This is a genomic window from Frankia torreyi (assembly GCF_000948395.1).
Taxonomy (GTDB): Bacteria; Actinomycetota; Actinomycetes; order Frankiales; family Frankiaceae; genus Frankia; species Frankia torreyi.
On sequence record NZ_JYFN01000009.1, the window covers coordinates 130,443 to 172,150 of the forward strand.

At 73.6% G+C, this 41,708-nt stretch carries 37 protein-coding genes and 4 pseudogenes (1 of these 41 only partly in view); 20 read left to right on the plus strand and 21 right to left on the minus strand.

Features of this window, described 5'->3' with window-relative positions; all coding sequences use genetic code 11:
- The 3 genes in view from FF36_RS08255 to FF36_RS08265 are tightly spaced (each overlapping or abutting the next) and all read left to right on the plus strand, a layout consistent with a single transcriptional unit that may run on beyond the window.
- Positions 1-299: the final stretch of an ABC transporter permease gene (locus tag FF36_RS08255; RefSeq protein ID WP_044884385.1), read on the plus strand. Its footprint begins 1,993 nt before the window's first position; 299 of the gene's 2,292 nt are visible here — the last part of the coding sequence; its start codon lies off the left edge, out of view; it ends in the stop codon at positions 297-299.
- On the plus strand, positions 296-1,144 hold the full coding sequence (locus tag FF36_RS08260) for an ABC transporter ATP-binding protein (RefSeq protein WP_044884386.1): 849 nt from the start codon (positions 296-298) through the stop codon (positions 1,142-1,144). The genes FF36_RS08255 and FF36_RS08260 overlap by 4 nt, the downstream gene beginning before the upstream one ends.
- Positions 1,141-1,839 carry an ABC transporter ATP-binding protein gene (locus tag FF36_RS08265; RefSeq protein ID WP_044884387.1) on the plus strand — a complete coding sequence of 233 codons (699 nt, stop codon included), beginning with the start codon at positions 1,141-1,143 and terminating at the stop codon, positions 1,837-1,839. Before FF36_RS08260 ends, FF36_RS08265 begins: the two co-directional genes overlap by 4 nt.
- 166 nt (positions 1,840-2,005) lie before the next feature.
- Here the strand turns inward: FF36_RS08265 and FF36_RS08270 are convergent, their stop codons facing one another.
- Both FF36_RS08270 and FF36_RS35375 read right to left on the minus strand, forming a co-directional pair.
- Positions 2,006-3,355, minus strand: a complete 1,350-nt coding sequence (locus FF36_RS08270; protein WP_044884433.1) for an ABC transporter substrate-binding protein — start codon at positions 3,353-3,355, stop codon at positions 2,006-2,008.
- 115 nt (positions 3,356-3,470) lie between these two features.
- Positions 3,471-4,796 carry a hypothetical protein gene (locus tag FF36_RS35375; protein ID WP_044884388.1) on the minus strand — a complete coding sequence of 442 codons (1,326 nt, stop codon included), beginning with the start codon at positions 4,794-4,796 and terminating at the stop codon, positions 3,471-3,473.
- Positions 4,797-5,935: 1,139 nt separating this feature from the next.
- Here FF36_RS35375 and FF36_RS08280 point away from each other — a divergent pair.
- Together FF36_RS08280 and FF36_RS08285 are read left to right on the plus strand one after the other, a co-directional pair.
- On the plus strand, positions 5,936-6,349 hold the full coding sequence (locus tag FF36_RS08280; protein ID WP_044884389.1) for a hypothetical protein: 414 nt from the start codon (positions 5,936-5,938) through the stop codon (positions 6,347-6,349).
- Between the two features lie 130 nt (positions 6,350-6,479).
- Complete coding sequence (locus FF36_RS08285; RefSeq protein WP_242418072.1) at positions 6,480-6,980, plus strand: DUF2752 domain-containing protein; 501 nt, start codon at positions 6,480-6,482, stop codon at positions 6,978-6,980.
- Positions 6,981-7,008: 28 nt separating this feature from the next.
- Here FF36_RS08285 and FF36_RS08290 read toward each other — a convergent pair whose 3' ends face one another.
- Positions 7,009-8,016 (minus strand): TrmH family RNA methyltransferase, encoded by a 1,008-nt coding sequence (locus FF36_RS08290; protein WP_044884390.1) that lies wholly within the window; start codon positions 8,014-8,016, stop codon positions 7,009-7,011.
- Between the two features lie 65 nt (positions 8,017-8,081).
- Here FF36_RS08290 and FF36_RS08295 point away from each other — a divergent pair, with 65 nt between their 5' ends.
- Complete coding sequence (locus FF36_RS08295; protein WP_242422375.1) at positions 8,082-9,608, plus strand: 8-oxoguanine deaminase; 1,527 nt, start codon at positions 8,082-8,084, stop codon at positions 9,606-9,608.
- A gap of 32 nt (positions 9,609-9,640) precedes the next feature.
- Here FF36_RS08295 and FF36_RS08300 read toward each other — a convergent pair whose 3' ends face one another.
- Positions 9,641-10,144: a ferritin-like domain-containing protein gene (locus FF36_RS08300; protein ID WP_044884391.1), complete on the minus strand. Its 504-nt coding sequence runs from the start codon at positions 10,142-10,144 to the stop codon at positions 9,641-9,643.
- 507 nt (positions 10,145-10,651) lie between these two features.
- On the opposite strand from FF36_RS08300, the gene FF36_RS08305 reads away from it, so the two are divergent.
- From FF36_RS08305 to FF36_RS08320, 4 genes are all read left to right on the plus strand, one after another.
- Positions 10,652-11,950: a DUF6986 family protein gene (locus FF36_RS08305; RefSeq protein WP_044884392.1), complete on the plus strand. Its 1,299-nt coding sequence runs from the start codon at positions 10,652-10,654 to the stop codon at positions 11,948-11,950.
- A 133-nt stretch (positions 11,951-12,083) separates the two neighbouring features.
- Complete coding sequence (locus FF36_RS08310) at positions 12,084-13,232, plus strand: inorganic phosphate transporter (RefSeq protein WP_199865349.1); 1,149 nt, start codon at positions 12,084-12,086, stop codon at positions 13,230-13,232.
- Between the two features lie 93 nt (positions 13,233-13,325).
- Positions 13,326-13,592, plus strand: a complete 267-nt coding sequence (locus FF36_RS08315) for a hypothetical protein (RefSeq protein ID WP_044884393.1) — start codon at positions 13,326-13,328, stop codon at positions 13,590-13,592.
- 117 nt (positions 13,593-13,709) lie between these two features.
- Positions 13,710-14,027, plus strand: coding sequence for a DUF3349 domain-containing protein (locus tag FF36_RS08320; RefSeq protein ID WP_044884394.1), 318 nt, complete (start codon positions 13,710-13,712; stop codon positions 14,025-14,027).
- Between the two features lie 59 nt (positions 14,028-14,086).
- Here the strand turns inward: FF36_RS08320 and uraH are convergent, their stop codons facing one another.
- The 7 genes and pseudogenes from uraH to FF36_RS08350 form a co-directional block, all read right to left on the minus strand.
- Positions 14,087-14,419, minus strand: coding sequence for a hydroxyisourate hydrolase (uraH, locus tag FF36_RS08325; RefSeq protein ID WP_044884395.1), 333 nt, complete (start codon positions 14,417-14,419; stop codon positions 14,087-14,089).
- Between the two features lie 99 nt (positions 14,420-14,518).
- A complete protein-coding gene (locus FF36_RS08330; protein WP_044884396.1) occupies positions 14,519-16,069 on the minus strand; it encodes an allantoicase in 1,551 nt (516 codons plus the stop codon).
- A 278-nt stretch (positions 16,070-16,347) separates the two neighbouring features.
- On the minus strand, positions 16,348-16,769 hold a 422-nt coding region (locus FF36_RS37430; protein ID WP_242422376.1), incomplete at its 5' end, for an amidohydrolase family protein.
- Between the two features lies 1 nt (position 16,770).
- Positions 16,771-17,718, minus strand: a pseudogene (allB, locus tag FF36_RS08335) (allantoinase AllB); the annotation flags it as partial.
- A complete protein-coding gene (gene pucD / locus FF36_RS08340; protein WP_044884398.1) occupies positions 17,715-20,126 on the minus strand; it encodes a xanthine dehydrogenase subunit D in 2,412 nt (803 codons plus the stop codon). The gene pucD and the pseudogene allB, both read right to left, overlap by 4 nt.
- On the minus strand, positions 20,116-20,754 hold the full coding sequence (locus tag FF36_RS08345) for a (2Fe-2S)-binding protein (protein ID WP_236705638.1): 639 nt from the start codon (positions 20,752-20,754) through the stop codon (positions 20,116-20,118). The genes pucD and FF36_RS08345 overlap by 11 nt, the downstream gene beginning before the upstream one ends.
- Positions 20,751-21,647 carry an FAD binding domain-containing protein gene (locus FF36_RS08350; RefSeq protein WP_044884438.1) on the minus strand — a complete coding sequence of 299 codons (897 nt, stop codon included), beginning with the start codon at positions 21,645-21,647 and terminating at the stop codon, positions 20,751-20,753. The genes FF36_RS08345 and FF36_RS08350 overlap by 4 nt, the downstream gene beginning before the upstream one ends.
- Positions 21,648-22,401: 754 nt before the next feature.
- Between FF36_RS08350 and FF36_RS08355 the strand changes: the two genes are divergently transcribed.
- Both FF36_RS08355 and FF36_RS08360 read left to right on the plus strand, forming a co-directional pair.
- A complete protein-coding gene (locus FF36_RS08355; RefSeq protein ID WP_044884399.1) occupies positions 22,402-23,553 on the plus strand; it encodes an aromatic ring-hydroxylating oxygenase subunit alpha in 1,152 nt (383 codons plus the stop codon).
- A 143-nt stretch (positions 23,554-23,696) separates the two neighbouring features.
- Entirely contained in the window at positions 23,697-24,965 is a 1,269-nt protein-coding gene (locus tag FF36_RS08360; RefSeq protein ID WP_044884400.1) for an ATP-binding protein, read from the plus strand.
- An 85-nt stretch (positions 24,966-25,050) separates the two neighbouring features.
- On the opposite strand, the gene FF36_RS08365 is transcribed toward FF36_RS08360, so the two are convergent.
- The 5 genes from FF36_RS08365 to FF36_RS08385 all read right to left on the minus strand — a co-directional run.
- Entirely contained in the window at positions 25,051-26,745 is a 1,695-nt protein-coding gene (locus FF36_RS08365) for an adenine deaminase C-terminal domain-containing protein (RefSeq protein ID WP_242422377.1), read from the minus strand.
- A 388-nt stretch (positions 26,746-27,133) separates the two neighbouring features.
- On the minus strand, positions 27,134-28,030 hold the full coding sequence (locus FF36_RS08370) for an ABC transporter permease (RefSeq protein WP_370657172.1): 897 nt from the start codon (positions 28,028-28,030) through the stop codon (positions 27,134-27,136).
- The gene (locus tag FF36_RS08375; RefSeq protein WP_044884402.1) at positions 28,027-28,947 is read right to left on the minus strand and encodes an ABC transporter permease; all 921 of its coding nucleotides are present in this window, start codon (positions 28,945-28,947) and stop codon (positions 28,027-28,029) included. The genes FF36_RS08370 and FF36_RS08375 overlap by 4 nt, the downstream gene beginning before the upstream one ends.
- Positions 28,944-29,828 (minus strand): ABC transporter ATP-binding protein, encoded by an 885-nt coding sequence (locus FF36_RS08380; RefSeq protein WP_044884403.1) that lies wholly within the window; start codon positions 29,826-29,828, stop codon positions 28,944-28,946. Before FF36_RS08380 ends, FF36_RS08375 begins: the two co-directional genes overlap by 4 nt.
- A partial coding sequence (locus FF36_RS08385) for an ABC transporter substrate-binding protein (RefSeq protein ID WP_242422378.1) occupies positions 29,825-30,865 on the minus strand: 1,041 nt, incomplete at its 5' end. The genes FF36_RS08380 and FF36_RS08385, both read right to left, overlap by 4 nt.
- A gap of 401 nt (positions 30,866-31,266) precedes the next feature.
- On the opposite strand from FF36_RS08385, the gene FF36_RS08390 reads away from it, so the two are divergent.
- From FF36_RS08390 to FF36_RS08400, 4 genes and pseudogenes are all read left to right on the plus strand, one after another.
- Positions 31,267-31,569, plus strand: coding sequence for an urease subunit gamma (locus FF36_RS08390; RefSeq protein ID WP_011602639.1), 303 nt, complete (start codon positions 31,267-31,269; stop codon positions 31,567-31,569).
- Positions 31,566-31,788, plus strand: a 223-nt coding sequence (gene ureB, locus FF36_RS37435) for an urease subunit beta (protein ID WP_242422379.1), incomplete at its 3' end; no start/stop codon positions are given. The genes FF36_RS08390 and ureB, both read left to right, overlap by 4 nt.
- Position 31,789: 1 nt before the next feature.
- Positions 31,790-31,952 (plus strand): annotated as a pseudogene (locus tag FF36_RS37440) (urease subunit beta); the annotation flags it as partial.
- A complete protein-coding gene (locus tag FF36_RS08400) occupies positions 31,949-33,676 on the plus strand; it encodes an urease subunit alpha (RefSeq protein WP_044884406.1) in 1,728 nt (575 codons plus the stop codon). The pseudogene FF36_RS37440 and the gene FF36_RS08400, both read left to right, overlap by 4 nt.
- Positions 33,677-33,772: 96 nt before the next feature.
- On the opposite strand, the gene FF36_RS37445 is transcribed toward FF36_RS08400, so the two are convergent.
- From FF36_RS37445 to FF36_RS08410, 3 genes and pseudogenes are all read right to left on the minus strand, one after another.
- Positions 33,773-34,137 (minus strand): phytanoyl-CoA dioxygenase family protein (locus FF36_RS37445; RefSeq protein ID WP_242422380.1); only part of this gene is annotated, 365 nt, incomplete at its 5' end.
- A gap of 1 nt (position 34,138) precedes the next feature.
- Positions 34,139-34,786: pseudogene (locus FF36_RS37450) on the minus strand (phytanoyl-CoA dioxygenase family protein); the annotation flags it as partial.
- 264 nt (positions 34,787-35,050) lie between these two features.
- Positions 35,051-35,290, minus strand: a complete 240-nt coding sequence (locus tag FF36_RS08410) for a hypothetical protein (RefSeq protein WP_044884407.1) — start codon at positions 35,288-35,290, stop codon at positions 35,051-35,053.
- A gap of 436 nt (positions 35,291-35,726) precedes the next feature.
- On the opposite strand from FF36_RS08410, the gene FF36_RS08415 reads away from it, so the two are divergent.
- The 3 genes from FF36_RS08415 (at position 35,727) to FF36_RS08425 (ending at position 38,726) form a co-directional block, all read left to right on the plus strand.
- On the plus strand, positions 35,727-36,344 hold the full coding sequence (locus tag FF36_RS08415) for an urease accessory protein UreF (protein WP_044884408.1): 618 nt from the start codon (positions 35,727-35,729) through the stop codon (positions 36,342-36,344).
- 416 nt (positions 36,345-36,760) lie between these two features.
- Positions 36,761-37,615, plus strand: a complete 855-nt coding sequence (locus FF36_RS08420) for a helix-turn-helix domain-containing protein (RefSeq protein WP_044884409.1) — start codon at positions 36,761-36,763, stop codon at positions 37,613-37,615.
- Positions 37,616-37,823: 208 nt separating this feature from the next.
- The gene (locus FF36_RS08425) at positions 37,824-38,726 is read left to right on the plus strand and encodes an urease accessory protein UreD (protein WP_044884410.1); all 903 of its coding nucleotides are present in this window, start codon (positions 37,824-37,826) and stop codon (positions 38,724-38,726) included.
- A 31-nt stretch (positions 38,727-38,757) separates the two neighbouring features.
- Here the strand turns inward: FF36_RS08425 and FF36_RS08430 are convergent, their stop codons facing one another.
- Entirely contained in the window at positions 38,758-40,323 is a 1,566-nt protein-coding gene (locus FF36_RS08430) for a glycosyltransferase (protein WP_044884411.1), read from the minus strand.
- 387 nt (positions 40,324-40,710) lie between these two features.
- Between FF36_RS08430 and FF36_RS08435 the strand changes: the two genes are divergently transcribed.
- Positions 40,711-41,385: a TetR/AcrR family transcriptional regulator gene (locus tag FF36_RS08435; RefSeq protein ID WP_044884412.1), complete on the plus strand. Its 675-nt coding sequence runs from the start codon at positions 40,711-40,713 to the stop codon at positions 41,383-41,385.
- A 70-nt stretch (positions 41,386-41,455) separates the two neighbouring features.
- On the opposite strand, the pseudogene FF36_RS08440 reads toward FF36_RS08435, so the two are convergent.
- Positions 41,456-41,708, minus strand: a pseudogene (locus FF36_RS08440) (IS1634 family transposase); the annotation flags it as partial.

Here is a 41,708-nt window from a genome sequence, read left to right on the forward strand (position 1 = left end):
CCGGCATCCCCGGGATCGGCTCGACCCTGGGGGCGGCCCGCGCCGGGCACTACGCCCGCTGGCCGCTGTCCGGTAACCAGCTCGGACTGCCCGCGGACGCCCCCCGGCTCACGCCGTTCGGCGCCAGCCTGGTGGCGATGGTCCAGCAGTACGCCGCCGCCCAGACCGCGGTGGGCCGCCAGCAGCGGGCCGCGGGGGCGGGCGGCGCCCCGCGCCCGGCGGGGCCGCAGCCGTCCCGCGCCGGCGCCGGCGCCGGGGCCGGGGCCGCCACCCACCCAGCCGAGGGAGGCCGGGCATGAGCCGGCACGTACTCCAGGCCGTGGGCCTGGTGCGCCGCTACGGCGGCCTCACCGCGGTCGACCACGTCGACCTCGTCGCCCCACCGGGCATGATCACCGGCCTCATCGGGCCGAACGGCGCCGGCAAGTCGACGCTGTTCAGCCTGCTCACCGGCGTCGAGCAGCCCGACGAGGGCAAGGTCGTGCTCGGCAGCACCGACATCACCCGGATGCGGCCGGACATCCGGTCGCGGCGCGGCCTGGTGCAGACCTTCCAGGTCCCCTCGCTGTTCCCCACCCTCACCGTCGCGGACAACCTGCTCGTCGGCGCGGAGAACCGGCGCCGGGACTACGCCGGCGGCCTGTTGGGCCTGTCCGCGCAGGGCCGGGGCCGGGTGAGCCACAGCATCGAGCGCGGGCTCGAACGGCTGGGGCTCGCGCCGAAGGGGCCGGTGACCCAGATCGTCGAGGAGGTCCTGGACTCCCTCGGCCTGTCCGAAGTGCGTGACACGATCGCCGGCACGCTGCCCACCGGGGCGCTGCGGCTGGTCGAGTTCGCGCGGGCGTTGTGCGCGCGTCCGGACATCCTGCTGCTCGACGAGCCCGCCAGCGGCCTGGACAGCGAGGAGACCGCCAAGCTGTCGCAGTTGCTGCGGCGGACCGCCGCCGGCGGGGTCGGCATCGTCATCGTCGACCACGACGTCGACCTCGTCTTCTCCGTCGTCGACCAGGTGTACGCGATGGTCGGCGGCCGGGTCGTCGCGTCCGGTGACCCGGAGACGGTCCGCAACGACCCGACCGTGCGGTCGGTGTACCTGGCGCAGGCACCCCTCGCCGTGGCAGGGCAGTCCGGGGAGGCACGATGACGACGGCGACCGCCGAGCTCGAACTGACGGGGGCCCGCGCCGGCTACGGCACGGTCGAGGTCCTGCACGGCCTCGACCTTGCCATCCCCGCCGGGAAGGTGACCGCGCTGCTGGGGGCGAACGGCGCGGGCAAGTCCACCACGCTGCGGGTGTTGTCCGGGCTGATCCCGCTGCGGGCGGGCACCCTGACCTGGCGCGGCGAGGACATCACCCGGCTGTCCACCGTCGACCGGGCGCGCCGCGGCCTGATGCTGGTGCCGGACGAGCGAGCCGTGTTCGCCACTCTGTCGGTCCGGGACAACCTCCAGATCATCGCCGAGGCGAGCGGGCATCCCGACATCACCCCGGCGCTGGAGTCGTTCCCCCGGCTGCGCGAGCGGCTCACCCAGCGGGCCGGTTCGATGTCCGGCGGCGAGCGCCGGATGCTGGCGCTCGCCAGGGCCCTGCTCGCCCGCCCCTCGGTGCTCATGGTCGACGAGCTGTCGCTTGGCCTGTCCCCGAAGGTCGCCGCGGACCTGTTCGGCTGGCTGGCGACCGTGGCCGCCTCCGGCACCACGGTCCTGCTCGCCGACCAGTACACCGAGCAGGCACTGGCCATGGCCGACCTGGTCTACGTCCTGCACCGGGGGGAACGGTCCTTCGTCGGCACCCCCGCCGAGTTCGCCGGCGGCACGCCCGCCGGCGCCTCCGCCTGAACCACTCCCCCCGCCTGAACCACTCCCACCTGAGGCCGCTCCGCCCCCGATCCACCGCTGCCACGAGTCGGGCCCCGGCCGGGACCGCCCGCGGGTGCGGGGATCCCGGCCGGGACCCGAGTCGGTTCGGCGGCCACCACCTGTCGACAGGCAGGGCCGCCGGTCGTCAGCCCGCCGGGTAGGGCAGGTTCGGAACGGTGAAGCAGTTGGTGTTCATGTCCTTGACCTGGGTCTCCCAACCGCCCTTGCCGCCGTTCGCCGAATCCTTCCAGCGGGCGACGTTCAGGCAGTTCTGATCCTGGGCGGGCGGTTCCGGCGCCTTCTTGAAGTTGCGGCCGGCCGAGATGAGCAGCCCGTGGCCGTCATAGTCCTTGCCGCTGTTCATGAACGCCTCGACGCACGTGCGGGTCACGTTGGCGCCGCAGGAGCGGATCGCGTCGGTCAGCCACTGGGCGGAGGCGTAGCCCTCCAGCGTCCACAGGTTCTCCTTGGCCACCCGGTCGGGCGCCGCCGCCTGGAGATCCTTCTGGAACTGCGCCACCGCGGGGATCGAGGTGTCCTGGTAGTTGGCCGAGCCGCTGGTCGAGTAGATCGTGTTCCGGCAGTTCGGCGACGCGCTGTAGACCTGGCCGATGTTGTTCGCCCAGCCCTGCGGCGTGGTCACCTTGGCCTGCAGCGCCATCTTCTGGCTCTCGATGGAGTTGCAGAGCTGCGCGTTGCCGCCGTCGTCCATCGCGTCGAAGACGATCTGCACCCCGCGCCGCTTGAGGTCGAGCACAGCGGAGTCCCAGTTCGGCGCCCCGAGGTTGATCTGCTCCTCGACGACGTTGTAGCCCTCCTTGCGCAGGCCGTCGGCCACCGACTTGGCGTAGCGCTGCGACGGGGCCACGTTGTAGTAGACGACCCCGGCGACGTTGGTGTGCAGATTCTGCTTGAACCAGCGGTAGATCTCGGTCCCCGCGTACAGCGTGCCGTTGTAGCCGGGGCGGTCGCCGTTGCGCGGATAGTAGCTGCCGTAGATCGAGTACAGGTGCGGGTACTGGTCGTACTCGGTGCCCACGGGCTGGCCGCCGATGTCGGGCACGCCCTTCGAGTTGATGTACTGCGCTCCCGCGTAGTTGAAGGCGGTCACCCCGGCGAGCGCGAAGACCTTCTCGTCGTCGACGAGTTTGTGCGCACAGCTCACGTTTCCGTCGCCGCTGCCCTTGTCGTCGCACTCGACGAGGTTCACGCTGCGGCCGTTCACGCCGCCCGCCGCGTTGAGCGCCTTGAAGTAGGCCCGCGCCCCGTACAGCGAGGCGGAGAACGTGTCCGGACCGAAACCGCTGCTCAGACCGGCGATCGTACCGATCTTGATCTCGGTGGGCGTGACCCCGACGTCGGAGGCGGTGTTGTTCGAGGCGCCGGCCTGCGTGCTGGCGGCCGTGGTCGGCTCGGTGTTGTTCACACGGCTGCCGCAGGCGACGAGCGCCAGCGACGACAGCACGACGGCGGCGACGAGCGATTTCGCTCGCATGGACATGCTCTCCCCTGGTAGATCGGTGACGCTCGAACGGTACGGCCGGATCGACGCCCTCGATACGTCAGGCTGACGACAGCCAACCAGCCGCCGCTGACCACGTACCGTTACATCAACCAGCGTTGCGCACAAACATGCGGCGCCACCAGCTTCGACGCACCGCAGGCGCGCTCGCGCGCTCCACCGGTGCCTCCTCCGCGGCCGGGGAGCTCTCCCCGCCCACGCCCTTACCGCCCTCCCCGTCACCCGTTCCCGCGCCCTCTGCCACCACGACGACGCTGTCGGTGGCCGGTTCCGCGGAAGGGAGAACGCCGGTCCCCGTCCGGTCGCCGCCCCCGCTGGTGGCCGGAGCCGCCGCGAGGACCGCCTCCGTCCCGGAGGGCTCGGCTACCGTACCGCCCGCCAGCTCCACCGCTGGCGTGGCATCGTTCGAGGCCTTCGCCGACGCCGGCGGGATCGTGCTCCCCAGCCGAGCCATCGCCTCGTCAAGGGCGGCCAGGACCTCCCCGAGCGTGGCCACCGGGTCCTCTGCCGCGCTGGGGGCCGAGGGCGCCCCGGCCCCGGTCGCGGCTGCGGCTGCGGCTGCGGTGGCCGGCACCTCCTGCGCAATCTGTACAGACGGCTGCGCTGGCACGGCGACCGGCTCCACCTCCCGAGCCGCAACCACCTCCCCAGCCGCAACCGGCTCCACCGCCGCAGGAACCGGCTCGGCGACCACAACCGGCTCGGCGGCCACCTCCACGACCGGGGCCGGCTCCCCCACCGCCACCGGCTCGGACACAACGACCGGCTCGGACACAACGACCGACTCAGACTCGACAGCCGGCTCGGGCTCGACAGCCGGCTCGGACTCAGTCGCCGACTCGGACACGACGGCCGGCTCGGACTCAGCGGCCGGCCCGGACTCAACGACCGGCCCGGACTCAACGACCGGCCCGGACTCGTCAGTCGGCGGGATCTCCGCGGGCGGCAGCGGGGCGGCCTCGGCGAGCGGCTCGGTCGCCGGCACCGGCTCGACGGCCGACTCCGCGACGCCGAGCAGCTCGACCTCCGCCGCCGGCGCAGCGCCGGTCTCGGCCGTGGACCGCTCCGAAAACGGTTCCACCGAGCTGGCCGGTTCCACCGAGCTGACCGGCACCACGGTGACCGGGGGGTTCACGGCAGGCGGATCGGCCTCAGCCGGAACCGCCGGGACGGAGCCGGCGGGGACGGAGCCGCCCGGGATCTCGGGGGTCACGGCGGCCGGCTGCGGCAGCCGATTGAGGATGAGGCCGCCGGAGCCCTGCGCGCGGCGCACCTGTCCGGTCTGGGCGAGTCGCCGGCAGACCTGGTTCACCGTGCCCCGGTTCGCCCCGATCGCCGCCGCCAGCCTGCCGTCGTCCAATCCTTCGGGAACCTTGGCGAGCTGGTCGAGTATCCGCTCAGCAACAGTAGCCACAAAGCGGGACGCTATACGCTAACTGCCTCCCGGTGGCAAGCGGGGTCGCCCCACGCGGTAATCGTGTCCATGCTGCTGCCGTTTGCATCCGCGCTGTCGGTCGTACCCGCCCGCAGCCCCGCACGGCAGATCCCCACCCGGGCGGATCTGCACGGGACACGGCGATCCGGCCCCGGCCGTGCCGGACCACCGTCGCCCACCGACGCCGCGGCGCCCGCGGAGACCGGTGTAGCCGGCGTCGTCCCAACGGACGAGAACGCCGCCCTCAATGACTTGCCAACTACAGATCGCTGTATTCCGCCGGAGAGTCGCCGCGTGACCAGGACCCGGATCCACTCCGCCGGACCGCCCGACCGCCGTGGCCGTCCGGCCCGTCGAGCAGGGATGGATGGACGTCCTCCCCCGCCTGACGGCGGGGACCCAACTCCTCCGCACCCACCGGAAGGCGGGCGCGTCGTGTTGAGGTTCGCGATTCGCCGGCTCGACTGGTGCCGGGCCTCCCCGCGCAGTCAGCACGCGTCCCGCGGCAATGTTCCTGGCCGCGTCGCTGTCCAGGCCGGGGCATCCATGCCGAAACCATGGTGACCGGACAAGCCGCCGGGAACCGCGACAGACGCTGGAGTCGGCATTCAACCGCGCCGGAAAAGTTTCGGATTCCTGCGAAAAATGTCCAGGTCAGCACCACCAGAAGAGGCCTTGGACCCAGCCCGCGGAAAATCCCTCCGAACGGCAGGAAGAGGAGCAGGCCATCGCGGACGACCGCTTGCTCCGTCCGCAGGGCACAACCAAGCCGCTTCCCCGCGATTGTCCGGCCGACCGCAGAGAAAAGAGGATCTTGACCCCGACGGTTTCCAGCCGAGGCCGCCGACGGTCCGGCCCGACCTCGATCGAGTCAATCGGCACGGACCCCGGCCGGCTGCGGGTCGGTGCGGTCGCCCGCGGCGCGCGCCGACCGACAAGGCACGGCGCAATGTGGGCTTAGCGCCGCCGGGCCAGGGAAGGTGCATCATCAAGGCGTGCCGGGAACGGCCCGGGACGCACCGATGTAGACAGCGACCGGACCCGTCCCGCCGACGATCCGTCCAGGTGCACGCCGCCGGACGACCGCCGCTCACCGGGGACCGGTTGGGGAGGCCGACGTGACGCAACCAGCCTCGGATTCCGACTCGTGGAACCGCGAGGACTCGCCCCTGGAACCCGCCGAGACGTTCGACAGCGACGACCTCGGCTCGACGGACGCCGGCAGAGACCCGCTCGACGACAGCTGGGAGGCTCCGGACCGGCCGAGCGCGAGTGTCCGATACCCGCACACGCCGCGGGAGGAACGCGCGGGCTCGTCCTTCGCGGAGCAGCTCGCGGCCGAGCAGCCGGACACCGACCCCTATCTGGAGGCCGAGCGCCGGGAGTCGGGCCGGATCCTGCGGGCTGACGTCAACGGCGAGGATGCCACCGCCTTCGAGGACACCGCCTTCGAGGACTCGGCCTTCGAGCGGGACGAGTACGCGGCGACCAGGAATTCCGCGGCCGAGGAGAACGCCCTGCACCTGGAGTGACCGCCCGCGACGCCGGCCCGACCAGCGGCGGTCGGGCACCGCCCTGAGGCCGGGCGCCGACCGCGGGGTCGGGCGCCGGTGTGACCGCCGGCCGGCGCGGACCGATCCTCGCTCCGGCTACGCTGATCGAGTGACGGCCGCGATCCCGCATCCGGACCATCCGCCGCCCGCCCCGGTCATGACGGCCAGTCCGTCGGCGGCGCCACGGGTCTGGTCCCCACGGATCTGGTCGCCACGGGCCCGCCTCGGCGGGTTCGGTGCGGTGGGGGCGATCGCGGCTGCCGCCGCCGTGCGGGTCTACCTCGTCGACCCGGCGCAGCCCGGCCATTATCCCACCTGCCCATTCCGCTGGGCGACGTCGCTGGACTGCCCCGGGTGCGGCACACTGCGCGGACTGCACCAGCTCCTGCACGGGCACCCAGGCGCAGCCGCCGACTACAACCTCTTCTTCGTCGTCGCCGCGCCGATGCTGGTCCTCGGCTGGGCGGTGGCGGTGGCGCGGGCCGCCGGCTGGCGGCGCCCGCTGCCCCGCGTCCCGGCCCGGCTGCTGCCGATCATCCCCGTGCTGGTCATCGCCTTCTGGGTGCTGCGCAATCTGCCGGTGCCCGGCTGCACGTGGCTGGCGTCCTAGGCAACGCGGCACCGGGCGAGTGGTGCGGTCAGCGCCGGCCCAGCAGGTAGCAGGCGATGGCGGCGGTGGCGGCGACGTTGAGCGAGTCGACGCCGTGCGCCATCGGGATGCGGACCCGCGCGGTCGCCGCCGTCTGGGTTGGTTCGGACAGGCCGGCCCCCTCGGTGCCGAGCAGGAGCGCGACGCGCGCCGGTGCCCCAGTGGCCGGGCCCGCCGGATCCGCTGTCGACCCGAGGACGGCCGGCCTGCCGTCAGCCGGAGCGAGCCCGACCGGAGCGGCGTCGGCCGGAGGCGAGTCGGCCGGAGTGGGCCTGACCGGAGCGGAGTCGATCGGAGCGCCGGCGTCGAGCCGGGCGGCGAACGCGCCGAGATCGGCGGCGTCGGCGGCCGGGGTCAGCGCCAGCAGGGTGAAACCGGCGTCGCGGAGCAAGCCCAGCGCGCCCGGCCACGGGTCGAGCCGGGCGTAGGGCACGGCGAACACCTCGCCCATCGAGACCCGCACGGAGCGGCGGTAGAGCGGATCGGCGCAGCGGGGGCTGAGCAGCACCGCGTCCATCCCGAGCCCGGCGGCCGAGCGGAAGATCGCCCCCAGGTTGGTGTGGCTCACGATGTCCTCGCAGACGAGGACCCGCCTCGCGGCGGCGAGCACGTCCGCCGGGGCCAGCGGTGGGCGCCGGCACATCGACGCGAGCGCGCCGCGGTGCACCTCGAAGCCGGTGATGGCGGCGAGGACGTCGGCCCCGGCCACGTAGACGGGGACCTCCGCCGGCAGGTCCGCCGGCACCGCGCCCAGCCGGGCCGGGGAGACCAGGACCGAACGGGGCCGGTAGCCGGCCCGCAGCGCCCGGGTGATGACCCGCTCGCCCTCGGCGATGAACAGCCCGTCGGCCGGCTCCCGCCGCCGCCGCAGGGCGACATCGGTGAGCGCGACGTAGTCGTCGACACGCGGATCCGCAGGATCGTCGATCGCCACGACCGGCGCCGAGACCTGCGCCGGAACCTGGGCCGCGGCGGATCCGGGCGGGTCAGCGGGCACGCCGGAACCTCCGGACGCGGCCGGTGTCACCCGGGCGTAATGAGCGGGACGCAGAATCGGCGGCCATGACCGAGCCGCACTCCGCGCCCGCACTGGCACCGGCAGCCACTTCGGCGCCGGCAGCCACGCCGGGTCCCGCCGTCTCCCGTCCCATCACCGCTCCTGTTTCCGCCGATCTGCTCGTCGTCGGCGCCGAGCTGGTCGCGACCGTGGACGCCGACCGCCGGGAGATCCGCGGCGGGTGGGTCGCGGTGACCGACGGACTGGTCAGCGCGATCGGCGGCCCGGCCGACCCGCCGCCGCCGGCCCGGCGCACCCTACGGGCCGACGGCGCACTCGTCACGCCCGGCCTGGTGAACACACACCATCACATCTACCAGAACCTCACCCGCGCCTTCGCTCCGGCCCTGGGCGGCACCCTGTTCACCTGGTTGTCGACGCTGTACCCGCTGTGGTCACGGCTGGACGAGGAGGCGGTGCACGTCTCGGCCTACGTCGGGCTCACGGAGCTGGCGCTCGGCGGCTGCACCACGACCACCGACCATCTCTACGTGCATCCGCGCGGCGGCGGGGACCTGATCTCGGCGGAGATCGCCGCGGCGACGGCCCTGGGGCTGCGGTTCCACCCGACCCGCGGGTCGATGTCGCTGTCGGCGAAGGACGGGGGCCTGCCGCCCGACTCGGTGGTCCAGGATGACGACGAGATCCTCGCCGAGTCGGCCCGGCTGGTCGCCCGCCACCACGACCCGTCGTGGGGCGCGATGGTGCGCGTGGCGCTCGCGCCCTGCTCGCCGTTCTCGGTCAGCCCGGCGCTCATGCGCGCCACCGCCGAGCTCGCCGAGCAGCTCGACGTGCGCCTGCACACCCATCTCGCCGAGGATCCCGAGGAGGACGAGTACTGCCTGGCGGTGTTCGGCCGCCGGCCCATCGACCAGTTCGCCGAGGTCGGCTGGGCCGGGGACCGGGCGTGGGTGGCGCACTGCATCTGCCCGAATCCCGAGGAGGTCGCCCGGCTGGGCGCCTGGGGCACCGGGGTGGCGCACTGCCCGAGCAGCAACATGATCCTCGGCGGCGGACTCGCGCCGATCGCCGAGCTACGGGCGGCCGGTGTCCCGGTGGGTCTCGGCTGCGACGGTTCGTCGTCGGCGGACTCGGCGTCGCTGTGGCTGGAGGCCCGCACGGCGATGCTGCTGGGCCGGCTGCGGCACGGCTCCGCGTCGATGTCGGCCCGCGACGCGCTGGAGATCGCCACCCGTGGCGGCGCGGGCTGCCTCGGCCGCGCCGGCGAAATCGGCGAGCTGTCCGTCGGGGCGGTCGGCGACCTGGTCGTCTGGCCCCTGGACGGGGTCGCCTTCGCCGGGGCGCTGTCCGACCCGATCGACGCCTGGCTGCGCTGCGGGCCGACCGCCGCCCGGCACACCGTCGTCGCCGGCCGGCTCGTCGTCGAGGACGGCCGGCCGGTGCACCCCGACCTGCCCGCGATGCTCGACCGGCACCGCACGCTCGCCGCCGGCATCCAACGCGCCTTCGACGACGCCGGTACTGCATATCCAGTCCAGAGGGAAAGATCGGGCGCGGAAGCCTCCGGATAAGCGGGGACGTGCTCAGGCCGGCGCCGGAGTACTCAGGCCGGCGCCGGAGAAGTGGCGGCGGTGGCCACGGCGAGGCGCTGCGCCGTGTAGAGCGGCTCGCCGAGCCGGTGGTAGAGCGACAGCTCGGTGTCGAGCCAGGCCAGGTGCCGCTCCTCGTCGGCGAGGACGGTCTCGATCAGGATGCGGGTGGTCGCGTCGTGCTCGGCGGCGGCGACCTCCGCAGCCTGGTTCAGGCCGGGACGGGCGCCGCGCTGGGCCGCCAGGTCGTTCTCCAGCACCTCCCGCAGCGACGTCCCGATGGCCGGCTTGGCCACCACGAAGTCCGGCCGGCCGCCGAGGTCGAGCAGCCGGTTGAGCACCGCGGCGATGGTGACCGGCTCGTCGGCGATCCGCTGAGCCATGCCCGCGGCCAGGCCGTGCAGGCCCCAGGACTCGACCAGGACGAGATGGGTGCGGTGCTGGGCGTAGCCCGCCCAGTAGCTGCCGAGCAGCTCGTTGAGCAGCTCGGTCACCGGAGTGGTCTGCGTTTCGGCCATACGTCCGTCCCTCCCACGGGTCCGGCGGGCCCCACCGGCACCAGATCGGAACGGCGCCGCCGGACCTCCCGCCCAGATCCTCGACTGTCCAGGGCATGAATATATGTCACCAGACTAGGCACATAAAACAGCCCGGAGGGAGCGGTCAGGTCGGGGCGGCGCCGGCGGGGCGGGCAAGGCCGACGTCGCGGGCGGCGAGGAGGTCGACGAAGCCGCGCGCGCCGTCGAGAGGAACACCCGCCCGGCCGCGGTGGGGCGCACTGACCCCGGTTGGCCGCCCCCAAGGGGACATTTGGTACAACGCAATGGGGCAGTTCGGACCGGGTTACCGTGTTGGCCCCCCGGGTCCGACGAGCTGAGCGATGATGGTTCGGGCGCGGGAAGCCGGACGTCCCCCACCGAGACCGCCGCCGCCGGCGCCGCGCATCGACCCCCCCGATCGGTGCGCCCAGCGCCGGCGGCGGCTTCATTCCCGGCCGCCCCCGCGTCCCCCGGAGACTGGGGGGCATGCCGACGCTGCCGCCCGATGTCGTCGCCCGACTGACCGCCGCCCTCGACCCCGTCGACGCGGACCTCGCCGCCCGCCATCCGGGCGGCACCCGCGCCCGCCAGCCCGTCCACACCTGCTACCTGCCGGCCGATCAGATGGTTCCCGACGTCGTGCCGGCCTGGGGCGCCCGCGCCCGCGCCCTGCTCGCGGCGTACGGCGCCGACCCGGCGACGCTCGCCGCGGCGACCGGCGGCGACCCGCGGCCGCAGGTCGCCGCGGCCGTCCACGCTCACACCCGGCGCGTGCTCGCCGCCGAGCCGATCCAGGACCTGCGGGTCGACCTGGAGGACGGCTACGGCCTGCGGCCGGACGACGCCGAGGACGCCGACGCCGTGCGCGCGGCCACGGCGCTGCGCGCCGCATCCGCGGCCGGGGTCCTACCCGCCCGCTACGGGCTGCGGCCCAAGTCGCTCGACCCGCTGGTCCGCGACCGCGGGCTGCGCAGCCTCGACCTGTTCCTCACCGCGCTCGTCGGCGACGACTCCCCGCCACCCGGCCTCGTGCTGACCCTGCCCAAGGTCAGCGACCCGCGACAGCTTCGGGTCTTCGCCGACGTCCTCGGCGAGCTGGAGCGGCGGCTCGGGCTCGACCCGGTCGGCCTCGAGGTGCAGGTCGAGACGCCGGCTGCGGTGCTCGCCCTGCCCGAGCTGGTGCGCACCGGCCTCGGCCTGGGCCCCGGCCGCCTCGTCGGGCTGCACGTCGGCACCTACGACTACTCGGCGGCGCTCGGGATCACGGCCGCCCACCAGGCCAGCGACCATCCGGCGGTGGAGTTCGCCACGACGATGATGCAGCTCGCGGCGGCCGGCACCGGCCTCGACGTCGCAGACGGCTCGTCGAACCTGCTGCCCGTCGACGGCGACGAGCGGCCGGGTGCCTCCGGCGACGATGTGCGCCGCGCCTGGCACCGGCACGCCGAGCTGGTCCGCCGCGCCTGGCACCGTGGCCTCTACCAGGGCTGGGACCTGCATCCCGGGCAGTTGGTGAGCCGGCACGCGGCGGTTGCCGGCTGCCTGCTGGCCGGGCTCGGCGGGGCGCTTTCCCGGCTGGCCGACTACGCCGCCGCCCGGCAGTCCGGCGCGGTCGCCGACGAACCGGCGACCGGGCGGGCCCTGGCCGGGCACATCCTGCGGGCGCTGGACGCGGGCCTGCTGGACGACCCGCGCCTCGCCGCCGCGGGCCTCGACCGGACGACGGTCATCCGCCTGGGCGGACGGCAACAACCCAACGCAGCCAGCAGCAGCAGCAGCCCGTAATCGCCCGATAAACAAAACGGCAGGCGTACTCCACATTAATATTAGGTGAACTACGACGAACATCATTCGCTATCCCGTTCTGGATGTTCCCGACGAGTCGACATCAGCCCGGTTCAGGTCTACAACAGACACCGTGAACGACGGCATCCTGGTCCTGGTGGTCATGACCGCGCTGGCCTTCGACTTCACAAACGGGTTCCATGACACCGCCAACGCGATGGCAACCTCGATCGCAACACGGGCACTGCCCCCGAAGACCGCCGTCACCCTGTCCGGGGTGCTGAATCTCGTCGGCGCCTTCCTGTCGCTCAGCGTGGCCGCGACGATCGCGAGTGGCCTGGTCAACACCCATCTCGTGACGCTGACGGTGGTATTCGCCGGCCTGGTGGGCGGCATTACCTGGAATTTGCTGACCTGGTTCTTCGGAATTCCCTCCAGTTCATCTCACGCGCTCATCGGGGGGGTCATCGGGGCGACCATGGCCGCCGCCGGCACGAACGGCGTCAAATGGCACGGCGTCGTGTCGAAGGTAATCATTCCGGCCGCCCTCTCCCCGCTGATCGCCGCCCTCATCGCGACCGTGGGCACTTACCTGATCTACCGGCTCAGCCGCGGTGTCCCGGACCGGACGCGCAGCCACGGATTCCGGATCGGCCAGATCGGTTCGGCGTCGCTCGTCTCGCTCGCGCACGGCACGAACGACGCGCAGAAGACGATGGGCGTCATCACCCTGGCTCTCATCGCCAACGGCACGGTGGACGCCGGGTCCGAGGCCCCGTTCTGGGTGATCACGAGCTGCGCGATCGCGATCAGTCTGGGTACCTACCTCGGTGGCTGGCGGGTGATCCGGACCCTCGGCAAGGGGTTGGTCGAGATCGACTCCCCGCAGGGCATGGCCGCGGAGTCGTCCTCGGCCGCGACGATCCTGCTCTCCAGCCACTTCGGGTACTCGCTGTCGACGACGCACGTGGCGACGGGCTCGATTCTCGGCACCGGCCTGGGCCGCAAGGGCGCCGAGGTGCGCTGGAGCGTCGCCGGCCGGATGGCGACCGCCTGGCTGCTGACCCTGCCGGCCGCCGGGCTCGTCGGCGCCGGGTGCTACGGGATCGCCCAGGGCATCGGCGGCACCCCCGGCGTGGTGATCGTCTTCGTGCTGCTGGTGATCGGGTCCGCTCTGCTGTACCTGCGAGCCCGCCGCAGGCCGGTCAGCCACCACAACGTCAACGACGAGTGGGACGGCGCCACGGCCCCCGCGAACGCCAAGGAGCCGGCCGCGGCCTGAGGCGTGCGTACGGCGCCCCGGACGGGACGGCTGCTCGGCCGTCGGACGGATCCTGGGTGACGACCGATGGACGTGACGAAGGGAGAGGCGGGCATGGATTCCTGGATCGACCTGGACGCCCTGTGGAAGATCGTCGTCATCGGCCTGCTCGCCGGGGCCGGGCTGCCCGCGCTGTTCGCGGTCGGGCTGCGCGCGGTGAGCCTGCCGGGTCGCGCCGGCGACGCGCCCGCCGCCGGCGAGGCCGACGACGACCGCATCATCGGGACGAACCCGCTGGGCATCGCCGCCGGAGCGCTGTGCTTCGCCCTGGTGCTGGCCGCGATCGGCTGGGGTATCTACTCCGTCGTCGCAGGAACGTGAGGGAGCCGCCAGGAACGTGAGGGAGCCGCCAGGAACGTGAGGGAGCCGCCAGGAACGTGAGGGAGCCGCCAGGAACGTGAGGGAGATCGACGCGATGGAGAAGGAAAGGTGAGCGGCGTGGCGTTGCCTCCGCTGCTGGCATCGGTCATCCAGTGGCTGCGGGCCGGGTATCCCGACGGTGTCCCGGAGCGGGACTATCTGCCGTTGTTCGCGCTGCTGCGACGCAAGCTGACCGGGGACGAGGTGGCCGCGGTCGTCGACGCGCTGGCCGCAAGTGGTGACTCCGCGTCGGCCCTGGCGATCCGCACGGCGATCGCCGACGTCACCCACGACACCCCGCTGGAGGGCGACATCGCCCGGGTCAGCGCCCGGCTGGCGGCCGGCGGATGGCCGCTGGCCTCCCCGTCCTGCCCGCAGCCCGCCACCGAGACCTGACGATCGGCGGCCCCACCCAGGCGGCCCGGGGCCACCACGGGCGGGCGGGGCGCACCGCGTCAGCTTCCGCGATAGGTCGAGTAGCCGAACGGCGCCAGCAGAAGCGGGACGTGGTGGTGATCCGCCGGGTCCGCGACGTGGAACACGATGCTCACCTCGGGGAAGAACGCCGAGCGGCCGCTGGTGTCGAAGACGAGCCGCCAGACTCCGGGCGCGGTCAGCGGCAGGCCGCCGATCCGCCCGTCGGCATCGGTGACCGCCTCGGTGACCACGGTCCAGCCGGTACCGGTCTGGGCGCTATTCGAGCGAGATGCGCCCCGTTCGAGCCGAACCGGCATCCCCGCGGCGGGCCGCCCCTGCGCCGTGTCCAGGACGTGTGTGGACAGCCCCATCGCGCCTCCCGTGCAGTCCCCTGGCCCGTTGCGACCAGCCCCCGTCCCGATCGTCCCCCGCCCCGGCCCTGATCGGCGTCCCTCGTCGCTACCAGCGGACTACGCGCCGGTGATCAGGTGCCGGATCCGCAGGGCGGTGATCTCCGCCTGCTGGCCGGCGGCGATGCGCAGCTCCTCATCGGGCTCGTGGGCCATCCGTTCCTGGAGCAGGGCGAGCATCTCCTCGGCGCCGCGTCCCGCCGCCCGGACCAGGAAGATGTAGCCGAAGCGCTCCTCGTAGGCGGCGTTACCGGTGGCGAACGCCGCCTTGATCTCCTCGGAGGCCTCGTCCATCGCCGCCTGCTCCCGCCGGGGGGCGTCCAGGGACACCACTGACGCGCGCGCCGTCGTCGGCGGCGCGGGGATGCCGGTCGGGCGCTCTCCGATCCGGGGATGCGCGGTGAACGCCTCGAACCACGCCGACTCCGGCAACCGCCACCATTCCTGCTCGGCGGCGGGCAGCAGGGCGGCGAGGACGCCGAACGGACGGCGGGCCACCACCGCCTCGGCCCAGTCCTCGGACTCGCAGCAGGCCAGCAGCTCCTCGCGGGCGGCGTCCGGGGAGAGTGCGTCGAACCAGCGCATGGCCAGCGCCTCGCGCCCAGTGGCCGTCGGCACGCCGGTCAGCCGCAGCCGGGCCAGGCCGCCGTCGGGGATCGCGTCGACGCGGACGTGCGTGGCCTGAATGGGCACCTCCAGATCGAACAGGTGCCGGGTGTTGGGCTGTACCCGCGTGCGCGGCAGCAGTGGAACCCACTCGGTGATGGCGCTGATGTCATCGGGGTCGAGCAGGTCCGGGAGGTCCGCCGCCCACAGCTCGACGGCCCGGGGGGCGTTGCCGCGGAAGTGGCGGGTGTCGACCTCGGCCCGCACGATCAGGCCCTGTGTCGTCAGGCGAACCGCCGCCCAGTCGTGCCCGGTGCCGCGGCGCCGCCGGGTCTCCCAGCCCTCCCCCATCGCCCGGGCGTCGCCGGAGGCGTTGAGATTGTGCCGGTCGCCGTAGTGCATGTCGCTGGCGGCCACCACGACCCCGCCCAGGTAGGCGGCGGCAAGGTCGGAGGTGACCCGGTCGAGCAGGCGCGGATCTGGCACGACCGTGCCATGCACGCGCAGCCGGGCGACTCCCCCGTCCGGATGGATGGTCAGCCGAAGATGGGTGATGCGGAGCCGGCCTGCCTCCGCCACGGGCAGCACGTTGACCGCGTCGGCGGCGATCGGCGTGTGCGGGACCAGCTCCACCCAGTCGACGGCGTCGTCGGCGACCTCCGCGGCGGACGGGTAGCCGGCGACCGTCGCCCCGTGGATCTCGACGGCCTCCGGCGCGTTGCCGGTGAAGTGGGTGGTGTCGACGGTGATCGCGTGGGCGATCCCGGGCGCACCGAGACGGACGATGGCCCAGTCGGCCCCCGGCAGGTCGCGGCGGCGGCGGGTCTCCCAGCCATCGGTCCACTGGCCCCGTTCGGTGAACACGCCAGGGCGCACGATGGGCGGCTCGGGCAGCAACATCCGCTCCGCGAACGCGAAGAACTCGTCGTTGACGGCCACGACCGTGCCGCCGGAACGGGCTGCCGCCAGGTCGACGAGGTTGGTCAGGTCGGGCTCGTCACTCATCGGATCCTTCTCTCGGGTCGAGCGGTGTCACCTGCGGCGACCGGCCGCTGCGCGGCTGGTCGGGCGGCCGCCGGGTCGCCACCGGCGTCGGTGGCGGCGAACCCTGCGGGCAGGCTGGGTCAGCACGTTTGCGGGAGGCAAAGGGTACGTCCCGTCGACGCCTGCGGCTGGTCCGAGTCGGCGTCGCACGGCCGGACGTGGGGGCCCATCCGCGCCAGCCGGCGACGCGGCCCACGGCGGCGGGAGGGGTCCCGGCCCGATCGGCGGAGGTGGCCACCTCACCGTGCCAGCAGGCGTCCCCGCGGCGGGCGGTCACCGTCCGCACGCACCCCCCGCAGATAGGTTGCCCGGACGACTCCGTCGAGGCTGCGTCCAGCGTAGGGGGTGAGCGGGTGGCGATGCCGCAGCATGGACGGCTCAACCAGGAACGACGCCTCCGGGTCGAAGACGACGAGGTCGGCGTCCGCACCGATGGCGAGCCGACCCTTGCCGCGCAGCCCGGCGAGGTCCGCGGGGCCCGCGCACATCCAACCGACCACGTCGGCGAGGGTGTGCCCGCGGGCGCGGGCCTGGGTCCACACCGCGGGTAGCCCGATCTGCACGGACGCGATACCGCCCCAGGCGGCCGCGAAGTCGCCGCTGTCGATGTGCTTGACCTCCGGAGTCGACGGCGAGTGGTCGCTGACGATCCCGGTAAGCANCCCCGCCGGCATCGCGTCCCACAACCGGTCCAGGTTCGTCCTGCCACGGATGGGCGGGGCGCACTTGAACACCGTGGCCCCTTCGGGGACCTCCTCCGCGGTGAACGTCAGGTAGTGCGGGCAGGTCTCGGCGGTCAGCGGCAGCCCCTCCTCACGGGCGGCGAAAATCTCGTCGAGCGCCTCGACGGCGGACAGGTGCAGCACGTGCAGCCGCGCACCCGTCGCGGCGGACAGCGCCGCAAGCCCCGCCACCGCCTGCGTCTCCGCCGCCGCGGGCCGGGAGGCCAGCCAGCTCGCGAAGGCCCGCCCGGCCACCGGCGGTGCTGCCGCGAGGACGGCGGGCGACTCTGCGTGCACGACGGTGAGGGCGCCCATCCGGGCGGTGTGCCGGGCGGCGGCGGCCAGCACCTCCATCGAGACGTGCGGGAACTCCTCGACCCCCGACGGAGCCAGGAACGCCTTGAAACCGAAGACACCGGCGTCGTGCAGGGCGGCCAGATCGGCGAGATTACGGGTGTCGGCGCCGATGATGCCGCCCCAGAACCCGACGTCGACGGCGATCTGACCTTCGGCCACCGCCCGCTTGGTCGCGAGCGCCGCGAGGGAGGTCGTCGGCGGAATCGCGTTCAACGGCATGTCGATGATCGTGGTGACGCCGCCCGCCGCCGCGGCGCGGGTCGCGGTCGCGAAACCCTCCCACTCCGTCCGACCCGGCTCGTTGACGTGCACGTGGCTGTCGACCACACCGGGTAGCAACGCCAGGTCGCCGAGGTCGGTGACCAGGGCGTCCGCCGGCACCTCGGTGGGCTCGGTGATCGCGGTGATCCGACCGTCGGCGAGGTGCACCGCCGCCGGCCGCTCGCCGTCGGGCAGGGCCACCCGACGGGACCGCAGCACCTGCGGCCGCTCCGGCAGGCGTGCCGGCGTGTCCGGGAGGTACGCACTCATGCCGTCGAAGCACCTCCAGCCGGGTCGACGCCGGCGCGGGTCGGGACGTCGACGCCAGCCGGAACGTCGGAGCCGGTCGGGAGGTCGGAGCCGGTCGGGAGGTCGGGGCGGGTCGGGAGGTCGACGAGGTCCTGCGGGCGCACCGGGACCCGCCGCAGGTCCCGCCCGACCGCCGCCCGGATGGCGGCGACGATCGCGGGGGTGGCGGTGCAGGTCGGCGCCTCGCCGACGCCCTTGACCCCGTAGGGCGCGTCGGGCTGCGGCTCGGTGACGGCGACGAAGTCCAGGTCGGGGACGTCCGCGATGGTCGGCAGCAGGTAGTCATGGAAGGTCGGGTTGACCACCACCCCGTCGACGGTGATCAGCTCCTCCATCAGCGCGAGACCCAGCCCCTGGGCGGTGCCCCCCTCGACCTGTCCGCGCAGGGACAGGGGGTTGAGCACGGTGCCGCAGTCCTGGGCCAGCGCCATCGACACCACCCGGACCAGGCCGAGATCGATGTCCACGTCGACGACCGCGCGGTGGGCCGCGCCGGCGAACGCCACGTGCGGATCGCCCTGACCCTCGGCGTCCAGCGCGGTCGTCCGCCGGTGGTGGAACGTGTAGTCGGCCTCGATCGGACCTTCGGCCAGGGCGTCGGCGATGCCGATGCGCAGCCCGGCCTCCACGCCGACGATGTGTCCGGCGGCGATCCGCAGGGTGCGCCGGGGGGCCTCGACGACCTCGGCCGGCAGGTCGGCGGCCCGCGCGACCCGGGCAAGCAGCCGGTCGGCGACCGCGACGCAGGCACCGCGCACGGCGCCGCCGCTCATCCAGGTCTGGCGGGAGGCGCTGGTGGAGCCGGCGCTGCCGACCGCGGTGTCCGCGGGGGCGAGGACGACCTGTTCGACCCCGAGCTCGGTGCGGGCGATCTGGCCGGCGATGGTGACGAAACCCTGGCCGACCTCGGCGCAGGCGCTGTGCACACGGACGCGCGGCGTGCCGTCGTCGGTCAGGTCCAGCCGGACGCGGGCGGCCGAGGAGTCGTCCATGCCCTCCGAGAAGAGGAGGTTCTTGTAGGCAAGGGCGTAGCCGACGCCGCGGCGCACCCGGCCCGGCTCCGCCGCGGCGGGCAGCCCGCCGGGCAGGGCGAGGCCGGTGACGTCCGCGGTTGGCGGCGGGGGCAGCGGGCGGGCGGCGACGAGCTGGATGAGCTCACGCGCCGGCAGCGGGGCGCCGAGTACCTGCCCCGTCGGCAGGACATCCCCCGGTCGGACGGCGTTGCGGATCCGCAGCTCGACGGGGTCCATGCCGAGCGCGTCCGCCAACCGGTCCATCTGGGCCTCGTGGCCGATGGTCACCTGCGGCACGCCGAAACCCCGCATGGCCCCGCAGGGCGGGTTGTTGGTCCGCACGGCCACCCCGCGCAGCCGCGTGTGGGGAACCCGGTAGGGGCCGGCGGCGTGGGTGACCGCGTTCGCGAGCACCGCGGGGGAGGACGACGCGTAGGCACCGCCGTCCAGGACGACGTTGGCCTGGACGCTGACCAGTTCGCCGTCGGCGGTCGCGGTGTGCCGGAACCACATCCGGGCGGGATGGCGGTGCGGATGGCCGAGGAAGGACTCGACGCGGTCGTAGGCGATCCGCACCGGCGCACCCGTCGCCCGGGCCAGCAGCGCGCCGTGGATCTGGAGGGTGACGTCCTCGCGCCCCCCGAACGCACCCCCCACGCCCGCCAGGGTGAGGCGGACGAGGTTCTCCGGGATGCCCAGGCAGGCGGCGAGCTGCTCGCGGTCCGAGTGCAGCCACTGGGTCGCGACGAGCAGGTCCACTCCACCGTCGGCCGCCGGGCTGACCAGGGCCGCCTCCGGTGCCAGGAACGCCTGGTCCTGCATGCCGACCACGTAACGGTCCTCGACGACGACGGGACCGTCGACCCCGGGCTCGCCGTGCCGGATGTCGATCTCGCGAAACAGGTTGCCGGCGGGGTGCAGGGATTCCGCATCCGCGGCCAGCACCCGCTCCGGGTCGGTCGAGGGAGGCAGCGGCTCGTAGTCCACCTCGATCGCGGCGAGCGCGCGGCGGGCGGTCGCGACGTCGACCGCGGCCACGGCGGCGACCGGCTCCCCGGCGTAGCGCACCTCCGCGGCGGCGAAGACCGGCTGGTCGGCGACGATCAGCCCGTAGGTGGCCACGCCCGGCACGTCGGCGGCCGTGACCACGGCGGCCACCCCGGGCAGGCGGCGGGCCGCCGCGGCGTCGATTCGCCCGAGGCGGGCCCGTGGATGCGGCGAGCGCAGCGTGCGCGCGTGCAGCATCCCCGGCACCCGCAGGTCCCCGGCGTACCGGAAGACTCCGCTCGCCTTGTCTGGTCCATCCGGGCGACGCACCGACCGCCCGATCCCACCGCTCACGGCCTCACCACCCATCCGGACCCCCGTCCGAGTGACGCTGGGTCTCCCCGTGACGCTGGGTCTCCCCAGATGAGTGAGCATCCCCCGAACGGAGGGCGCCGCGCTCAGCCTGGACCGCCCGCACGGCGGCGAGGATGCGGCCATAGCCGGTGCACCGGCAGATGTTGCCGGCCAGCGCCTCGCGGATCTCCTCCTCGTCGGCGTCCGGATGGCGGGTGAGCAGATCCGTCACCGCGACCACGAAGCCCGGGGTGCAGAAGCCACACTGCACCGCCCCCTCGGCGAGGAACATCGCCCGGACCGCCCGGGCCAGCCCCGCACCGCCCAACCCGGCGACGGTGACCACCCGGGTGCCGTCGGCGTCCGCGGCGAGCACCGTGCAGGACGCCGCGAGCCGGCCGTCCAGCAGCACCGAGCAGGCCCCGCACCGGCCCTGCTCGCATGCGTCCTTCACCGCCGTCACCCCAAGGGTGTCCCGCAACACGGTGAGCAGCGAATCCCCGATCGAGGCGCCGTTCACCGTGCGCAGGAAGCCGTCGACGTTCAGCCGGTAGCTCTCGCCGCCGTCCGCCCCGGCCGCCCCGCCGGCCCTGTCCGCACCCTCCGCCCCGGCGTCGAGGCCGTCCGCGGGCACCGCGGTCACGGCTGCCCGCCGGCGGCAAAGTCCCCGACAGGGCCGCTGGCCGGGGGCGCGGTCACGTGGAGGCAGCGGGCGAACGCCCGGCCGGCGAGCACCCCCGCCGCGTGCCAGCGGTACTCCGCGGAGCCCCGCGGGCCCGCGGGCAGCGCGGGAGTGATCCGGGTGGCCGCCTCGACGACCAGGTCGCCGAAGCGTCGGGCCGCCGCTGAGGACACCGTCCCGGTCGACCAGTCGACCTCGTCGCGGGCGTACCGCTCGGCCGCCTCCATCCGGGCCGGCAGCAGGCCCACTCCCCCGACCGCACACGTCAGCCGGTGGCGCACCCGGTCCACCAGGACCGCGCACGAGACGACCGCGGGGTACGCGGCCTGCCGCTCACCGATCTTGAGGTAGACCTGCGGACCGCCCGGGCGGGCCAGCCGCACCGCCGTGACGAGTGCGTCCGGGGCCAGCCCCTCGGCAAGGAAGCGTGGCAACGGCAGCCGGTCCGATCCTCGGGGCGAGGTGGTGAGCACCTCGGCGTCGGCGGCGGTCAGGAAGGTCAGCAGGTCGCCGGCGGGTCGCGCCGACCCCAGCGCACCGCCGACCGTGCCGGTGTTGCGGATCTGGACGGAGCCGACCACCCGGGCGGCCCGGGCCAGGCCGGGCGAGAGCGACCAGCCCGCCAGGTCCGTGTAGGTCACTCCCGCGCCGATGGTCAGGCTGTCCGCCCCGGCACCGCGGACCCGCAGTTCGAGCACCCGGCGCAGCGCGACGACCACCTCCGCGGCACGCTCCCCGGACCGCAGCGCGGGAACCAGATCGGTGCCACCGCCCAGCAGCGCCACCGCGGCACCGGAGTCGTGCGCGGCGGCGAGCATCTCCACCGCCTCACCGACCGTGCGGGGCCGGAACATCGCGGACGTCGTCCCGCCGGCCGTCACAGGGACCACGCCCACCGGGACCGCTGCTGGCGGGAGCACGGCCGCCAGGACCGTGTGCGCCGGGCCATGAACCGCACCCGCCCGATCGGACCCGCGGCGGAACATCCGGGTGGGTTCGACCGGCGGGACCGGCCGACGAGCCGAGGGGCAGCGGGGCAGGCGGACGAACGGTGCATGGCAACCGACCCTAGAGGCGGAAAGTTACGATGATGTTCGACCACGCAGACACTCCGTGAGGCCGCCCGATCGGGCCGAGGCCGTTGCACCCCGCACCACCGGGGCAGTCGCCGCATCCGACCGACCCGAACCATTACCAACCGCCCAGTAGACCGTCACCAATTGTTACATGCGCGACGTCAAGTCGAAAGACAGCGCCGTTTCACTCCGGAAATGGGACCTTTGTCCCCTCTGTGTCCAGAACGCGCGGTTCTCCGTCATTCCTGGCGTGTCATAGCGGGACCGATGAGTACCGCGACGGCATGGCCCGCCGGGACCATGCACCACACGGAGTCGCCCCGTTCCGGCGCCGGGATCACGTCGCCACCGGAATGCGGGTGCGCGCGCCGGGGCGAGCAGTTCCATCCGGATGAGGGTCCGACCGGGAGGATGGCCCCCTGGGGAGGATGGTCCGCCCGGGGGACGGGCCCGGCCAGATCGCGGGGTCCGAACACCGCACCGGGCCGGCGAGCCAATCGCCGCCGGCGGCACGCGACCGAGCGAGGTGGGCATGTCACGTCGTCTGACGAACACCAACGCCGCATTGCGCCACGGTTGGCATCCGGTGGCACGGTCCGGTGAGGTCGCCGACGAACCGGTGGCGGTGCGGCTGCTGGGCGAGCCGTGGGTCCTCGCCCGTCTGGATGATGGCCTGGCGGCGTTCGCCGATCGGTGCCCGCACCGGCTTGCACCGCTGTCGGCCGGCCGGGTGGATGCGCACGAGCTCGTCTGCGGCTATCACGGCTGGCGTTTCGTCGTCTCCGGCGAGTGCACCGCGGTTCCCGCCCTGGGCCCCGGGGTGCCCGCCCCCAGACGGGCCAGGGCCGCCCCACCGTGGGGCGTGGTGGAGCGGCACGGCCTGATCTGGATCGCGCCGGAGGAACCGTTCGCCGACCTGATCGAGGTCCCCGAGGCGGACGAGGCGGGTTTCGACTCGGTCTGGCTCGAGCCGTCGCGGTCCTCCGCCTGCGCCGGCCTGCTCGCCGACAACTTCCTGGACACGGCGCACTTCCCGTTCGTGCACGCCGGCACGATCGGCGCCGGCGAGGACACCGTGGTCGCGCCCTACCGGGTGACGCAGGACGACGACGGATTCGTCGTGCAGATGGAACAGCGGGTCGCCAACCCGGAGGACCCCAAGGTCGCCACCGGCGAGCATCCGCTCGTGCAGCGCCGCTGGTCGACCTACGTGTACCGGCCGCCGTTCATGCTGCGCCTGCGCCTGGACTACCCGGATGCCGGGATGATCAACACGATCCAGTTCTGCCTTCAGCCGGAGGACGAGGGATCCACCCGGATCTACACCAGGCTGCTGCGCGACGACCTGGGCGGGGACGCCGCGCGGATGGCCGAGGCCGCCCGCTTCGAGCAGGCGGTGCTCGACGAGGACCTCGCGCTGCAGGAACGGTTCGACCTCGACGGCCTGCCCCTGATCGGCGACCCGCCGCGGGGCGACCCGCTGAGAGGCGATGATGCCGACCCCGCCGAGGAGGTGAGCATCCGGGCCGACGCCGCGGGAGTCGCGCTGCGCCGCGTGCTGGCATCCCTCGTCGACCGGGCGACCCGGCTGCCGACGAGCGGCTCCGGGCAACCGTCCGACGGCCGGGACCGGCCGCGCACCACCGCCCGCCGCACCGAGTTCCGGCGAACGACGATCCGATAGGCGGGTAGGTCCAGCGTTCGGGGGNGTCCCGACCGCGGTGGGAACAGCGGATATCCGACACTCAGCGGGAGCGACATCGCAGGTCGACGACCTGCACCGCGACCTACGATGGGGATCGGATTCGGCCGGGAGGCGCAGAACTCATGACGGTGCGGGGTTGGGGGCGGCCGGTCGACGAGGCGAGGTGGACGGACCTCGACCCTCGCGAGTTCGAGCGGTTCCGTCGGCTGGTGGGCGCCGCGGGGTCGCGCGCCGACACCGGTCTCGCCGGGCTGCCGGACCGTGAGCTGGCCGCCGCCCTCGGTGTAGCCCGTCCGGACGGTGCGTCAGAGCCGAACGCGGAGTCGGGGGCAGGCGGCACGGGGCAGGGCGGCACGGGGCAGGGCGGCACGAGGCAGGGCGGCACGGGGCAGGGCCGGTCGGAGCCGGTCCTGCTGCCCGAGGCTCTGTTGTTGTTCGGCCGGCCGGAGGCGATCCGCTGGTTCCTGCCCTGGCACGAGGCGGCGATGCAGGTCATGCGGGCCGACACGGCCGTGGTGAACGACTTCTTCCACTGGCCGCTGTTCCGGCTCGCCGAGGAGCTGCTCGCCCGCTTCCGCGCCCGCAACACCGAACAGGTGATCCGATTCGAGCTCCTCCGGGTGCACGTTCCCGCCTTTTCGGAGGAGGCGTTCCGGGAGCTGGTTACCAACGCGCTGACCCATCGGGACTATGACGTTCCCGGCGCCGTCCACGTGCGGTGGGCCGACGACCGCATCGAGATCACGAATCCCGTGGCGCCGGCCGCCGGACCGCCGCCGGGGACCGCGCTCGCGGGGCCACCCCGCCCGCGCAACCCCCTGCTCGCCGACGCCTTCCGGCGGGCCGGGATCGCCCAGCGCACCGGGCACGGGATCGGCCGGGCCGTCGCCGACCAGCTCCGCCACGGTCTGGCAGCTCCCCGCTTCGGGCATCCGACCGAGCGGACGATCGTCGCCACCCTGCCCGCCACCCCTGCGGACCTGGCCTTCGCCCGGTACGTCGCGGCCCGCGAGCGGCTCGGCCGGCCGCTGGGTCGGGCCGACCTCCAGCTCGTCACCGCGCTGCGCCAGACCCACCGGCTGCGCACCGCGCAGGCGGCCGCCCTGCTGGGCGTGGACCGGTCGCAGGCACGCGCCCGGCTCATCAGCCTGCTCCACGCCGGCCTGGTCCAGGTGGGCGGTGACGGCGCGGGCCGTACCTGGCACCTGACCGACCAGGTGCACCGCGACCTGCGCGAGTGCGCCGCGCACGTGCGAGCCCAGACCGGCATCGACCATCCGGCAACACCCGCAACACCCGCGCCGCCCGCATCGCCCGCATCGCCCGGATGGGCCATCCCCGGTGGGGGGCCCGCCCTGCCCCACCGGCCGCGGGCGGCCGACGGGGGCTGACGCGCCCCACCCGTCCGGCGGCCGATCCAGGGGGAGGATCGATCGGGATCGGTGCCGGTAACCAGGCGACCAAGGGGCAGGGCCGTCAGGGACGGGTGTAGAGCAGCCGGCCGAGGGTCGCCAGGGTCCGCAGCGGAAACGGCAGCCGGCAGCCGAGATCGGCCGCGGCGGTGTCGACGGCGGCCAGCTCGCCGAGCACCGCCTCCCACGGGGCGTCGCTCATCAGGCCCAGCAACGGCAGCGGGCAGGCCGCCCGCACCCAGCCCTGGTCCACGACGACGAACCCGCCACCCATGCCCTCGACCGCCCGGGCGGCGGTCAGCATGTCGTCGTCGCGGGCGCCGACCACGACCACGTGGCCGGGCGCGTGCATCGTCGACACCCCGAGCGCGCCGCGGTTGAGCCCGCAGCCGCGGATCAGCCCGACGTCGATGGGGCCGCCGCCGCCGTCCCGCTCGAAGACCGCGACCTTGTGCAGGTCGCGGGTGGGATCGGCGACCGCGTACCCGTCGTGCACCGTCGGCTGCACCCGCACCGTGCGCACGCCGTGCCGGCGGGCCGTCGCCGGCTCGGGACCCGCACCGCCCAGGGGACTGCGTCCCGGACCGCCCGCGACCGGGTGGGCGGCCGGCTCGCGGGGCACGTCGATGCTCACCGCCGCGACGCTGACGTCCTGCCTGCCCGCCCGGCTCAGGCCGGGGCCGAGGAAGGATCCGGCATGCAGGTTCGCCGGCAGCCGGATCCGGCCGACGGCCCAGGCCGGCGCCACATCGTGGTTGTCGAACAGCGGGCGCCCGTGTTCGGCGGCGATCCGGCCGCCCGCCACCACCACGTCGGGGGGGGCGGTGCCGGCGAGCGTGGTCACCACCTGCAGGTCGGCCAGCCGGGCGGGGGCGATGGAGCCCAACGCCGAGTCCAGGCCGTGCGACCGGGCCGGGAGCAGGGTGGCGTGCCGGATGGCGTCGATCGGGCCCATGCCCTGGCCGACGGCGAGCCGCACGTCATGGTCGAGATGGCCGTGGGTGGCGAGTTCGGTGACCGTCCTGGTCCTGGTCGGGCCGGGGTAGTCCAACGCCCAGCGCAGTCCGGCGGGGTCCGCCACCGGACCCGCGCCCAGCGCGGACAGGCCGCTCACCCCGGCCCCCGGCGGCGCCGGGCTCACCTCGACGACCGAGGTGGTGGTCGGTGAGGTGGGCGGGATCACCGTGGGACCGGAGGCCGGTGCGACGGGCGGGACCGGCGCGGCGAGCGCCAGGTCGGCGGCGGGAGCGAGGCCACCGCCCGAACGGAGCAGTACCCGCAGTGGCGTCGCGGAGCCGGTGGCGAGCTCCGAGCCCTGGGCCCCGCCGAGCGCGAGCAGCGCCGCCGGGTCGGTCAGCAGCGTCACCGTCCCGCGCGGGATGAGCAGACGGGCCAGCTCGCCCGCGCTGAGCAGCGTCTCCTCGACCCGCAGCCCGGCGTCGACGTAGGCGGGGACGACGTAACGACCGGCGGCGTCGAGGGAGCGCCGACCGCTGAGCACCCCGGGCCTGGTCACGGCGGCGATGTACCGCCCGACGATGAGGATGTCGCGGTTGACCACCGTGCCGTCGTGCACGACGACGACCAGGCCGCCGCGCACGACCAGGTCGGCCTCCTCCTCGCCGTCGGCGACCCGGCGCAGGCGGGCCAGCTCGGCGGCCGAGGGGGACAACCGGCCCACGCCGGTCACCGGGAGGTGCCCGATCGGACCGGCCGGATCCGGCGGGGGTTCATGCCGGTCCAGGCGTGGGATCACCACGGGCGACTCCGTGCGGGCTGGCGCCCGCGGATATGTGGCCGAACCGGCGGAAACCGTCCGCGTCGGCCGGACCACCCGGCCGGGCGCCGCCATCAGCCGGGGTCCGAGGCTGGTGCATTCGACGTTCAAAGGCAGCCCTTCGTCCGCCGGCCGGCGCCGGCGGCGCATCTACATCCGAAGACGGCAGGCAGGGAAGGCGGCCGCCCGGGAACATCGCGTAATTCGCGCCGATTTTTGTTATATCGCAGGGGAATTGCCAGATACGCCGCGGGAGGGCAGGCCGGGGGGCGACGAGGGGCACGGCGGAGAACCGACCGCCCCAGGATGGCCCGTCCGGACGAGGCGGCGGGTGCGATCGACGACACCATTGCGGGCATCACAATCACCGCTACCTGCCCCGACCCGAGTTCGGCCCGTACCGCGCCAGGACGATCGCCTCGACGAAGCCGACGACGGCGTACAGCGCGATGCTCGCCACGGTGATCACTACCACCGAGGCCCACACCCCGCCGTAGTTGAACGTCTGCTGTGCACGCTGCATGTAGTAGCCGAGCCCTTCGCCGGTCGCCAGCCACTCGGCGAGCAGCGCACCGATGACCGCGCCCGGGACGGCGATCCGCGCGGAGACGAACAGCGCCGGTAGGGCGCTGGGCAGCGCGACCTTGCGCAGCACGGTCGCGGGACCGCCTCCATAGGCGAGGACCAGGTCGGCGGCGGCCGGCGGACCGGACCGCAGCCCGAAGACCAGGTTCACCAGCGACGGAAAGAACACGATGATCCCGGCGATGACCCCGACCGCGGTCAGGCCCCGACCGAAGATCAGGGTGAGCAGCGGAATCATCGCCACGAGCGGCACCGACCGCAGCATCATCGCCACCGGCATCAGCGCCCGTTCCACCGAGCGGAACAGCACGAAGGTCACGGCGACGACGATCGCGGCCACGGTGCCCGCCGCGTACCCGACCCCGGCGTCGCCGAGGGTGTGCCACAGCCCGTCGAGGATCGCCCGGCGGCTCTCGGCGGCCTTGTCGGCCGTGAACAGGTACTTCCACACCGCCTGCGGATCCTTGGCGACCAGCGGGTTGAGATCGAACACGGCGATGAACGCGTACCAGAGACCCACGATCACGGCGGCCGACGCGACGACGGACAGCACGGTGCGCCCGACCCGCAGCAGGATCGCCGCGAGCAGCACGTGCGTGCCGCGACCCGCAGCCGCCACCGGAGGTGCGGAGCCGGCCGTGGCCGGTTCCGCGGCGGTCGCCGCCGGGGAGCCGGCCGTCACTGCCCGCCTCCCGGGTTACCGCGCGGCGCCCATGGGGTGAGCAGCCGGGCCACGAACGCGGTCAGCGCGTAGCCCAGTCCGGCGACCGCGGAGGCGACCACGGCCAGCGCCCACGTCCGCGGGACCTCCAGGGCCTGCTGGGAGTGGACCATGGCCACGCCGAGCCCCCGGTCGGCGCCGAGGAACTCACCGATGATCGCGCCGAGGACGGCCGCCGGCGCGGCGATCTGCAGCCCGGCGAAGGTGCTCGGCAGGGCGGCCCGCAGCCGGATGTACCGCATCTGCTTCCAGGCGCCGCCACCGCTGGCCCGCACCACGTCGAGGCTCGCCGGGTCCGCGGCCCGCAGTCCGAGCAGGGTGCCGACCATCGTCGTGAAGAACACGGAGATGCCGGCCAGGGCGATCTGCGGGGTGCTGCCGTCGAACACGGTGGTCAGGATCGGGCCGATCGCAATGATCGGCAGGCAGTAGGACGCCACGCCGATCTGCAGCAGCACCCGCTCCACCACCGGCACCCCGAAGAACACCACGGCGAGGCCGATGGCCAGGCCGTTGCCGATCAACCACCCCTTCGCCGCGATCTGGACCGTCGACTTCGCCGACGTCCACATGAGCCGGTGGTCATCCCACAGCGCCCGCACGACCTCCCACGGGGTGGGCACCACCCCGCCGTTGTCGAGCACGGTGACCGCGAGCACCCACCACAGCGCGATCAGCCCGACGATCCCGGCCGCGCCGCCGATCCAGGCCGGCCGATCGGCGCCCGGCCCGGCCCCGTCGCGGCGACGGCCCGCGCCCGACCCGCCCGGTCCGCCAGGTCCGCCCGACCCGCCCGGTCCGGGTGATCTTCCCGGTCCCCCGGGCCCGCCCGGACCGCCGCCGGTGGCCCCGAAGGCGGCGTCCTGCAGGGTGGTCATGCGCCGCTCCGGGCGGGGTCGGCTGCCGGTATCCCCACCGTGTCCGCCGCCGTCTCGCCGCCGGCGAACAGCAGCGCCGAGAGCTCGTCGTGCAGCTCGTGGAACCGCGCCGAGCGCAGCATCTCCGGGGTGCGCGGCCGGGGCAGGTCAATGTCGACGAGCGAGGAGATGCGGCCCGGCCGGGCGCTCATCACCGCGACGGTGTCGGAGAGGATCACCGCCTCGGGAATGGAGTGGGTGACGAGCAGGGTCGTCGTGGCCCGTTCGCCCCAGATCCGCAGGAGCTCGAAGTTCAGCCGCTGGCGGGTCATGTCGTCGAGGGCGCCGAACGGTTCGTCAAGCAGCAGGATGCGGGGCTCGACGACGAGGGCGCGCGCGATCGCGACCCGCTGGCGCATCCCGCCGGACAACTGCGCCGGGCGGGCCTTCTCGAAGCCGGTGAGCCCCACCAGCCGAATCAGGTCCGCGATCACCGCCCGGTTCGCCTTCACGCCGGCGACCTCCAGCGGCAGCCGGATGTTGGCCTCGACCGAGCGCCACGGCAGCAGCGCCGAGTCCTGGAAGGCGATGCCGAGGTGGTGGCCACGACGGGCGGTCGCCGGATGCTCTCCGAGCACCAGCACCTCACCGGCGCTGGGCGCGTCGAGATCGGCGAGGATGCGCAGCACCGTCGACTTCCCGCAGCCCGACGGCCCGATGAGCGTCAGGAACGAGCCCTCCGCGGTGGCGAGGTTGACGTCGTCGAGGGCCAGAATCGACGTGCGGCCGAGGCGGAACTCCTTGCGCAGGCCCACCACACTCACGCCGGAACCAGGGGCAGGAGCTGAGGGAGCCGACGGTCCCGAGGTCGGCTCCGGCATGGGCGTGGCGGCTGCACTCATACGAGTTCCGGCTTCTCCTTGTACAGCTCTCGGATGATGGACAGATCGAACAGCTTTTCGGCGGTGATGTCGACGCCGGCGAGCTTGAGGGTGGCGATGTTCTCCTCGACCAGAGTGTCGGTGAGTGTGAACAGCCCGTTCTTCTTCGTCTCCTCGGTGAGGATGAGCTTGTTCTGGTCGGCGCTTTCCAGGCCCTGTTCCTTCTCGTCCAGGCCGAGGTCCTTGCCGTAGACGGTGGCGGCGAGCTTGGCGCCGAGCGAGGCGTCGGAGGTGGCGTCCTTCCAGCCGCGGATCTCGGCGGTCAGCGCCGCCTTCACCTTGTCGCGGTTCTTCGCGATCGACTCGTCGGTGACCATGAAGGTCTCCGAAACCAGCGGATAGTTGTGGTCGGCGAGCAGGAAGGTGGTGACGTCGAAGCCCTTGACCCGCAGCAGGTTCGGCTCGTTCGTCACGAAGGCGAACCAGCCGTCGACCGTTCCGGTGGTCAGCGGCAGCGGGTCGAACTCCACCGGCACCTTCGTGATGGACGACGGGTCGAGCTTGTTCGCCTTCAGGAACGCCGACCAGACAGACTCGTTGGTCGCCTGCACACCGATCTTCTTGCCGACCAGGTCCTGCGGCGTCCTGATGGGGCTCTTGGCCATGGACAGGATGGCGAACGGGTTCTTCTGGTACTGCGCACCGATGATCTTCAGGGGGGCGCCCTGGGCGATCGCGGTCCCGGTGATGTCCGGCGAGGAGATTCCGATGAAGGCCTTACCGGTGGCGACGTCGGTGTCCTGCGGCGTCGCCGACGGGCCGCCCGCGATCAGGTTGACGCCGGAGAAACCGGCCGCCTTGTAGTAGCCGCGCTGGTCGGCGAGGTACTCCCCGGCAAACTCCACATTCTTGATCCACGACAGGCGGACGCCGAGCGTCCCGAACGAGGCTGCGCCGGAACCGCCCGAGCCCGAGTCGCCGCTGTCGTCGCTGCCGCAGGCGGCGAGCAGGCCGCTCCCGCCGACGGTGAGCAGAGTCGCTCCCGCGGTCACTCCCACNCCCCGGCGGANAAANCCCCGCCGATCCAGACCTGTTGTCACCAAACCCCCATCACACTCGTCTCGGGCACACCCCATCGGCCGGTCGATCCGACCTGCCCGAGCGGTCTCCCGGACGCTAGGAAGGAGGCGTATCCGTCTCATCGCACCTGTGTGAATTGCCAGTAACTCCATTCTCGCCGCCGGGCCGGTCAGGCTCCACCACCGCCCCCGGGATTCCCGCCGACCGAAACGTCACCGAAACCTGGATGCCCCGAAAGCGGTTCAACGTTCACCTGCCCGACATCGGGCGGCGGTCGAATGACGAACGGGCGGGAGTGCCGCGGAACCCGTGCACCGACCATCCGGGCGGCCCGCGGCGACGCCGGCATCATTGGCAGCGCCTGCTAGGCTTCGCGTTCGTGCTGCTGAGCCCCCATGAACAGGAACGGCTGCTCATCCACGTGGCGGCCGGACTCGCCCGGGAACGACGCGCCCGCGGGCTGCGGCTGAACCATCCCGAGGCAACCGCCCTGCTCACCTCGTTCCTGCTGGAGGGCGCCCGCGACGGTCGCAGCGTCGCTGACCTGATGACCGCCGGGCGCGGCGTGCTCACCCGGGACGACGTCATGGAGGGGGTGCCGGAGATGCTCGCCGAGGTCCAGGTCGAGGCGACGTTCCCGGACGGCACCAAGCTGGTCACCGTGCACCAGCCGATCGCGTGATCCCCGGTGAGGTCCTGCCGGGCGAGGACCCCGTCGAGATCAACCCGGGGCGGCCCGTCCGGACGGTGCTGGTCCGCAACACCGGCGACCGTCCGGTGCAGGTCGGGTCGCACTACCACTTCGCCGCGGCCAACCCGGCGCTCGACTTCGACCGCGGCGTCGCGTGGGGGCACCGGCTGGCGGTGCCCGCCGGCACCGCGGTCCGCTTCGAGCCCGGGGNGGAACGCGAGGTCGACCTCGTCCCGCTGGCCGGCGCCCGCATCGTGCCCGGCCTGCGTCCGGAGTCGGCCGGCCCGCTCGACGGGCGCGAGGGCCACGACGGCCGGGAGGGCCCGGCTGCGGCGGTCGGCGACCTGCCGGGTTACCTCGGAGAGGGCTCATGAGCCGGCTGGACCGCTCCCGCTACGCCTCGTTGTACGGACCGACGGTCGGCGACCGCATCCGCCTCGCCGACACCGACCTGCTCATAGAGGTGACCGAGGACCGCAGCCGCGGTCCGGCGCTCCGCGGCAGCGGCGACGAGGCGGTCTTCGGCGGCGGCAAGGTCATCCGCGAGTCCATGGGCCAGTCGCGGGCAACTCGCGCCGAGGGCGCCCCCGATCTCGTCATCACCGGTGCCGTCGTGCTCGACCACTGGGGCGTGATCAAGGCGGACGTCGGCATCCGCGACGGGCGGATCGTCGCGCTCGGCAAGGCCGGCAACCCGGACACGATGGACGGCGTTCATCCCGACCTGGTCATCGGGCCCGGCACCGAGATCATCGCCGGGAACGGGAAGATCCTCACCGCGGGCGCGGTCGACTGCCACGTGCACCTGATCTGCCCGCAGCAGGTCCCCGAGGCACTCGGCGCCGGGATCACGACCCTCATCGGCGGCGGCACCGGGCCGGCCGAGGGCACGAAGGCGACCACCGTGACGCCGGGCTCGTGGAACCTCGGCCGGATGCTCTCGGCGATGGATGACTGGCCGGTGAACGTCGTCCTGCTCGGCAAGGGAAACACGGTCAGCGACGCGTCGATGTGGGAACAGCTCCGGGCCGGCGCGGCCGGGTTCAAGCTGCACGAGGACTGGGGCACGACGCCCGCCGCGATCGACGCCTGCCTGCGCGTCGCCGACGCCGCCGGAGTCCAGGTGGCGCTGCACTCGGACACGCTCAACGAGGCCGGCTTCGTCGAGGACACCCTCGCCGCCATCGCCGGGCGGGCCATCCACGCCTACCACACCGAGGGCGCCGGCGGCGGCCACGCCCCGGACATCATCACCGTCGCCGCCGCCGCCAACGTGCTGCCGTCGTCGACGAACCCGACCCGCCCGCACACCGTCAACACCCTCGACGAACACCTGGACATGCTGATGGTCTGCCACCATCTCAACCCCGGTGTGCCCGAGGATCTGGCCTTCGCCGAGAGCCGGATCCGGCCGTCGACGATCGCCGCAGAGGACATCCTGCACGACCTCGGCGCCATCTCGATGATCGGTTCGGACTCGCAGGCGATGGGCCGGATCGGCGAGGTCGTGCTGCGCACCTGGCAGACGGCCCACGTGATGAAGCGTCGTCGCGGGGCCCTGCCGGGGGACGGCCCGGCCGACAACGCGCGGGCCCGGCGGTACGTCGCCAAGTACACGATCTGCCCGGCGGTGGCGCACGGGCTGGACGCGCAGATCGGCTCGGTCGAGCCCGGCAAGCTCGCGGACCTGGTGCTCTACGATCCCGCGTTCTTCGGGGTGCGGCCGTCGCTGGTCCTCAAGGGCGGGTTCATCGCCTGGGCGGCCATGGGCGACGCCAACGCCTCCATCCCGACCCCGCAGCCGGTGCTGCCCCGCCCGATGTGGGGGGCCGCGCGGGGTCCGGCCGCCGCCTCGTCGCTGACCTTCGTCGCGCCCGCGGCGATCTCCGACGGGCTGCCCGAACGGCTGGGCCTGGCCACCCCCGTGGTCCCGGTCGAGGACGTGCGCCGGCGCGGCAAGGCCGATCTGCCGGAGAACACCGCGACGCCGGACATCCGCGTCGACCCGGACACGTTCACGGTCTCGATCGACGGCGACGCCGTCGAGGCCGATCCGGTGCGCGAGCTACCGATGGCCCAGCGGTACTTCCTGTTCTGACGGCGCCGCAGCCGACCGCGTCACCGCGCGGGCCGCGCGGATCACGCGGGCCACGCGGTCGCGGCCCGATCCGCCCGGCCTCGGCCGGGGCGCGCGTCAGCGAGCGGCGTTCTTGATGAACTGGTCGCGATAGGAGGCCGGGTCGCCGCTGTAATAGCCGGCCCGCACGTGCCGGCGGGTCGTGGCGTTCTCCGTCGCGCGGGCCGCCGAGTGCCACAGGTAGGCGTCGTGCAGCAGCAGATCGCCGCGCTCGGCGTAGACGGCGATCTCCCCCGGGATCTTCTCGAATCCGAGCGGCATCTCGTAGGGCGGCTCGGCGTCGGTGTGTCCCCCGCTCGGGCGGGCGTCCGCGGGCACGGCGACGTTGTTGATGTTGCGGTAGGGCGCCGGCGTGGCCCAGCGGTGGGATCCGGGCACCACCCGCAGGAAGCCGTTGGCCGGGCTGGTCGCGTCCACGTGCANGGTGAACGCGCAGCCGGGCCAGACGTCGAGACTCGGCATCGCCTGCCAGTCCGAGTGCCAGCCGATCCGGCTGTAGCCGGACTCGCGGCCGGGCCGGGCGTCCTGGAAGACCACGCCGGCGTTCTCGCTGGGGCTCATCCACACGTCCGCGCCGAGCAGGCGGCGCAGCAGGGCGACCATGAGCGGATGGGTCGCCGCCGCCCGCACGGCCGGGGCGAGCTCCTCGACGTGTTCGACGTAGTTCACGTACGCCTCGGCATCGGCCTCGATCCCGGTATCGGCGCCGGCAGGCTTCGTTCCGTTCGAGGCCCGTCCGGAGGGGCCCGTCACGCCGTCGGCCTGACCCGCCCGACCCAGATCCGCCCGACCCAGATCCGCCCGGCCCAGGCCCGTCCGATTCAGGTAACGGGCGTCCAGGTATTGCGTGGAGCCATAGCGCTCGGACACCGTCCCGGCGAGGACCGCCTGCTGCGCCGCGCCGCACTCCCGCTCGACCCGGTCGAGGAACGCGGTGGAGTGCAGGCCGCGGAGCACGACGAAGCCGTGACGGTGGTAGAAGTCGTCGAGGTCGGCCAGCGCCGGCGCGGCCAGCGGGTCCGGCAGGGTCGTGTCCACGACGAACACTCCGACCTCGGCCACCGCCGGCATGGACGGCGCCCCGCGGGTCACGCCCGCCGGGGCCGGGACGAAAGTCGGGCTGCCCATGGTCGTTCCTCCACCCTCGACGTCGCCGCCGGCCCGGGTGGCCCCCGACCGGACCAGTCGGTTCATCACGCTACGGCGAACGGGTTTCGACGCCGTTGCTGACCAGCAGCAATCCGGCGTCCGGCGANCCTCGCGCCCCGGCCACCCGCCGATGGGGACAGGGCCTTCAGACTGCCGGCCGGCCTCCTGACCTGCTGACCTGCTCGTCTAGTGTCGGGCGCGGGTGCGGGTGCGGTGACCGGTGCTGTGCGACGAGTGGGAGCCCTTGCGCTCGCATTCCCACTCGTGGTCGTCGCCGTCCCAGTCGGCCTGGTAGCCCGCCTGGCAGCGGGGTTTCGGCGGACGGTTGTCGCCACAGGAGGTGAGCACGGGTGCCAGCGCCACCGCCGCCACCAGCAGCCCGGCCAGGCGTACTCGCGATTCGGCCCCTGTCGCGCGTCGTGACATGTCGTCCCTCGTCCCGGTTTCATGATGGTCGTCGCCACCGGAGGCACGTATGGCCCGGCAGGCGGGGCCCGAGCGGCGTACGGCCGGTCAGCCCGAGCGCCGCGGTGCCGCCCGGCCAGGCCGGACGGCGGCCACCGGCCGCGAACTCTTCCACAGGACGACGGATGTTGTGACCGGATTGTCGCCCGAATGACCGAGGGTGCCATCTGGCCGAAGGCGACCAACGAGCAAGAAACCCGCTGGAGGGGGCGCTGTGAGATCAGGTGACGAGACGGACGCCCACCTCGGCGCCGACCAGCCCAGCCACATCGACCGACCCGGCCACACTGTGCAACCTGGCCACACCGTGCAACCTGGCCCCGATGGTGGGGACGGGCATGGTCCGATCGGGCGGTCTGGGCGACGGGCGACCTTGCTGGTTCTCGCGGATGGCCGCATGCCGACCGGAGGCCATGCCCATTCGGGCGGGGTCGAGGCCGCGGTGACCGACGGCAGCCTGGCGAGTCTCACCGACCTGGCGGCGTTCCTGCTCGGCCGGCTGCACACCGTCGGCCTGGTCGCCGCCGCCTTCGCCGCCGCCACCTGCCACGCCATCGCGACCGGCCGGACCGGCGTCGCCGACCTCGACGCCGAACTCGACGCCCGCACGCCCGCCCCGGCGCAGCGCGCGGCCAGCCGGGCACAGGGCCGCACCCTGCTACGAGCCGGCCGGGCCGCCTGGCCGGTGCCGGCCGGCCCTCGCGCCCCGCATCACCCGATCGCGCTGGGCATGGTGGCCGCCGGCGCGGGGCTGACGCCCGGGGACGCAGCCCTCGCCGCGGCACACACCACGGTCACCGGGCCCGCGACGGCCGCGACCCGCCTGATCGGGCTGGACCCCCTGGCCGTCACCGGGGTGCTGGCCCGCCTCGCCGACGACGTGGAGGCGATCGCCCGTGCGGGCGAGGAGGCCGCCGCCCTGCCCCCACGGGAGCTTCCGGCGCTCACAGCCGTGCGCCTGGACCTGCTGGCCGAGCAGCACCGGCTCGCGCCGTTGCGGATGTTCACCTCGTAGTCGTGACTCCTCCGCCGGCTAAAGCCGGCGGCTTCTCAGACCGCCTGAGCATGGCGCAAGTTCCGCGAAACATCATGATCATCATGGGTCGAGTCATGCCAGGGCCGAGTCCGGATCGGGCGGCGTGGCGCGGTTCCTTGGGGATCACCATGCTCGGCGGAGCAGGATGACACGTGCCAAGTGATATGGATTTCAGTCCCTCGCTGCTCAAGTCCCAGCTCGCCAAGTGTCGTCCCCGCACGCGCGGGGATCTTCTGACCCGCTGATCGTTCGGGAGTTTGTTGGCGGGGCGTGCCCACCTATTCGTAGGAAGGCCGCCGCTCGCGCAGCTACGACCCGCGAAGTGGGCCCGAGCGATCGGAGAGTGGTAGCCGCAGGGCCATGATCCGGGCTACGTGGACTGTTACGGTCCCCCGGTGGGCGATAACGAGCTGGGGCTGTTCCTGCGGGTCCGTCGCGAGGCCCTCACCCCCGCCGATGTGGGGCTGCCCAGTGGGCCCCGCCGCCGCGCCCGTGGGCTGCGCCGATCGGAGGTCGCCGCGCTCGCCGGGGTGAGCGTCGAGTACGTGACCCGGTTGGAGCAGGGCCGCGACCGCCGGCCGTCCATGGCCGTGTTGGGCGTCCTCGCCGAGGCCCTCCGGCTGACCGCGAACGAGCGGGTCCACCTGCAACGCCTGGTCAAGGCTGCTGACGGGGGCTTTACCTGCATGGGGGGGATACCGCCCGGCCGGACGGTGCGGCCGACCGTGCAGCGGCTGCTGGACGGTCTCGAGCCGGGTCCGGCCGTGCTCCTCAACCGGCTCACCGACATCCTGGCCCACACCGAGGGATACGTCCGGGTCGCTGGTCCGATCGGACTACTCGACGGCCATCCACCGAACCTGGCCCGCTTTGTCCTCACCGACAGCCGGGCCCGGGCCGCCCTGCCGGACTGGGACCAGGCGGCCGACGCCCAGGTGGCCGCACTCAAACAGGGTCCGTTCCGGGCGGATCCCTTCGTTGCGGCCCTCGCCGACGAGCTGACCCGCACCGCCGGGGCGGCGTTCACGGAGCGGGTGACGAGGCTGACGGGCCTGCCGCCGGCGAACGGAATCGCTCGCCTGGTCCACCCTGACGTCGGCGAACTGCGGCTGGCCTTCGAACGGCTCGATCTACCGGCCGACGACGAACAGTGTCTTCTCGTCCTCCTGCCAGCCGACGAGGCCACCGCGGCCGCGCTCGACCGACTCACCGGTCGCCGCCCCGGCGCTCTGCGCGCCGTCTCCGGCTGACCGCGAGCACTCCCTCCCCCGGCCCCGCCCCAGCTCCCCCGCCTTCACCGGCTTGCTCCATCGACCCCGGCCTCGTCCCACAATCCCGGCCCCACAATCCCGGCCCCACCGACCCGGCCCCACCGACCCGGCCCCGCGGCCCCACGGCCCCGCACGGCCGGAACGCCCGTTGCCCGGCCGACACCCTGGCCGCGAGGAGGTGCACCCGATGCCCACGACCACCGACGCCGCGTCGCCAGCCATGCCCCGGACGGGCCGTACGGCTGTCCGGGCGCATGCCGCGGTGCGGGTGGAGCGGGGACCGCAGGGCGCTCCCCGACTCGCCGAGCTGCGCTCGGACGTGCCGATCGTCCTGCGCCTGACCGGCGTGTCACCCGTTCGGACCGGGGCGCGCACGGGCGGCGGGGCGCGCCCCGGGGCGGAGCCGCTGCCGACGATGACGGTCCATCTGGTCAACGGGGCCGCCGGTCCGCTGGCGGGCGATGACCTGCGGCTGGACATCTCCGTCGGGGGCGGGGTGCGCCTGGTCCTGCGCTCGGTGGCCGCGACCGTCGCGCTGCCGGGTCACGGCCCCGGACCATCCCGGCTGACCGTCACCGCGGAGGTGGCCGACGGCGGCGAACTCGACCTCGGTCCGGAACCGACCGTGGTTGCCGACGGTGCCGACCATCGGATCGTCACGGAGGTCCGGTTGGCCGCGACGGCTCGGCTGCGGCTGCGCGAGGAGATCCTGCTCGGACGGTTCGGCGAGCCCAGCGGGTCCGTCCTCAGCATGCTGCGTGTCGACGTGGCGGGCGGCGCCGAGGGTTCGGGCACCGACCTGGCGGGTGGGTCGTCCAGGTGGGTGCCTCTGCTGCGTCAGGAGCTGCTGCTCGGGCCACAGGTGCCCGGGCTGCGGGGTCCAGCCCAGTTGGGCGGTGCCCGCGCGGTCGGCTCCTTGCTCGTCGTGGGGCCCGAATGGGCCGAAGCCGGAGCCGGAGCCGACGCCGCCGTCGCGGAGGGGGTGGCCCGGCTGCCCCTGACCGGTCCGGGCTATCTGGTGTCGGCGTTGGCCGACGATGCCGTCACCCTGCGCCGCCGGCTGACAGCACTGGCCGACCCCACGGGATGAGCCGCCGTTGGCCTCCGGCGCAGGGCCTGGGTCAGCGTCCGGCGCCGGGCGGGCGGTCGTCCGCCCGGGCTTGGGACTGAGCCCCGCCGGGTGCGGGCACTGCGCGTGCGGCGTCCTCACGGCGCGGCTCGTCGGTCCGCCCGGGCCTGGGGCTGGAACGGGAGAAGCCGTCGTTCCACGGGTCACGCGGCGGCTCGACCGGACCGGCAGCCGCCGGGATCGTCGCCCCTGGGCCGGGGGATGCCACGGCGGCCACCGGACCGGCGGCGGCCAGACTCGCCTCGGCCGGGGCTGCCGTGGCCGGCGGCGCGGCAGCCGGGGCCACCGTGGCGGTCGGCACCGCGGTGGACTGCGCGGCGACGGAGGGCGCCGGGACGGAAGGCGCCGTGGCTGGCGTCGCCGCGTCGGAGGAGAGCCGATCGGCGGACGGCGTCCCGTGATCGTCGTAGGTGCGCCCCTTCCACGCGGCGCCGCGGCCGGCCCGCTTGAGCCGCGCCGAGTCCAGCGTCATCCCGAGGTAGAGCACAGCGACGCCGGGGAGTAGCAGGGCGGCGGGAACCGGCTGGCGGTAGTACCGGATCATCGGCACGTAGGAGAGAGTCATGATCACCCAGGCGACGGCGCCGATGATCGCGGTCGTGCTGTCGCCGGCCGCGAGGCCCGCGACGGTGGCGACCACCGGGACGACGAAGACCAGGGACATCCCGAGCACGGTGCCGAGCAGCAGCAGCGGCGAGTGCCGGAGCTGGGCGTAGGCGCTGCGGGACACCATCTTCCACAGATCCGCCAGCCGCGGGTACGGGCGCCGGCTGTGGACCTGCTCGGCGAGCCCCAGCCAGGTCCGTCCACCGGAGCGCTTGATGATCCGGGCGATCGCGACGTCGTCGATGACCGCCCCGCGGACCTCGGCGAGCCCGCCGGCCGCCAGGAGGGCCTCCCGACGGACCAGCGAGCAACCCCCCGCCGCCGCCGCCACCCGCGAACGCGGGCGATTCGACCAGCGGAACGGATACAGCATCGCGAAGAAGTAGACGAACGCCGGAACGATGACCCGTTCCCACGCGGTCTCGGCTCGCAGCACGGCCATCTGCGAGACCATGTCCAGCCCGTGCGTGCGCGCGGAGGCCACCAGGCTGGTCAGCGAACCCGGGTCGTGCGCGATGTCGGCGTCGGTGAGCAGCAGGAACTCGGCGTCGCCGGCGCAGTCGACGCCGCGGCGCAGGGCCCACAGCTTGCCGGTCCATCCGGGCGGGGGCTCTGTGGAGGCGGTGACCGCGGCGCTGACGCCCGTGTGCCCGTTACGGGCGGCCTCCTCGGCCAGGGCCCGGGCGACCTCCGTGGTCCCGTCGGTGGAGCCGTCGTCGACGAGGATCAGGCGAACCGGCCCGGGATAGTCCTGGGCGAGCAGGGTCGGGAGCGTTACGGGCAACACGTCGGCCTCGTCCCGGGCCGGGATGATGATCGCTACGCTGGGCCACGATGGCGGTGCCTGCCGCGCGGGGAGCCGCTGGTCGGTGCGCCAGAAGAAACCATGACCGACGGCCAGATACAACCAGGCGAGCAATGAGGCGAGGGCTATCCACTGCAGCACAGTCACAGAGAGTGATGCTGCCACGTGCGTCGTACGGGCGTCAGACGAGTGCGGTAATTGTGTGTTAAGAACTTTCCGTCCCCGGTAGGTTCGCCGCGGCCGCGGTGGCCTCGCCGCCGGTGCCGACCTCCGGGCGCACCGCGGGATGGGGCCGCTGAGCAGGGACGATGCCCCATCGAGAACGGGCACCCGGCGCTGCGCGAACGCAATCGGACCCGACCCGTCGACCATCCGGGCGCTCCCGCCCCGCACCACCCGCGACGGGCGGGGTTAATCCCACGGTGCCATCACATCGTCCTGTGTGTACCCCCACCGAACGGCCCCCGGCCGCCCCACCCGATCCCGGCTCGGCAGAGCCACCTCCGAAGGCGCCGACTGCACCATAATCAGGGGGTGACCAGAAGCCGTCGTACCGAGCAGACGGCTGACACCCGTCAGGCCCTGATCTCGGCAGCCCGCCGCCGGTTCGCCGAGCAGGGCTTCGCCGCCACGGGGACCGAGGAGATCGTCGCCGACGCCCAGGTCACCCGCGGCGCGCTGTACCACCACTTCCGCGACAAGGCCGAACTGTTCCGCACGGTGATGGAACAGGTCGCCACCGAGGTGGCCGAGCAGCTCGTCGCGGGCGAGCTCGCGCGCGACGCGGAGCTGCCCAGCGATGCCTGGACGCAACTGCGCCAGGGGTTCCAGTCCCTGCTCGACATCTCCACCGCGGACAGTGACTTCCAGCGCATCGTGCTGATCGACGGTCCCGCCGTCCTCGGCAACCAGGCGTGGGACGCCCTCGTCGAGCGGCACGGCTACCGGCTGCTGTCCGAATGGCTGGAACGGGCGATGGCCGAGGAGCGCATCGATCCGCTCCCGGTGGGCCCGCTGACCAGGCTGGTCGCCGCCCTGCTGTCGGAGGCGAGCATCTACACGGCGGGCGCGGCCGACCCGGACACCGCCCGCATCGAGATCGGCATCGTGCTCGACCGGCTGCTGCGCGGGCTGGGCCGGGGCGGCGACCTCGCCGAGCAGCCCCCGGTCAGCGTCGACAGCGCCGCCGGCCCCCAGCACGCCCGCTAGCCCCGTGTTTCGCACTTCGGATTCTGCTGCGCCGACCGGCCCCTGTGATCTTGTTTTCGGGTCATGGGGGTTAGGTGGGGTCGATGCCGAGGAGGTCGAGCAGGTGCTGTTGGAGTGGTCCGGGTCTGGGGATGTAGGCGGGCTGGCCGGCGGCGGTGGGGACCAGGCGCAGGGGGGCGAGGGCTTCGAGGATGAGTCGGCCGGTGGGCCGGGCGGGGCGGCCGGCGTAGAGGCCGGGCAGCTTCTCGGCGGGGGCGATCGCCTGGCGGACGGCGCGTTCGATCAGGGTGAACACGAGCAGGGCCAGGCAGATGACGTGGATG

What these genes read in the sequence shown, in the direction of transcription:
- uraH (WP_044884395.1), bottom strand. Translation starts at nt 14,419, where the DNA reads ATGGGGCTGTCCACACACGTCCTGGACACGGCGCAGGGGCGGCCCGCC.
- FF36_RS08350 (WP_044884438.1), bottom strand. Translation starts at nt 21,647, where the DNA reads ATGTTCCGGCCCCGCACGGTCGGTGAGGCGGTGGAGATGCTCGCCGCC.
- FF36_RS08260 (WP_044884386.1), top strand. Translation starts at nt 296, where the DNA reads ATGAGCCGGCACGTACTCCAGGCCGTGGGCCTGGTGCGCCGCTACGGC.
- FF36_RS08415 (WP_044884408.1), top strand. Translation starts at nt 35,727, where the DNA reads ATGCCGACCGGAGGCCATGCCCATTCGGGCGGGGTCGAGGCCGCGGTG.
- FF36_RS08380 (WP_044884403.1), bottom strand. Translation starts at nt 29,828, where the DNA reads ATGAGTGCAGCCGCCACGCCCATGCCGGAGCCGACCTCGGGACCGTCG.
- FF36_RS08400 (WP_044884406.1), top strand. Translation starts at nt 31,949, where the DNA reads ATGAGCCGGCTGGACCGCTCCCGCTACGCCTCGTTGTACGGACCGACG.
- FF36_RS08315 (WP_044884393.1), top strand. Translation starts at nt 13,326, where the DNA reads ATGGATTCCTGGATCGACCTGGACGCCCTGTGGAAGATCGTCGTCATC.
- FF36_RS08360 (WP_044884400.1), top strand. Translation starts at nt 23,697, where the DNA reads ATGACGGTGCGGGGTTGGGGGCGGCCGGTCGACGAGGCGAGGTGGACG.
- FF36_RS08355 (WP_044884399.1), top strand. Translation starts at nt 22,402, where the DNA reads ATGTCACGTCGTCTGACGAACACCAACGCCGCATTGCGCCACGGTTGG.
- FF36_RS08305 (WP_044884392.1), top strand. Translation starts at nt 10,652, where the DNA reads ATGCCGACGCTGCCGCCCGATGTCGTCGCCCGACTGACCGCCGCCCTC.
- FF36_RS08270 (WP_044884433.1), bottom strand. Translation starts at nt 3,355, where the DNA reads ATGCGAGCGAAATCGCTCGTCGCCGCCGTCGTGCTGTCGTCGCTGGCG.
- FF36_RS08410 (WP_044884407.1), bottom strand. Translation starts at nt 35,290, where the DNA reads ATGTCACGACGCGCGACAGGGGCCGAATCGCGAGTACGCCTGGCCGGG.
- pucD (WP_044884398.1), bottom strand. Translation starts at nt 20,126, where the DNA reads ATGGGTGGTGAGGCCGTGAGCGGTGGGATCGGGCGGTCGGTGCGTCGC.
- FF36_RS08375 (WP_044884402.1), bottom strand. Translation starts at nt 28,947, where the DNA reads ATGACCACCCTGCAGGACGCCGCCTTCGGGGCCACCGGCGGCGGTCCG.
- FF36_RS08300 (WP_044884391.1), bottom strand. Translation starts at nt 10,144, where the DNA reads ATGGCCGAAACGCAGACCACTCCGGTGACCGAGCTGCTCAACGAGCTG.
- FF36_RS08265 (WP_044884387.1), top strand. Translation starts at nt 1,141, where the DNA reads ATGACGACGGCGACCGCCGAGCTCGAACTGACGGGGGCCCGCGCCGGC.
- FF36_RS08295 (WP_242422375.1), top strand. Translation starts at nt 8,082, where the DNA reads ATGACCGAGCCGCACTCCGCGCCCGCACTGGCACCGGCAGCCACTTCG.
- FF36_RS08425 (WP_044884410.1), top strand. Translation starts at nt 37,824, where the DNA reads ATGCCCACGACCACCGACGCCGCGTCGCCAGCCATGCCCCGGACGGGC.
- FF36_RS08330 (WP_044884396.1), bottom strand. Translation starts at nt 16,069, where the DNA reads ATGAGTGACGAGCCCGACCTGACCAACCTCGTCGACCTGGCGGCAGCC.